This is a genomic window from Neisseria oralis, from assembly GCF_045062685.1.
GTDB lineage: Bacteria > Pseudomonadota > Gammaproteobacteria > Burkholderiales > Neisseriaceae > Neisseria > Neisseria oralis.
This window is the reverse complement of the sequence record NZ_JBJGEB010000014.1, coordinates 1-49400: the sequence shown is the minus strand read 5'-3', so window position 1 is coordinate 49400 and position 49400 is coordinate 1. Positions and strand designations below refer to the sequence as shown.

49 protein-coding genes and 1 pseudogene are annotated in these 49400 nt (G+C 55.7%); 20 read left to right on the top strand and 30 right to left on the bottom strand.

What is annotated here, in order from left to right; genetic code table 11:
- Window positions 1-93: 93 nt before the first annotated feature.
- Together ACI43T_RS10970 and ACI43T_RS10965 are read right to left on the bottom strand one after the other, a co-directional pair.
- Window positions 94-1431: an MFS transporter gene (locus tag ACI43T_RS10970; protein ID WP_297957235.1), complete on the bottom strand. Its 1338-nt coding sequence runs from the start codon at window positions 1429-1431 to the stop codon at window positions 94-96.
- 195 nt (window positions 1432-1626) lie between these two features.
- Window positions 1627-2292, bottom strand: a complete 666-nt coding sequence (locus ACI43T_RS10965; RefSeq protein WP_405387082.1) for an RBBP9/YdeN family alpha/beta hydrolase — start codon at window positions 2290-2292, stop codon at window positions 1627-1629.
- 128 nt (window positions 2293-2420) lie between these two features.
- Here ACI43T_RS10965 and ACI43T_RS10960 point away from each other — a divergent pair, with 128 nt between their 5' ends.
- Window positions 2421-2786 (top strand): MerR family DNA-binding transcriptional regulator, encoded by a 366-nt coding sequence (locus tag ACI43T_RS10960; protein WP_009173366.1) that lies wholly within the window; start codon window positions 2421-2423, stop codon window positions 2784-2786.
- 98 nt (window positions 2787-2884) lie between these two features.
- On the opposite strand, the gene ACI43T_RS10955 is transcribed toward ACI43T_RS10960, so the two are convergent.
- The 6 genes from ACI43T_RS10955 to clpB form a co-directional block, all read right to left on the bottom strand.
- Window positions 2885-3820, bottom strand: coding sequence for a dihydroorotate oxidase (locus ACI43T_RS10955; protein ID WP_405387079.1), 936 nt, complete (start codon window positions 3818-3820; stop codon window positions 2885-2887).
- A 119-nt stretch (window positions 3821-3939) separates the two neighbouring features.
- Window positions 3940-5703: an ABC transporter ATP-binding protein gene (locus tag ACI43T_RS10950; protein WP_405387077.1), complete on the bottom strand. Its 1764-nt coding sequence runs from the start codon at window positions 5701-5703 to the stop codon at window positions 3940-3942.
- A 151-nt stretch (window positions 5704-5854) separates the two neighbouring features.
- Complete coding sequence (locus tag ACI43T_RS10945) at window positions 5855-6508, bottom strand: class I SAM-dependent methyltransferase (protein WP_405387075.1); 654 nt, start codon at window positions 6506-6508, stop codon at window positions 5855-5857.
- Between the two features lie 140 nt (window positions 6509-6648).
- Window positions 6649-7356, bottom strand: a complete 708-nt coding sequence (locus ACI43T_RS10940; RefSeq protein WP_405387073.1) for an O-methyltransferase — start codon at window positions 7354-7356, stop codon at window positions 6649-6651.
- 131 nt (window positions 7357-7487) lie between these two features.
- Window positions 7488-9257: an ABC transporter ATP-binding protein gene (locus tag ACI43T_RS10935; RefSeq protein WP_405387071.1), complete on the bottom strand. Its 1770-nt coding sequence runs from the start codon at window positions 9255-9257 to the stop codon at window positions 7488-7490.
- 280 nt (window positions 9258-9537) lie between these two features.
- A complete protein-coding gene (clpB, locus tag ACI43T_RS10930; RefSeq protein ID WP_405387069.1) occupies window positions 9538-12111 on the bottom strand; it encodes an ATP-dependent chaperone ClpB in 2574 nt (857 codons plus the stop codon).
- Between the two features lie 648 nt (window positions 12112-12759).
- On the opposite strand from clpB, the gene trpS reads away from it, so the two are divergent.
- Together trpS and ung are read left to right on the top strand one after the other, a co-directional pair.
- A complete protein-coding gene (trpS, locus tag ACI43T_RS10925) occupies window positions 12760-13770 on the top strand; it encodes a tryptophan--tRNA ligase (protein WP_405387067.1) in 1011 nt (336 codons plus the stop codon).
- Window positions 13771-13888: 118 nt separating this feature from the next.
- A complete protein-coding gene (gene ung, locus ACI43T_RS10920; protein WP_405387065.1) occupies window positions 13889-14548 on the top strand; it encodes a uracil-DNA glycosylase in 660 nt (219 codons plus the stop codon).
- A gap of 66 nt (window positions 14549-14614) precedes the next feature.
- Here ung and bioB read toward each other — a convergent pair whose 3' ends face one another.
- The 6 genes from bioB to ACI43T_RS10890 all read right to left on the bottom strand — a co-directional run bounded on the left by bioB (window position 14615) and on the right by ACI43T_RS10890 (window position 19519).
- Window positions 14615-15667, bottom strand: a complete 1053-nt coding sequence (gene bioB / locus ACI43T_RS10915; protein WP_405387063.1) for a biotin synthase BioB — start codon at window positions 15665-15667, stop codon at window positions 14615-14617.
- 201 nt (window positions 15668-15868) lie between these two features.
- A complete protein-coding gene (locus ACI43T_RS10910; protein ID WP_405387061.1) occupies window positions 15869-16564 on the bottom strand; it encodes an SIR2 family NAD-dependent protein deacylase in 696 nt (231 codons plus the stop codon).
- A gap of 59 nt (window positions 16565-16623) precedes the next feature.
- Window positions 16624-16824, bottom strand: a complete 201-nt coding sequence (locus tag ACI43T_RS10905) for a hypothetical protein (protein ID WP_009173355.1) — start codon at window positions 16822-16824, stop codon at window positions 16624-16626.
- Between the two features lie 188 nt (window positions 16825-17012).
- On the bottom strand, window positions 17013-17534 hold the full coding sequence (locus ACI43T_RS10900; RefSeq protein ID WP_405387059.1) for a chorismate--pyruvate lyase family protein: 522 nt from the start codon (window positions 17532-17534) through the stop codon (window positions 17013-17015).
- Between the two features lie 101 nt (window positions 17535-17635).
- Window positions 17636-18838 carry a tryptophan synthase subunit beta gene (gene trpB / locus ACI43T_RS10895; RefSeq protein ID WP_405387057.1) on the bottom strand — a complete coding sequence of 401 codons (1203 nt, stop codon included), beginning with the start codon at window positions 18836-18838 and terminating at the stop codon, window positions 17636-17638.
- A 75-nt stretch (window positions 18839-18913) separates the two neighbouring features.
- The gene (locus ACI43T_RS10890; RefSeq protein WP_405387055.1) at window positions 18914-19519 is read right to left on the bottom strand and encodes a DNA glycosylase; all 606 of its coding nucleotides are present in this window, start codon (window positions 19517-19519) and stop codon (window positions 18914-18916) included.
- Between the two features lie 181 nt (window positions 19520-19700).
- On the opposite strand from ACI43T_RS10890, the gene ACI43T_RS10885 reads away from it, so the two are divergent.
- Window positions 19701-20345 carry a hypothetical protein gene (locus ACI43T_RS10885; RefSeq protein WP_003768981.1) on the top strand — a complete coding sequence of 215 codons (645 nt, stop codon included), beginning with the start codon at window positions 19701-19703 and terminating at the stop codon, window positions 20343-20345.
- A 52-nt stretch (window positions 20346-20397) separates the two neighbouring features.
- Here ACI43T_RS10885 and ACI43T_RS10880 read toward each other — a convergent pair whose 3' ends face one another.
- Both ACI43T_RS10880 and ACI43T_RS10875 read right to left on the bottom strand, forming a co-directional pair.
- Window positions 20398-21300, bottom strand: a complete 903-nt coding sequence (locus ACI43T_RS10880) for a DMT family transporter (protein ID WP_405387052.1) — start codon at window positions 21298-21300, stop codon at window positions 20398-20400.
- 48 nt (window positions 21301-21348) lie between these two features.
- Window positions 21349-21969, bottom strand: a complete 621-nt coding sequence (locus tag ACI43T_RS10875; RefSeq protein ID WP_405387050.1) for a phosphoribosylanthranilate isomerase — start codon at window positions 21967-21969, stop codon at window positions 21349-21351.
- A gap of 195 nt (window positions 21970-22164) precedes the next feature.
- On the opposite strand from ACI43T_RS10875, the gene mnmC reads away from it, so the two are divergent.
- From mnmC to ACI43T_RS10855, 4 genes are all read left to right on the top strand, one after another.
- Window positions 22165-23781: an FAD-dependent 5-carboxymethylaminomethyl-2-thiouridine(34) oxidoreductase MnmC gene (gene mnmC, locus ACI43T_RS10870; RefSeq protein ID WP_405387048.1), complete on the top strand. Its 1617-nt coding sequence runs from the start codon at window positions 22165-22167 to the stop codon at window positions 23779-23781.
- Window positions 23782-23970: 189 nt separating this feature from the next.
- Window positions 23971-24666 carry an excalibur calcium-binding domain-containing protein gene (locus ACI43T_RS10865; protein ID WP_405387046.1) on the top strand — a complete coding sequence of 232 codons (696 nt, stop codon included), beginning with the start codon at window positions 23971-23973 and terminating at the stop codon, window positions 24664-24666.
- 128 nt (window positions 24667-24794) lie between these two features.
- Window positions 24795-25688 carry a DMT family transporter gene (locus tag ACI43T_RS10860; RefSeq protein WP_293279379.1) on the top strand — a complete coding sequence of 298 codons (894 nt, stop codon included), beginning with the start codon at window positions 24795-24797 and terminating at the stop codon, window positions 25686-25688.
- Between the two features lie 11 nt (window positions 25689-25699).
- On the top strand, window positions 25700-26056 hold the full coding sequence (locus tag ACI43T_RS10855) for a SpoIIAA family protein (RefSeq protein WP_009173346.1): 357 nt from the start codon (window positions 25700-25702) through the stop codon (window positions 26054-26056).
- Window positions 26057-26377: 321 nt separating this feature from the next.
- Here ACI43T_RS10855 and ACI43T_RS10850 read toward each other — a convergent pair whose 3' ends face one another.
- A complete protein-coding gene (locus tag ACI43T_RS10850; RefSeq protein ID WP_308024362.1) occupies window positions 26378-27136 on the bottom strand; it encodes an IclR family transcriptional regulator in 759 nt (252 codons plus the stop codon).
- Between the two features lie 130 nt (window positions 27137-27266).
- On the opposite strand from ACI43T_RS10850, the gene gabT reads away from it, so the two are divergent.
- The 4 genes and pseudogenes from gabT (at window position 27267) to ACI43T_RS10830 (ending at window position 31463) form a co-directional block, all read left to right on the top strand.
- Window positions 27267-28526 (top strand): 4-aminobutyrate--2-oxoglutarate transaminase, encoded by a 1260-nt coding sequence (gene gabT, locus ACI43T_RS10845; RefSeq protein WP_405387043.1) that lies wholly within the window; start codon window positions 27267-27269, stop codon window positions 28524-28526.
- Between the two features lie 76 nt (window positions 28527-28602).
- Window positions 28603-30039, top strand: a complete 1437-nt coding sequence (locus ACI43T_RS10840) for an NAD-dependent succinate-semialdehyde dehydrogenase (protein ID WP_405387041.1) — start codon at window positions 28603-28605, stop codon at window positions 30037-30039.
- 226 nt (window positions 30040-30265) lie between these two features.
- Window positions 30266-30763: pseudogene (locus tag ACI43T_RS10835) on the top strand (aromatic amino acid transport family protein); the annotation flags it as partial.
- A gap of 97 nt (window positions 30764-30860) precedes the next feature.
- Window positions 30861-31463, top strand: a complete 603-nt coding sequence (locus tag ACI43T_RS10830; RefSeq protein ID WP_405387039.1) for an aromatic amino acid transport family protein — start codon at window positions 30861-30863, stop codon at window positions 31461-31463.
- A 63-nt stretch (window positions 31464-31526) separates the two neighbouring features.
- Here ACI43T_RS10830 and rbsK read toward each other — a convergent pair whose 3' ends face one another.
- The 6 genes from rbsK to ACI43T_RS10800 form a co-directional block, all read right to left on the bottom strand.
- A complete protein-coding gene (rbsK, locus tag ACI43T_RS10825) occupies window positions 31527-32456 on the bottom strand; it encodes a ribokinase (RefSeq protein ID WP_405387037.1) in 930 nt (309 codons plus the stop codon).
- A gap of 145 nt (window positions 32457-32601) precedes the next feature.
- Complete coding sequence (locus ACI43T_RS10820) at window positions 32602-33273, bottom strand: aldose epimerase family protein (RefSeq protein ID WP_308025230.1); 672 nt, start codon at window positions 33271-33273, stop codon at window positions 32602-32604.
- A gap of 5 nt (window positions 33274-33278) precedes the next feature.
- The gene (deoC, locus tag ACI43T_RS10815) at window positions 33279-33950 is read right to left on the bottom strand and encodes a deoxyribose-phosphate aldolase (RefSeq protein ID WP_405387033.1); all 672 of its coding nucleotides are present in this window, start codon (window positions 33948-33950) and stop codon (window positions 33279-33281) included.
- Between the two features lie 280 nt (window positions 33951-34230).
- Window positions 34231-34410: a hypothetical protein gene (locus ACI43T_RS10810; RefSeq protein WP_405387031.1), complete on the bottom strand. Its 180-nt coding sequence runs from the start codon at window positions 34408-34410 to the stop codon at window positions 34231-34233.
- Between the two features lie 4 nt (window positions 34411-34414).
- Window positions 34415-36133, bottom strand: a complete 1719-nt coding sequence (gene argS / locus ACI43T_RS10805; RefSeq protein WP_405387028.1) for an arginine--tRNA ligase — start codon at window positions 36131-36133, stop codon at window positions 34415-34417.
- Between the two features lie 69 nt (window positions 36134-36202).
- Entirely contained in the window at window positions 36203-36796 is a 594-nt protein-coding gene (locus ACI43T_RS10800) for a class I SAM-dependent methyltransferase (RefSeq protein WP_405387026.1), read from the bottom strand.
- Between the two features lie 161 nt (window positions 36797-36957).
- On the opposite strand from ACI43T_RS10800, the gene ACI43T_RS10795 reads away from it, so the two are divergent.
- Window positions 36958-37284: a hypothetical protein gene (locus tag ACI43T_RS10795; RefSeq protein ID WP_405387024.1), complete on the top strand. Its 327-nt coding sequence runs from the start codon at window positions 36958-36960 to the stop codon at window positions 37282-37284.
- A 66-nt stretch (window positions 37285-37350) separates the two neighbouring features.
- On the opposite strand, the gene clpA is transcribed toward ACI43T_RS10795, so the two are convergent.
- Window positions 37351-39633, bottom strand: a complete 2283-nt coding sequence (gene clpA, locus ACI43T_RS10790; RefSeq protein WP_405387022.1) for an ATP-dependent Clp protease ATP-binding subunit ClpA — start codon at window positions 39631-39633, stop codon at window positions 37351-37353.
- Window positions 39634-39637: 4 nt separating this feature from the next.
- Window positions 39638-39955 (bottom strand): ATP-dependent Clp protease adapter ClpS, encoded by a 318-nt coding sequence (gene clpS, locus ACI43T_RS10785; protein ID WP_039850414.1) that lies wholly within the window; start codon window positions 39953-39955, stop codon window positions 39638-39640.
- A gap of 270 nt (window positions 39956-40225) precedes the next feature.
- Between clpS and ACI43T_RS10780 the strand changes: the two genes are divergently transcribed.
- From ACI43T_RS10780 to guaA, 6 genes are all read left to right on the top strand, one after another.
- On the top strand, window positions 40226-40429 hold the full coding sequence (locus ACI43T_RS10780) for a cold-shock protein (protein WP_002217533.1): 204 nt from the start codon (window positions 40226-40228) through the stop codon (window positions 40427-40429).
- A 213-nt stretch (window positions 40430-40642) separates the two neighbouring features.
- Window positions 40643-40864, top strand: coding sequence for a DUF1653 domain-containing protein (locus ACI43T_RS10775; RefSeq protein WP_009173332.1), 222 nt, complete (start codon window positions 40643-40645; stop codon window positions 40862-40864).
- Between the two features lie 57 nt (window positions 40865-40921).
- Complete coding sequence (gene smpB, locus ACI43T_RS10770; protein WP_009173331.1) at window positions 40922-41368, top strand: SsrA-binding protein SmpB; 447 nt, start codon at window positions 40922-40924, stop codon at window positions 41366-41368.
- Window positions 41369-41436: 68 nt separating this feature from the next.
- The gene (locus ACI43T_RS10765) at window positions 41437-41889 is read left to right on the top strand and encodes a hypothetical protein (RefSeq protein WP_009173330.1); all 453 of its coding nucleotides are present in this window, start codon (window positions 41437-41439) and stop codon (window positions 41887-41889) included.
- 144 nt (window positions 41890-42033) lie between these two features.
- The gene (locus ACI43T_RS10760; RefSeq protein ID WP_009173329.1) at window positions 42034-42384 is read left to right on the top strand and encodes a hypothetical protein; all 351 of its coding nucleotides are present in this window, start codon (window positions 42034-42036) and stop codon (window positions 42382-42384) included.
- 103 nt (window positions 42385-42487) lie between these two features.
- Window positions 42488-44053 (top strand): glutamine-hydrolyzing GMP synthase, encoded by a 1566-nt coding sequence (gene guaA, locus ACI43T_RS10755; RefSeq protein ID WP_405387017.1) that lies wholly within the window; start codon window positions 42488-42490, stop codon window positions 44051-44053.
- Between the two features lie 113 nt (window positions 44054-44166).
- Here the strand turns inward: guaA and ACI43T_RS10750 are convergent, their stop codons facing one another.
- Window positions 44167-44562 carry a hypothetical protein gene (locus ACI43T_RS10750; RefSeq protein ID WP_405387015.1) on the bottom strand — a complete coding sequence of 132 codons (396 nt, stop codon included), beginning with the start codon at window positions 44560-44562 and terminating at the stop codon, window positions 44167-44169.
- 207 nt (window positions 44563-44769) lie between these two features.
- Between ACI43T_RS10750 and ACI43T_RS10745 the strand changes: the two genes are divergently transcribed.
- Entirely contained in the window at window positions 44770-45207 is a 438-nt protein-coding gene (locus ACI43T_RS10745) for a YiiD C-terminal domain-containing protein (protein ID WP_405387013.1), read from the top strand.
- Window positions 45208-45352: 145 nt separating this feature from the next.
- Here ACI43T_RS10745 and ACI43T_RS10740 read toward each other — a convergent pair whose 3' ends face one another.
- From ACI43T_RS10740 to ACI43T_RS10725, 4 genes are all read right to left on the bottom strand, one after another.
- Window positions 45353-46885, bottom strand: a complete 1533-nt coding sequence (locus ACI43T_RS10740) for a pyridoxal phosphate-dependent decarboxylase family protein (RefSeq protein WP_405387010.1) — start codon at window positions 46883-46885, stop codon at window positions 45353-45355.
- A gap of 3 nt (window positions 46886-46888) precedes the next feature.
- Window positions 46889-48259: a diaminobutyrate--2-oxoglutarate transaminase gene (locus ACI43T_RS10735; RefSeq protein WP_293279422.1), complete on the bottom strand. Its 1371-nt coding sequence runs from the start codon at window positions 48257-48259 to the stop codon at window positions 46889-46891.
- A 344-nt stretch (window positions 48260-48603) separates the two neighbouring features.
- The gene (locus ACI43T_RS10730) at window positions 48604-49101 is read right to left on the bottom strand and encodes a hypothetical protein (protein ID WP_314106671.1); all 498 of its coding nucleotides are present in this window, start codon (window positions 49099-49101) and stop codon (window positions 48604-48606) included.
- Window positions 49085-49315, bottom strand: a complete 231-nt coding sequence (locus tag ACI43T_RS10725) for a hypothetical protein (protein WP_405387007.1) — start codon at window positions 49313-49315, stop codon at window positions 49085-49087. The genes ACI43T_RS10730 and ACI43T_RS10725 overlap by 17 nt, the downstream gene beginning before the upstream one ends.
- Window positions 49316-49400: the final 85 nt, after the last annotated feature.

The window sequence follows — 49400 nt, the reverse complement described above, 5'->3', positions numbered from 1 at the left end:
GCGCCAAGGTAAAGGGGAAACCGGTTCGGTTGGACAAATGATTGATAAAAGGCCGTCTGAAATTTTTCAGACGGCCTTTTCCTCATTCCAAACCTACTGGGTATCCACCAAATCCACGTCTTTGGTTTCGTGGGTGCTGTTCAACGCGAGAAGCGTCAAAACGCAGTTGGCGGCAAGGTAGAGGCCGACGCCGATGATGCCGTAGTACGCATTGAGTTCGATGGCAACCAGTGTGGCGATGGACGCGCCAATGATGGCGGCGAAATTATATGCCAGTGACGCGCCGGAGTAGCGCACTTCGGTAGGGAACAATTCGGGCAGCAGCGCCGCCATCGGGCCGAAGGTCAGCCCCATCAGCGCCATCCCGATAAGCAGGAACGCCAATACGCTCGCCGGCGAACCGTGGGTCAGAAACTGCGGCATCAGCAGGCCGAACGCCAGCATCGCAAACGTTACCCAGATCAAGAAGCGGCGGCGGCCGATTTTGTCGGCGTAGATGCCGGAAAAGCTGATGAACGCGCCGAACACCACCGCACTGATCATCAAAAAGCCCGTAAACGTGTTGGCCGGAATACCCAAACCCTGCGGATGGCCGAACTCGGACAATTTCGCCGGCGATTTGGAATACACCTGCGCGAACGCGGTCATGATGTAAAACAGCACATAAGTCGACACCATGATAAACGTGCCCTGCAATATCGGTTTCCTGTGGCCGGCAAACACTTCCTTCACCGGCGCGGCTTTGGTTTTGCCCTGCTCTTCCGCCTCGCGGTACACATGGCTTTCGTGCATGGTCATCCTCATCCACAGGCCGACCAGCACCAGCACCAGCGAAGCGACAAACGGAATGCGCCAGCCCCATTCCACCAGCGCGTCGTGACCGATAATCGAGCTGATGAGGAAAAACACGCCGTTGGCCATCAACAGGCCGATGGGCGCGCCCAACTGCGGAAACGTGCCGAACCAGGCGCGTTTGCCCTCCGGCGCGTTTTCAGTCGCCACCAGCGCCGCGCCGCCCCATTCGCCGCCCAAGCCGATACCCTGGCCGATACGGCAGACACACAGCAGCAGCGGGGCGAGCAGGCCGATTTCCTGATAAGTCGGCAGCAGGCCGATACAGACGGTCGACAGCCCCATCGTCAGCAGCGAAGCCACCAGCGTTTTCTTGCGGCCGATTTTGTCGCCGAAGTGGCCGAACAGCGCCGAACCGACGGGGCGCGCGAAAAACGCCAGCGCCAGCGTCGAGAGCGACAGCAGCGTGGCGACGGCGGGGTCGCTTTTGTCGAAAAACTGGGAATTGAACACCAGCACGGCCGCCGCCGCGTAGATGTAGTAATCATAAAATTCGATAGCCGTGCCAATCATAGAGGCGATAGCAACCTTATAGGGATTGTTGCGCAGATGGTGTTGGTGATGTTGCGGAGAATTCATAATCGGTAACCACGGTTGGAAAACGGAAAAACGGTAATATAGAGATATTGTTAACAATTGTCCAGAATTTGCGAAGGCGGGCGCAGGCCGTCTGAAAACGGTTTTCCTCCCCGCCGGACAACCGCCGCCGTGTGTTTCCGATATTCCGTGATTTCGATGAAAGGCCGTCTGAAAACGTTTTCAGACGGCCTTTCGTCAGCCTATTTCCGCCGCCATCCGCTCTATCGCCCGCAACACCTGCGGAAACTCGGTAAAGCCGTCGCTGCCCAAAAAGTGGCCGCCACCGGTAATTTCTTCCGGTTTTCCGCCCAACTGCCGCGCCAAACGGCGGGTGTTTTCCGGCGGCACGATGTTATCGTTGTCGGCGGTAAACAAGGCAATCCGGTCCGTCATGCGGCGCACGGCGGCAAAATCAATCGGGCACCGGTCGACATAGCCGTCAACATCGAAACCGTTAATCTGCGGCAGTGTCGGAATGCGTGCGCCGAACGCAGACACCAGCACCAGCCCGCCGACTTTGTGCGGACGAATCCGGCTCAGATAATGCAGCAGCGAAACCGTACCCAGGCTGTGCGCCACCAATACCGTGCGCCCTGACGGCATCCCCACCGTCCGCGCCAGCGCGTCCTGCCAGCGGCCGTAATCGGGATGCAGGCTGTTGGGCAGCGGCACCGGCACAACTTCCATTCCGCGTCGCCGCAACTGCTGCGCCAGCCACGGGAACCAGTGGTCGGCAACCGTGGCGCCGTAGCCGTGGATGATAAATACCCGCACGGGGCCGCCGTCGGGTTTCGGCAGGCTTTTGCAGCCCGCCAGCAATACGCCCGCGCCTGCGGCGGCGCAAAATCGTCTGCGATTCATTTTGATGCTCCGTATCATGTTGTTTACAATAGAAACCTTGACGCTCCGGCAAAGCGCGCCGCTCGGCGATGAGCGGCAAACAGGGGCTAAAGCATTACCTTACACAATGACACTATGTCAGGGTCAATATGAAAATCAGCGAATTTGCCCGCCGCTGCGGTATCAGCGTGCGGATGCTGCGTTTTTACGAAAGCGCAGGCATACTCGTTCCCGCACGCACGCCAAGCGGCTATCGGGAATACGACGAACGGGACATCGGCTTCGTCCGCAAAGCCGTCATGCTCAACCGTGCCGGCCTCGCCCTGAAAGACATCGCCCTCCTGCGCGACTGCCTGAATGACGAACCGCAAAACTTTTGCAGCGAGCTGCGCGGCAAACTGGCCGACACGCAGGCGCGCATCCGGCAGCAGATAGACGGCCTGCACCGCTCGGAGCAGTTGATTGCCGGCCTGCTGGCGGCGGAAAAAGCATCCGGCGGCAATGAGGCCGTCTGAAAACGGTTTTGCCCAAACCAAAACAGCCTGAAAGGCCGCTCGGGCTTTTCAGGCTGTTGGCGCGTTTACGGCAAAAATCCTGCCGCCGTATATCCGCATCAACCGAGATATTTCAGTTTGCCGCGGAAATCGTCCAAGCTGCCGTAACCTTTTTCCGCCATGATGGCTTTGAGTTCGCCGCCGATGCGGTCAAACGCCGCCACGCCTTCCTGATGCAGCGCCGTGCCGATTTGCACCATGCTTGCGCCGCAGAGGATGTGTTCGAAGGCATCGCGTCCGCTCGTTACGCCGCCGGTGCCGATGATTTGGATTTCGGGTTTGAGGCGGCAATAGAAAGCGTGCACGTTGGCCAGCGCGGTCGGCTTGATATACGCCCCGCCGATACCGCCGAAACCGTTTTTCGGGCGGATAACCACCGTTTCGTCCTCAATATACAGGCCGTTGCCGATGGAGTTGACGCAGTTGACGAATTTAAGCGGGAAGCGGTTGAACACGGCCGCGGCCTGATCGAAATGGACGAAGTCGAAATAAGGCGGCAGCTTGATGCCCAAGGGCTTGGTGAAATAGGAAAAAACGTCGGTCAGGATGGTTTCCGTCGTGTCGAAATCGTAGGCGATTTGCGGTTTGCCCGGCACGTTCGGGCAAGAAAGGTTGAGTTCGGTCGGGCCGTTGAAGCCGCTTTGCTGCACCTTTTTCAGCAGGGTGTGCGTCTCGTCGGGCGACATGCCGACCAACGACAGGAAAAACGTCCGCTCGGGCACTTTGTTTTGCAGTTCGAGCAGATAGTCCAGATAGTAGTCTATGCCCTGGTTCGGCAACCCCATCGAGTTGATGCTGCCCAGCGGCACGTCCCGATAGCGCGGCTCGGGATTGCCCGCCCGAAAATCCAAAGTCGCGGTTTTGGTTACGAAGCTCCCCGCCGACGAGTTCCTGACCTCTTCCAGCTCGGCGACGGTCATACAGGCTACGCCTGCGGCATTCATCAGGCAGTTGTCGAAATGAAACCCTGCGATTTGCGTTTGTGTTGACGGCATATACGTCTCCTTTTCAGTATGGCAGTTACAATCGGCCGTATTTTAGCATCAAATCGACGTAAGGCCGTCTGAAACATGGTTTCAGACGGCCTTACGCCTCCTGCGGCAACTATAATTGACTACGCCGCCCAACCTTCGTTCTGATACCGCCACAATTCCGCGTAACGCCCGTCCTGCGCCAGCAGGGCGGCGTGCGTGCCCTGCTCGGCGATGCGGCCGTTTTCCATCACGGCGATGTTGTCGGCACCGGAGACAGTGGAGAGGCGGTGGGCGATGACGATGACGGTTTTGTCCCGAATCAGCGCGTCTATGGCCTGCTGGACGGCGACTTCGCTCTGAGTGTCCAAGGCGGCGGTAGGCTCGTCGAGGATGACGACGGGGGCGTTTTTCAAAAGGGCGCGGGCAATGGTGATGCGCTGTTTCTCGCCGCCGGAGAGCCGTCCGCCGATGTCGCCGACGCGGGTCTGGTAGCCTTGCGGCAGGCGGCTGATGAAATCGTGGCAGCCGGCGGTACGGGCGGCCTGCTCGACTTCTTCGTCACTTGCGTCAAAACGCCCCATGCGGATGTTTTCGGCGACGCTGTCGTCAAACAGGTAGGCATCTTGGAAAACGATGGAGACGAGCTTCATCAGTTCGCCCTCGGGCAGGCTCCTGATGTCCGTGCCGCCTATCCTGATGCTGCCCGCCTGTGGGTCGGCGTAACGCATAATCAGGCGCGCCAGGGTGGTTTTGCCGCAGCCCGACGAACCGACCAGCGCGGTCATGGCGCGGGCAGGAATCTTAAGGCTGATTCGGTTTAAGGTGTTTTCTTTCCGTCCTTCGTAGGCAAAATCGACGTTGTCGAATTCGATGTCGTAAGCGGTCGGCACCTTGCCGCCTTCAGTTACGGGCAGAGGTTTGATGTTTTCAAATTCGCGCAGTTTCAAATAGCCCTGCACCACCATTTCGTAAACGGCGGTATAAGACAGCAGGTAGCCCAAAGGCTCGCCGAAGCGCACGATGCCGACAATCAGCGCCGCCAGGAATGCCGCGTCCGTCCGCCCCGACGACAACTGCCACAACCCGAAAACCAGCGCGGACAGCATGGCGGTTTCCACCGCCGAGCCGATAAACAGGTTCGGCAGCCCTTCGCGCACCGATACGTCTTCCTGCACCTTCCGCACCCGTTCGGCAGCGGCGGCCAGCCTGGCGGAACGTTCGCCCGTGCAGCCCGCCGAACGCAAAACCGGCAGCCCCTGCATGTATTCCAACAGCTCGCCGTTCAAATCGTCCAAGGCCGCCGCCGTTTCGCTGCGGTCTTCCGCTAGGCGCGGCCGCATCCGTTTAACCACGGCGGACAACAGGGAGAACAAGGCCGCGAGCAACACGCCGAAACGCCAGTCGTACCACGTGATGCACAGCGCGAACACAGCGGGGATGACAAGGGCGGGAATCAGCATGGCGCTGACGGTCAGCGTATAGTTCACCACGTCGTCCACCGTTCCTGCCAGCATCGCCCCCGTTTCGCCCGAACGGCGGCGGTACAGGACTTGCAGCGGAATGCGCCGAAGTTGCAGGCCCAGCCGCCGCCGCAAACTGTCGCCCGCGCCCGCCGCATGGCCGTTGTAGTCGAAATCGTAGGAAAACCAGCGTGTTACCGTAGTCAGGACAAACAATGAAGTAATGGCGTACAGATAACTTCGCGCCTCGGCCGCCCCGCCCGCCAGCAGCGCGTGGAACAGCGGCACAAACAAGGCGAAGGCCAGGCCCTGCAAGGCGGCGGTCAGCACCAGCAGCCACAGGCAGCGTCTGAGCTGCGGCGCAAATTCCCCCGCCGCCGCCATCACGATGCGGTAGATGGCGGCGGGAGAGGCAGTTTTTAATTCGGCATCGGGGGCGGACATGTCGGTTCTCCTGTTTCGGGTGTGCAGGCCGTCTGAAAACGGCTTCGCACGGTATTTCAAAATTCTGATGCGCGGCGGACAGTTCCGTGTTTTCCGGCGTTTGGCTCGGTCTACCTGAAAACCGATTGCGGCCTGTTCTTTTGTGCACAGGCTATACGCATTCAAACACCAAATCGACAAATTCCCGCCGCACCAATTTACCGCTTTTGCTGACTGCCCAATCGCGGCTGCGTTGTTCCGAAATGCAGCGCAGCGGCAGGTTTTCGGCTAGGGCGCGGATGTCGGCGGCATCGTAAAGCGTGAAGCCGTGCGCCGCGAACGGCAGTTTGGCCATAAAGTCTTTTTCGCAGAAATTCAGACACAGCCGCCCGCCGGATTTCAGCACGCGGCAGAGTTCGGCCAGCATGAAGGGCGCGTCGTCCCAAAAATAGACGGTGTTTACCGACACGGCTTTGTGGAACGCGGCATCGGCAAAGGGCAGCGCGCCGCCGTCATACAGCCGGTAATCCGCCTGCCCTGCGGCGATAAACGGTGCGTTGAACGCCTGCGCCTGCTCGTGCATCAGCGGCGAAATTTCCAGGCCGGTGTAGTGCAGGCCGTCCGCCTGCGACAGGATGTAGCCCAAAAGGCCGCCGTTGCCGCAGCCGGTTTCCAGTATGTTGTCGCCGTTTTGCAGGCGGGCGGCGGCGAACGCGCTGACGATTTGGGTCAGGTTGCGCAGGTTCATCGCCTGCCCGAATACCGTGCCTGCTTCGCCGTGCGGGCAGCGCAGTTGGGCGGCGGTTTGTTCGGCGGATAATTCCATGTGGCTTCCTTAATGGTTGGTCGGGTTGGCGGTATGGCAGGTTAAAAATTTCTGTTGCCGCTCAGGTTTGCCCTCTCCCTAACCCTCTCCTACGGGAAAGGGGACGGGGTTGCAGGCTGCTTTTTAGTTTTCAGACGGCCTCAAGCGGCATCCGCCCCGCCTGTTTTCACGCTGTATTCCAAGGCCTTATGCGGCTTTAAGGTGGCGGAAACATAGCCGTTGGCGGGATTGCGGACGTAGTCCAGATAATCCTGCATGGCGGGGGTGTAGCCTTCCACGTCGTCCACGGCGACGGCGGCGCGCGGGGCGAGTTTGGGTTCGAGCAGTTTGAACACGGGGTAAACCAAGTTCGGCCAGCCGTCGAGCAGCACGAAATCGATGCCGCCGGCGATGTCTTGCAAAGTTTCCAGTGCGTCGCCTTCGCGCAGTTCGATGTAGTCGGCCAGCCCTGCGGCGGCGAAGTGGCGGCGGGCGGCTTCGGCTTTATGCGGCAGGTATTCGGTAGTAATCACGCGGCCGCCGTTTTTCTTGGCCGCTGCGGCCAGATAAAGCGTGGAAATGCCGTAAGACGTACCGAATTCGACAATGTTTTTCGCGCCCTTGGCCAAGGCCTGCATATACAGGAATGCGCCCTGCTGCGGGACGATGGGGATGTATTTGTCGTCGAAATAAGCTTCGTTTTCGCCCGTCCAGCCGCTGCCTTTGCCCAGCAGTTTGGGCAGTTGGGGCAGAAAATGCCATATCAGGCCGGGAATCTGGCGTACGGCGGCGGTGTAGAGGTCGAACAATACGGCTTCGGTTTTTGCGTCGTTTAAAAAAGCGAAGTTTTGTCGGGTAGGTTTGGGCATGGTTTTCCTTTCTGCGGGGTTTTCAGACGGCACGGAAGGCAGTGTCGTTCCCGATACGGCTGCCGGAACCGTGTTGTTTTTTCAGACGGCCTTTTGCTCTTTCAGGCCGTCTGAAAACCGATTGCGGCCTGCTACACGGCGGGGCTGCCCGCCGTATCCGCCGCCCCGCGCCCGCCGTAGCGCCATGCCTTGCTTTGTTCGTGCGCGCGCCAGAGTTCGGCGTAGATGCCGTTTTGCGCCAAAAGTTGCGCGTGCGTGCCCTGCTCTTTCAGACGGCCTTGGTCGAATACGAGTATGTTGTCGGCGTGCATCACCGTGCTCAGGCGGTGGGCGGCCATGAGCACGGTTTTGCCGCGCATGAGTTTTTTGAGCGCGCCCATAATCAGAGCTTCGTTTTCCGCGTCGGTGTAGGCGGTGGCTTCGTCCAGTATCAGGATGGGGCGGCTTTGCAGGATGGCGCGGGCAATGGTGATGCGCTGGCGCTGACCGCCGGAAAGCGACGCGCCGCGTTCGCCGACGGGGGTGGCGTAGCCTTGCGGCAGTTTGGTGATGAAAGCGTGGGCGTTGGCGGCGCGGGCGGCGTTTTCGATGTCGGCCTGCGCGGCGTCGGGGATGCCCAGCCGGATGTTGTCGGCAATGCTGCCGGTGAAGAGGAAATTATCTTGGAACACAAAGGCAATCTGCGACATTAAGGCATCGGGGTCGATGTCGCGCACATCGGTACCGCCGACGGAAATGCTGCCTTCGTCCGCATCCCAAAAACGGGCGGCTAGGCGGGCGACGGTGCTCTTGCCCGAACCGCTCGCGCCGACCAAGGCCGTCCAAGTGCCTGCTTTCGCAGTGAAGCTGACACTGTCTAAGGCTTTGTCCTGACGGTTCGGATACGAAAAGCAAACCTTGTCGAACACAATATCGCCGCCTTCGGGCGTTTTTCCCTCGCCGCGCGCCGACAAGACCGGCGTGTCGAGCAGCTCGGCGATGCGCGCGGCGCTCATTTTCGCCCCTTCGACGGCGTGAAACAAAGCCATATAAGGCATGATGGCTTCGGCCATGCCCGTGCCCGCCAGCAAAACGGCAAGCCAGGCGGCAAACGGCAGCGAGCCGTCCGCATACCAATATGCGCCGCACCACAAAAGCACCAAAAGCGTCGGCAGCGGCGACAACACGACCAGCCCTAAGCGGGCGGGCAGACCGTTTCTTTTGTACCAGCCCTTCAGGTAGCCCAGATAGCCGTCCAACGCGCGGCTGTAACGCCCGAACGATGCCGCACCGCCGTCGAAAGTGCGCACCACGCCCATGCCCTGCACAAATTCCACCACCGCGCGGCTGACCTGTTCGCGCGCTTCGGCATATGCCTTCATTTCGCTCTGCCCCTTTTTCATCACCAGCGACAACACGCCCATGCCCGCCGCCAGCACGGCCGCCGCCGCCAACGCCAGCCGCCAGTCGAAGAACAGCAGGATCAGGAAGGCGAAAAGAGGCGCGGCAAACGAACGGGCATACAAAGGCGTACTGTCGGCCACGAAGGCGTGCAGCGCGGCCACATCGTTCTGCGCCACCTGCGCCAGTGCCGCCGCACCAGAATCCACCGCCAGCCCCGGCGGCGCGCGCCCGATGCGTTCCGCCAGCTTGAGCCGCAGCACTTTTTCCAGTTCGAACGCGGCAAAATGCGACCGCTTGAACGACTGCATCCGCAAAAGGTAAGACATCAGAACCAAGCCTGCCAACAGCGCCGCCAACCCTGCCGAAGGCCGGCCCGCCAGCACGCGCGCAAACAGGAACGCCGTTACCGCAAGCGACGCCACCCACAGCAGCGCCGCCGCCACCGAAAGCAGCATGGCGGTGTAAATACGATGTCTGACCGGCTCAACCAACTGCCAGTGAACGGGGGGCGTTTTCATGGGCGGCTCCTGTCTATCGGAAAAGGCAGAACCAGTTTAACAAGAAACGAAAATGATTTCTATTACTTAATATCAGAACGAGAAATGAACCACGAAAATCCGCCACCTTATTTTGCACGGAACACCATCACTTTTTCTGTATAAAACAGGCCGTCTGAAAGTTTTTTCAGACGGCCTCTAAAAAGTTCTGCCGAACCACTTGCGTAATGTATCAAAAAAGCCGCCTGAAAACCTGTACGACATGTTTTCAGACGGCCTTTATGGCGTTTAAGCCCTCAAATCAGGCAAACACCAGCCTGCCGCCTTCTTCTTTCACATGAATCGTGCTTTCGGGCGCATATTTGCCTTCGAGCAACGCCATGGCCAGCGGGTTTTCGATTTCCGACTGGATGGCGCGTTTGAGCGGGCGTGCGCCGTACACGGGGTCGAAACCGGCTTTGGCAATCAAATCCAAGGCGGCATCGTCCACTTTCAGGTGCAGGTGCTGCGCTTCCAAACGTTTTTCCAAGCCTTTGAGCTGGATTTTCGCGATGTTGCGGATATTCTCCTGATCCAGTCCGTGGAACACGACCACTTCGTCGATACGGTTGATCATTTCGGGGCGGAAGTAGGCTTTCACTTCTTCCATCACCGCTTCTTTCACGGCTTCGTAGTCCTGCGTACCCATTTGTTGGATGTGCTGGCTGCCGATGTTGGAAGTCATGACGATAACAGTGTTTTTGAAGTCCACGGTGCGACCTTGTCCGTCGGTCAGGCGACCGTCATCCAATACTTGCAGCAGGATGTTGAACACGTCGGGATGGGCTTTTTCCACTTCGTCCAGCAGAATCACGCTATACGGTTTGCGGCGGACTTGTTCGGTCAGGTAACCACCCTCTTCGTAGCCGACATAGCCTGGAGGCGCGCCGATCAGGCGGGCAACGGCGTGTTTTTCCATGTATTCGGACATGTCGATACGGATGAGGTGGTCTTCACTGTCGAACAGGAAGCCTGCCAAGGCTTTGCACAACTCGGTTTTACCTACGCCGGTCGGACCTAAGAACAGGAAGCTGCCGTAGGGTTTGTTCGGATCGGCAAGGCCGGAGCGGCTGCGGCGGATGGCATCGGACACGGCGCGTACGGCTTCGTCCTGTCCGACCACGCGGCGGTGCAATACTTCTTCCATTTTCAGCAGCTTGTCGCGTTCGCCTTCCATCATTTTGGACACGGGGATGCCGGTCATACGCGATACGATTTCGGCCACTTCGTCCGCGCCGACTTCGGTACGGAAGAGTTTGTTTTGTTTTTTGCCGTCGGGGTTGCTTTCCGCCGCCTGCAACTGTGCGCCCAATTTCGGCAACTCGCCGTATTCGAGTTCGGACGCGCGGGCGAAGTCGCCTTGGCGTTTGGCCTGCTCGATTTTGACTTTGATGTCGTCCATCTGTTTCTTGATGTCGGCGGTGCTGGAAGACGCGACTTTTTCGGCTTTCCAGATTTCGTCCAAATCGGCGTATTCTTTTTGCAGGCCGTCGATTTCTTCGTCTATCAGTTCCAAACGTTTTTTGCTGGCGTCGTCGCTTTCTTTGGCAACGTGCATTTTTTCCATTTTGAGCTGGATGATGCGGCGGTCGAGTTTATCCATCTGCTCGGGTTTGCTGTCCAACTCCATTTTGATGCGGCTGGCAGCTTCGTCAATCAAATCAATCGCTTTGTCGGGCAGGAAGCGGTCGGTGATGTAGCGGTCGCTCAATTCCGCGGCGGCAACGATGGCGGGGTCGGTGATGTCGATGCCGTGGTGGATTTCGTAACGTTCCTGCAAACCGCGCAGGATGGCGATGGTGTCTTCCACGCTGGGTTCGCCGACCAATACTTTTTGGAAGCGGCGTTCGAGTGCCGCGTCTTTTTCGATGTATTGGCGGTATTCGTCCAAGGTGGTCGCGCCGATGCAGTGCAGTTCGCCGCGCGCCAAAGCCGGTTTCAACATATTGCCCGCGTCCATCGCGCCGTCAGTTTTGCCTGCGCCGACCAAAGTATGGATTTCATCGATGAAAATCAGAGTGTTGCCGTCGTCTTTCGCCAAATCGTTCAATACGCCTTTCAAGCGTTCTTCAAATTCGCCACGGTATTTCGCACCGGCAATCAATGCCGCCAAATCCAAAACCAGCAGGCGTTTGTTGCGCAGGGATTCGGGCACTTCGCCGTTGACAATGCGTTGCGCCAAACCTTCGACAATGGCGGTTTTACCCACGCCCGGTTCGCCAATCAACACTGGATTGTTTTTAGTACGGCGTTGCAATACCTGAATGGCGCGGCGGATTTCGTCGTCGCGGCCGATAACGGGGTCAAGTTTGCCGTCGCGGGCGCGCTGGGTCAGATCGAGCGTGTATTTTTTCAGAGCGTCGCGTTGGTCTTCGGCATTGGCATCGTTCACGTTTTGTCCTCCGCGTACCGCGTCAATCGCGGTATTGATGTTTTGTTCGGTCGCTCCGGCTTCTTTCAGGATTTTGCCGGTCGCATCGTTTTGCTGCACCAAGGCGAGCAGGAAAAGTTCGCTGGCGATATAGGCATCGCCGCGTTTGGTTGCGGCTTTGTCCATCAGGTTCAACACCGCCTGCAATTCGCGGCTGGGCAGAATATCGCCGCCCTGGCCGGACACTTTCGGCAGGCTGTTTAAATGCTGCTGCAAACGCTGTTTCACCTGCGGCACGTTCACGCCCGCATGAGCCAAGAGCGCGGCGGCTCCGCTGTTTTGATCGTCAAGCAGGGCTTTCAGCACGAAGCCTGCTTCCAGATAGCTGCTGTCCGCAGCCAACGCCAAACTCTGAGCTTCTGCAAGGGCTTGTTGGAATTTGGCGGTTAATTTGTCGAATCTCATCTTTAGGTTTCCTTTTCTTTTTGAATTTAAAGTTTCTTGATGGCGGTTATATGGTCTCTCTTGTGGGTAACTCAATAGTGAAACTTAAAATAGATTATTATGATTAATTAACATTATGTTATATATAGATATTACTTTCTCACACCTGTGGATAACTTAAAGAGGAAAAACAAGTAAGGCCGTCTGAAAATATTTTCAGACGGCCTTAAAAGATGTGAAAAAACCAAATTCAGCGTTCTATTCGATCAAACCATCGAAGCAGTATCACTGTTACGAACATGCTGATAGAAATTTGCCAATAGAACATATCTTTATTTGGAAAAAGATATTTTATTCCTAGCGTTATAACTGTGGTTGATATAGTTACACACAATATTGGCAAAACATACCTTGTCCATATTTTCATTTTAATGTTTTTAAGAAAAATCATATTAAACATAGGAATATTTACCTTACCTAGCAAACATCCTAATTTATAGGACACTAGATATTAAGATTCAGTTTCATTTTTAAATTATTTTTACGAACCTATTAAAATCCGTCGGACCAGGCCCCTGTTTTATAAATAGCAGACAAAATTTAAGCGGTCGCTTTCTAATGTATAATTTGGATAACAAGTTATCTCCTTACCCAGAAAGAAAGAATCCCATGAGCAAGAAACGCGTCCTCACAGGCGTAACCACCACCGGCATCCCGCATCTGGGCAACTACGTCGGCGCCATCCGCCCGGCCGTCCGCGCGGCGCAAAACCCCGATACCGAATCCTTCCTCTTCCTCGCCGACTACCACGGCATCATCAAATGCCACGAGCCGGAGATGATTCACCAATCCACCCAAGCCGTTGCCGCCACTTGGCTTGCCTGCGGACTCGATCCCGAACGCACCACCTTCTACCGCCAAAGCGACATTCCCGAAGTGATGGAATTGAACTGGATTCTGACCTGCATCACCGCCAAAGGCCTGATGAACCGCGCCCATGCTTATAAAGCCGCCGTGCAGGCGAATGTCGAAAACAATCAGGAAGACCCCGACCACGGCGTAGAAATGGGGCTGTACAGCTACCCCATCCTGATGACCGCCGATATCCTCATGTTCAACGCCAACGAAGTGCCCGTCGGCCGCGACCAAATCCAACACGTCGAAATGGCGCGCGACATCGCCGGCCGCTTCAACCACCGCTTCAAAGAAGTCTTCACCCTGCCCGAAGTGAAAATCGACGAAAACGTCGAACTCTTGGTCGGTTTGGACGGACGCAAAATGTCCAAATCCTACGGCAACACCATTCCGCTTTGGGAAAACGGCAAGAAAACCCAAAAATCGGTCAACAAAATCATCACCAACATGAAAGAGCCGGGCGAGCCGAAACAGCCCGACGAAAGCCCCTTGTTTGAAATCTACAAAGCCTTCTCCACGCCGTCTGAAACCGCAGCGTTCACACAAATGCTTGCCGAAGGCCTGGCATGGGGCGAAGCCAAAAAACTCTTGGCCGCCAAAATCAACGCCGAGCTGGCTGAACCGCGCGAACGTTACAACGAGCTGACCGCCAATCCTTCGCAAATCGAAGACATCCTGCAGGCGGGCGCCGCCAAAGCGCGCAAAGAAGCGCGCGAACTGCTGGATAAAGTACGCGACGCCGTCGGCATCCGCAGGCTGAAATAAGAACGCAAAGGCCGTCTGAAAACTCAGTTTCAGACGGCCTCTTCATCCGTTCTGCCTTTCTTACCCGCCTTTTTTTCACGTTATAATTAAGCCCGAACCGTCAAAATCAGGACACATCATGCAGACTTGGCACGAAGCACTCGGCGCGGAAAAAGAGCAGCCCTATTTCCGCCACATCATCCAAAGCGTGCGGCAGGAACGCGAAGCCGGCCGGATTATTTACCCGCCCGCCACCGACGTGTTCAACGCATTCAAAGCCACCGAATTCAATCAGGTCAAAGTCGTCATTCTGGGGCAGGACCCGTATCACGGCTCAGGACAGGCGCACGGGCTGGCGTTCTCCGTCCGGCCCGAAATCGACATCCCGCCTTCGCTGGCCAATATCTACAAAGAACTGGCCGACGACATCCCCGGCTTCCGCATCCCGCAGCACGGCTGCCTGCAACACTGGGCGGAACAGGGCGTGCTGCTGCTCAACACCGTTCTGACCGTGCGCGCGGGACAGGCGCACTCGCACGCCGCGCTGGGTTGGGAACAGTTTACCGACCGCGTCATCGCCCAGCTCAACGAATACCGCGAACACATCGTTTTCATGCTTTGGGGCAGCCATGCCCAGAAAAAAGGCGCGTTCATCGACCGCCGCCGCCATCTGGTGCTGTCCTCGCCGCATCCGTCCCCCCTCTCGGCCTACCGCGGCTTCTTCGGCTGCAAACACTTCTCGCAGGCCAACGCCTACCTGGCCGCACACGGAACGGCCGTCATCGACTGGCAGGTTTGAACCATTCCATTGGAAAGGCCGTCTGAAAAAATTTCAGACGGCCTTTATCCCGTTTCTCAAACCGCTTCAATAATCCACCTTAATCTTGGGCGTTTCCTGCGCCGCTTCGTATTCTTCTTCCAACTCAAACCGCAGCGGATACAAATCCAGCTTTTCCATCAACAGGCGGTCGCCGTCTTCGTCGGGATTTTCGGTGGTTAAGAGCTTGTCACCGTAGAAAATCGAGTTCGCGCCCGCCATGAAACACATTGCCTGCATAGATTCGGGCATATTGCTGCGCCCTGCCGACAGGCGGACGTAGCTGTGCGGCATGGTAATCCGCGCTACGGCGATGGTGCGGACAAACTCCGTCCAGTCCAAATCCTCGGCATCGGCCAGCGGCGTACCTTCCACTTTGACCAACTGGTTAATCGGCACGCTTTCGGGCTGCGGGTCGAGGTTGGCGAGGCTGGCAATCAGTCCGGCACGCTCGGCGCGTGTTTCGTTCATGCCGACGATGCCGCCGCAGCAGACTTTCAAACCGGCATTGCGGACTTTGCCCAAGGTGTCCATGCGGTCTTCGTGTTTGCGCGTATGGATAATGTCGTTGTAGCGCTCGGGGTCGGTGTCGAGGTTGTGGTTGTAGTAATCCAAACCTGCTTTTTTGAAGTCTTCCGCCATGCCGTCTTCGAGCATACCGAACGTGCCGCAGGTTTCCATGCCCAATCCCTTCACGGCTTTGATGATTGCGGAAACCGTCTCCACGTCTTTGGGTTTGGGACCGCGCCATGCCGCGCCCATGCAGAAACGGCTTGCGCCGCGCGATTTGGCGATTTTGGCTTTTTCGACGATTTCATCCACATCCATCATCTGCTCTTTGCCCAGATTGGTGTTGTGGTGCGCCGATTGCGGGCAGTAAGCGCAGTCTTCGGGGCAGCCGCCGGTTTTGATGGATAACAGGGTGGAAAGCTGGATTTCGCGCGGGTTGAAATTTTGACGGTGGATTTCGGCGGCTTGGTAAACGAGGTCGAGGAATGGAAGGCCGAACAGGGCTTCGACATCGCATTTTTTCCAATAGCGCGCGGTCGGATGCGGCTTGCGCTCGGTCTTACGGCGCAAGGCGACGGGAGATACGGTCATAGTGTGTTCTTTCGTGTTTACAGCGGCGCAATGACGCTGACGGCCTGACTGCCGGCGCAATGACGGCAGCAGCGGATTTAAAAAAGGCCGTCTGAAAACGGCAGGGGAAGTGTAACGCTTTTAAAAAAACAGGGCAAAAGGTTTTTAAAACAATCGGGCCGTCCGAACAGGATTTCCCGTTCGGACGGCCCGCGGCCGCAATCAGGGCTGCCCGCCGGCCCGCCCTATCAGATACTCCGCCAGTTTCGGCACGCCCGACGCGGCGCGTTCGGCAATCACCTCGACGCCCGCGCCTACGCCCTGCGGGTTCGGGTCGACCAGATAACAATCCGCATCGGGCGGCGCATAGTGAATCAGCGACGCCGCCGGATAAACCTGCATCGACGTACCGACGATGATGACCACGTCCGCATCGCGCATTTCCTCCGCCGCCTGCGGAAACAGCGGCACTTCCTCGCCGAAAAACACGATGTGCGGACGCATCGGCCCGCCTTTGCTGTCGCGCACGTCGTCGGTCTGCTCGCCGGTAAACCCGATAATCTCGTTTTCGTCGGCAACGCTGCGCAATTTGTTCAATTCGCCGTGCAGGTGCAGAACCTTGCTGCTGCCCGCCTTTTCGTGCAGGCCGTCCACATTCTGCGTGATGATGTGCACGTCGTAATATTTTTCCAGCTCCGCCAAAGCCTTATGCGCGGCGTTCGGCTCGGCGGCATTGGCCTGAAGCCTGCGCTGGTTGTAAAAATCGATGACCAGCTTCGGATTGCGTTCCAACGCTTCGGGCGTACAGACATCGGTTACTTTATGCCCTTCCCACAAACCGCCCGCATCACGGAAAGTCAACAGGCCGCTGTCGGCGCTGATGCCCGCGCCGGTCAACACGACACATTTTTTCTTCATATTGCTGCTCCGTCAGGCCGTTCGAACAGGATTTCAGACGGCCTCAAACCGTTTCCATATCAGTCGTCGGGATGAAACCGCGCCGCTTCTCGCTCTTTGGCGGCGACTTCCTTGTCTTTCAGCTTCGTTCCCAACCCGAGCAGTTTTTCATACTCCGACTGCGGCGTACCGTCGTCCTGCATACCGAACGCGCTGGCGTTCACCCAAAGCGCGAGCAGGGAAACGACGAAGGCGCAAAAACCAACGATATACCAAAACATCTCTTTTTCCCTAATCTGTCTGTTGTGGTTTGTAAAGATATGAAATGTATCACAAACATGCTCCGGTATAAATTCTTCCGCCCTACTCTTTCATTCATTTACTTATTATCGGTCGTCAAACCGAAGGCCGTCTGAAAAGTTTTCATAACTTTTCAGACGGCCTTTCAAAACGTTCCCAATACCATCCTTCAACCGCCGTACTTGCCCAGGGCCGGTAAAAAGCATTCCACCAGCCACAGCCGCTCCCCCCGCATCCCGAACCACGAGCGGCGGGCGGCAAAGGCTCGGGCAGGCAGGCCGTTTTCAGTGCGGCATTCCTGCACGCCGGAAAACTCGAATGCGGAGCGCACCAGCGGCAGCGAACCGTCAAACAACCGCTCGCCCAGCGGCTGCGTGCCGCAGTCCAGCACCCCGCGCCACTGCGAATGCGGTTCGCAGGCGCTGCGCGCCCAAACGACGGGTTCGCCGTCAAGGCAGAGCAACACGTCGCGGATAAATTCTTCCTGTTTTTCAGACGGCCCGAACCATGCTCCGGCTGCACCGATGCCCAAGTCCAGCAGTTTCACGGTGAAATCGAAACCCAGGCCGCGCAATGCGGCGGTCAGCGACGGGGATTGCAGCAGCGCCACCATCTGTTTGCCGTAGCCGAGCGCTACGGACTCGGGAATGTCGGGCTGCCAGAGAAGGGACGGAATTTGGTTTCGGGTCATGATTCGTGTGTATGCGGCAAGACTGTTTTCGGATTTATATTGAGGCCGTCTGAAACGCTTTTATAAAATGTTTCAGACGGCCTCAGCGATTTATTTTGTTTTTACAACTCAATCCCTTTCAGCTTCGCCACGGTATTGATGTCTTTATCGCCGCGGCCGGACAGGTTGACCAGAATCACTTGGTCTTTGCCCATTTTCGGCGCGTTGGCGACTACCCATGCGAGGGCGTGGCTGGATTCGAGCGCGGGGATGATGCCTTCGAAGCGGCACAACAAATCAAAGGCTTCGAGTGCTTCGTCGTCTTTGGCGACGGTGTATTCGACGCGCTTGATGTCGTTCAGGTGGCTGTGTTCCGGGCCGATGCCGGGATAGTCGAGGCCTGCGGAAACGGAGTGCGTACCCAAGACTTGGCCGTTTTCGTCCTGCATCAGGTAGCTGCGGAAGCCGTGCAATACGCCGATGGGGGCTTTGCTGGTAATCGGTGCAGCGTGGTCGGGGGTGTCCACGCCCAAACCGCCGGCTTCCACGCCGACGAGGCGCACGTTTTCTTCGCCGATATACGGGTGGAACAGGCCGATGGCGTTCGAGCCGCCGCCGACGCAGGCAACGGCGACGTCGGGTTGTCTGCCGATGGCTTCCTGCATCTGCGCTTTGGCTTCGTTGCCGATGACGCATTGGAAATCGCGCACCATTTCGGGATACGGCGCAGGGCCGGCGGCGGTGCCGATGATGTAGAACGTGTCGTCCACGCGGGCGACCCATTCGCGCATGGCTTCGTTCATCGCGTCTTTCAGCGTGCGGCTGCCGCTGTCGACGCTGACCACGTTTGCGCCCAATAATTTCATGCGGAACACGTTGGGCATTTGACGCTGGATGTCGTCCGCGCCCATGTACACGTCGCAAGTCATGCCGAAGCGGGCGGCGACGGTGGCGGAAGCCACGCCGTGCTGACCCGCGCCGGTTTCGGCGATGACGCGTTTTTTGCCCATGCGGCGGGCAAGCAATGCCTGACCGATGGTGTTGTTTACCTTGTGCGCGCCGGTGTGGTTCAAGTCTTCGCGCTTCAACCAGATTTGCGCGCCGCCCAAATGCTCGGACAATCGCGCGGCATGGTAAACGGGGCTGGGGCGCCCGACGTAGTGTTTCAAATCGCGGTGGAACTCTTCCCAAAACGACGGGTCGTTTTTCGCTGCTTTATAGGCATCCGCCAGCTCTTGCAAGGCGGGAATCAGGGTTTCGGCAACATAAAGTCCGCCGTGTTCGCCGAAAAAGCCCTTCTCGTCGGGCGCTTGGTAGTTTTTCATCGGATTTCTTCCTTGTCTGTTTTTTCAGACGGCCTCGGTCTGTTAAAGGCCGTCTGAAAGGGAAATTGTCGGCAATTATAACTGTTTTTCACACAAACCCGCCATTTCGAAAAACGCCCGATACGCCGCCGCCTTTTTCGCCAAACTCAAAGGATAAGCGCGCGAAGTGGACGGCAGGCGGGTCAGGGTCAAATCCCGTCCGGCAAACGGAAACGGCACGGTTTCGCCCGTTTTCGGCATTTTGATGCCGCCACCCTGAATATCGAGCAGGACTTCCGTCGCCTTACCGCCGGTGGTGCAGATATGGCGGCAGTCGGGCATCTGCGCCAACACCGCCGCCAAATCGACAGTTTCGACCACTTGCAAAAACTTGTCCGACGCATTGCCGTGTTCCCGCACCGCCTTTAACACGGTCGGGCAGGACGCAATCCCCCGTTCGCGCAAAAACGCCTTGATTTTCTCCGCATCAAACGCTTTTTCAGACGGCATCTGGAAATGCGCCGCATCATTAAAAAACACCAGCCCATAAACGCGCCACATATCGTTTTGAAAATTCGGATAATGAAACTGCATCGCGCGTTTGTCTTCCTTGGGTGGGAACGTCCCCATCATCATTACCGTCGCCTGCGGCGGCAATAATGCGGGAAAAGGGTGGGTTTCGATTTCGAGCGGAGCGGACATAATGATTTCCTTGATAATGAAAATATCGGACGCAAAATAAAACGACAGCCGCCTTTTCAGACGACCCCTGCCTTGTCCTGAAACAAGTTTATAAGCCGACAGACAACGTTATCGCAAACGGAACAGCCGCTTTAGCGATATGTTAGAATAAAACCACGAAACATAGAAAAGAAAGATCTCAATGCAAAAAATCCCTATTGAATACTACAACCTCAATTTATTCGAACAACTGGACAGGCCTGTCATTGCTTTCGTAAAAAAAAGACCGTTCAGGAAAGTGGAGAACCTTCATGTCTTTGCTTCAACAGAGGCATATGAAAAAGAAAGGAGAAAGTTTGAAATCACCGGCTACAAAGCGCAAACCATCCCTTTAGGCATGTCTCTTGATGCGGTTATCTGGCAACCCTATTATGTAAACCTTGTTATATCCGGACTTGATACATCGGACATTATCTTTTCCAAAGACGATTTGCAGCCCCTGAAAGACCTTATCGACAGCTTTTGCATTATGTTTGCAGCAACAAATGCCGAAATAGAAAATGCGAAAGCCTACGAGTTGATGAAAAACAAAACCGTTTATTTTCTCGGACAACTCCTTACCAAAGAGTTTAAGGTGGGAGACAGAATCGGTTTCGAAGGCATTCAAAGAGAATCAGACGGTAAACATTATGTATCCGTCAAATGTTTCCTGACTAGGGAAAGTGCTGAAAAATTCAATATGAACAACCGCCCCGTAACGCCCGCCAATTTGGGATACCTCAAATATTTCTGGTGCAAACCGGTCATTATCGAACCACACCGAGACTACTGGATTGAGTTTCTATAAAACTGACAGAGCATCCATCGTTTGATAAGGAACTTATCCTCTCTTGAATCTTTCAGACGACCTTCTGCCCATACCGCATCAGCGTCATGCCGCCAACCGCCGCCGCGCAGCCCGCAACCAGCGAAATATGCAGCGGTTCACCCAAAAACCACGCCGAGCTGAGCATGCCGAAAATCGGTACGAGCGTAATATACGCTGCCGCGCTGCCTGCACCCAAAGTCTTCACGCCTTCGAAATACCACGCGTAGGCCAATACCGTCGCGCCGATGACCAGCCACGCCAATGCCGTCCAACCGCGTGCACCCATCGCCGCCATTGCCTCAAACGGCAGTCTGTCCGTCCACAACGCCACCACCGACAACATCAGCGCGCCGATGAACGATGTTACCGTCGTTACCGTCAGCGCGTCTATCCCGCGTAAAAACGCACGCCCGATTAAAGTATAAGCCGCCCAGCAGACCACACAGCCGAAAATCAGCCACTCCCCCGCCTTGATGCCGCCCGACAATACCGCCAACGGCTGCCCTTGCGTTACCGCCGTTATTGCACCAAAAACCGCCAGCAGCATACCCGCCAAAATCTTCGCGTTTAAACGTTCGCCGAAGAACCAAGCCGCCAGCAGCAGCGTCAGCACGGGATTCACTGCCACAACCACCGCCGCCTTACCCGCCGGCATCGCCTGCAAACCCAGCATGAAAAACACCGCATAGCCGCACACCCCGACGGAAGCGGCCACCGCCAAGCCCAGCCATTGCCGCGCCGACAAAGCCGCAAAAGTCGCAAACCTGCTGCGCGCAAACAACCAACCCGACAACAAAACCGAAGCCAGTACAAACCGAAGCGCCCCGCCCGTCAGCGGCGGCAGCGACTGCCCCAGCATCCGCCCCATCGGCCAAGACGCACCCCACAACACCGCCATCCCCAGCAGTTTCAAATGTACAGAATAACGTTCCATCTCAATCCTTTATCAACAAAGGCCGTCTGAAAATCAGATTTTCAGTTTTCAGACGACCTTTGCAGCCGCCACAAACGCCGCTATTTTTTCCTTGTCTTTAATCCCTGCCGAGCTTTCCACGCCGCCGGATACGTCCACCGCCGCCGCGCCGCTGGTTCTCACCGCATCGGCGACGTTTTCGGGAGTCAGCCCTCCGGCGAGTATCCACGGTTTGCCCAAATCTTCCGGCAGCATCGTCCAATCGAAACTCTGCCCCGTGCCGCCGTATTCGGTCGGATGGTAAGCGTCGAACAACAGCGCGCGCGCGTTGGGGAACCTGGCGCAGGCCGTCTGAATATCGGCGGCGGACTGCACGCGCACGGCTTTGAGATACGGCCGGTCAAACTGACGGCAAAAATCATCGTCTTCGTCGCCGTGAAACTGAATCACGTCTATCGGCACTTGGTGCAGGATTTCGCGGATAACGTCCGACTGCTCGTTCACAAACAGCGCGACCACCGACACAAACGGCGGCAGCACCGCCGCGATTTCCTTCGCCTGCGCCGCCGTTACCGCGCGTTTGCTTTCGGCGTAAAACACCAGCCCGACGGCATCGGCGCCCGCATCGGCGGCGGCAAGGGCATCCTCGGGGCGGGTGATGCCGCAGATTTTGATACGGATAGTGTTCATGGTTTCAACTTTCGGAACAAAATTTCGATAGCCAAGCATTATAAACAACCCGGCGGCCGGTATGTCGTTTCAACTCCGTTACGGATTTTCGGACGGGCATCACTTTCCCCGCCTATCGTATACGGAAACATTTTCAATACACCGTCCGGCATCAGCGTTACAATACCCCATTCCTTTTTCAGACGGCCTCACACCATGCCCATCCTCGCTTGGAACACCCCGCCCGCCCCTGCCGAACTTGCCCGCGTGATTGAAGCCCGTCCCGCGCCGCTGCATCTGGTTGCCTGTCTGAGCGAAAACCGCATTCCCGATTTTCCTTTGTCCGATGCCCCGACCGAGTTGGAAGGCCGTCTGAAAACCCGCCTCGACCAAGCCGTAAAATGCCTTCAGTTCAACAGCGTCAACTTTCTGGAAAACCTGCTGCCCGACGTGCATATCTGGCTTGTCCCGCCGCACCGCGCCGACAGCCTGCACGAACATTTCGACCGTATCGAATGGCAGACCGAAGCCGTGCCGCAAGTCTCACCCAAGCCCGTCAAACCTTGGTTCAGACGACCTCAAGCCACCACTCCGCCAGAACACGTGCTGGTTATCGGCGCGGGTATAGCCGGCGCCGCAACCGCGCGCAAGCTGGCGGAACACGGCGTGCGCGTTACCGTTTTGGAAGCGGGCAAAGCGGCGCAAGGCGGCAGCGGCAACCGCCAAGGGCTGCTCTACGCCAAAATCTCGCCGCACGACACCGAGCAGACCGAACTGCTGCTGGCAGGCTACGGCTACACCCGCCGCCTGCTGCAAAACCTGCTGCCCGATTCCGACGCATGGGGCGGCGATGGCGTGTTGCACCTCAATTTCGACGAAGCCGAACGCAAACGCAATCAGGCATTGGGTTTGCAGCAACATCACGCCCACCTTTACCGCAGCGTGTCCGCCGACGAAGCCGCGCAAATCGCAGGCATAGACGTCTTTTCAGACGGCCTCTACTGGCCGCAGGGCGTATGGCTGAACCCGCCCGCCGTCGTCCGCGCCTTGCTGAATCACCCGCTGATTGCGTTGCATGAAGACACGCCCTTATCCTCCGCCGAATACGACGGCGCAAACTGGACGGTACACACGCCGCGCGGCAGTTTCAGCGCAACCCACATCATCTACTGCATGGGCGCGCACAGCCCGAACGCCGCCGATGCCAACGTCTCCGCCCTGCCTTTCCGCCAAATCCGCGGGCAAACCGGCGTGGCGGCAGCAAGCGGTTTTTCCAAACGCCTGCGCTGCGCGCTATCCGGAGAAAGCTACATCAGCCCGAGCTGGCAAGGGCAACACTGCTACGGCGCAACCTTCGTCCTCAACAGCAACGACGACGCTTGGTACCCGCACGAAGAAACCGCCAACCGCGCCGCCCTGCAACAACTCAACCCGCCATTGGCGCAATCATTGTTTGAGCAAAACCCGCCTTGCTCGTTTTCAGACGGCCCCTTTGAACAACCGCAAAGACACGCTGCCCTGCGCTGCGACAGCCCCGACCACCTGCCCGTCGTTGGCGCGCTCGGCGACATCGCCGCCATGCAGACCGCCTACGCCAAACTCGCGTTGGACAAAAACTACCGCCTCGACAACGTCCCCTGCCCCTACCTGCCGAACGCCTACATCAACACCGCCCACGGCACGCGCGGCCTCGCCACCGCCCCCGTCTGCGCCGCCGCCATTGCCGCCGACATCCTCGGCATGCCCCAGCCCCTGTCCCAACGCCTGCGCACCGCCCTGCACCCCAACCGCGCCGTCATCCGCGCCATCGTGCGGCAGCAGCCTTTGCTTTGATGCAACACACAGGCCGTCTGAAAACAATACGGCAAATATCCGATTCGCATTATCAACCGATTGATTGCAATTCCGTTTTACAGTACAACAGCGGTATAATCAATTTACCGTTATCTACGCACCGCAATATTCCTTTACTTTTTAACCCATTAATTTAAAATAACGAAATTTATTCAAATTGGTTGAAACATGAGACATTACGGAACAATCGCACACTGGAACGAAGCTCGGAAATTCGGCGCGATACTTGAAGAATATTCCCAAAAAGAAGTCTTCGCGCCACTGGCCGCCTTCGACCGGACAGACCCGCCGCCCACCGTCGGCGAAAGGGTTTCCTTCGAAATGACGGTAGGCCGCCGCAACCGCGACGAAGCCGCCGACATCCGGTATATGGACAGATTTGCCGACGAGGAGAAAGACGGTTTTCAGACAGAAGCATCCGACAGCGTCAAAAAAACCGCCCTCACCGCCTTCATCGCCGGCCTAATCGCCTTCGGCGGCTATTACGGCTACCACTATGTCGCGGAAAACAGCGGCAAAATCATCCCGCACCAGCAAAACGAAGTCATTGTAAAACAAGTGGCTGAGCAGATTCACGCAGACCGCCAAGCATGGAAGGCTGCCGTTTCCGGTTCGGGACACGGCAAAGCCGTCAAAACGGAAAGCCAACCGCAGGAAAAAGCCAAAGCAGACGACAGTATCGGCGGGCGGATAATGCAACTGTTCAATAAAGAAGAGAGCCGCTACAAATGCGACGGACGCCAATACTGCTCGGAAATGACTTCGCTGGACGAAGCCAAATATTTCGTAAAACACTGCCCCAACACCAAAATGGACGGGGACCACGACGGCGAACCCTGCGAAAGCGACAGCCGCTGGCGTTAAACTTATTTTCGATTGCAAGGCTTAAAAAGGCCGTCTGAAAACTTATCCGGCATCCGGTTTTCAGACGGCCTCATGCTGTCCGACCGTTATATAATTGCCGTCTCAAATTCCCGAACGCATCAAACAAAATGTCTTCCCCGCAAACTAATAAAGACCCGCTAGGCTCATGCTGGATGATAGCCGCCGCACTGTGCTTCACCCTGATGAACCTGTGCATCAAGGCCGCCGCACAGAAATTCGGCCTGTACAGCGGCGAACTGGTATTCTGGCGCATGAGTTTCGCCGCCGCCGTGCTGGGTATCACGGCCAAAGCGCAAGGCCGCACCTTCTCCACGCCGCATTGGAAAACCCATCTTAACCGCAGCGTCATCGGTTCGGCCGCCATGCTCTGCCTGTTTTACGCCGTCATGCACCTGCCGTTGGCGACGGGTGTAACCCTCAGCTACACGTCATCGATTTTTCTGGCCGTCTTTTCCTTCCTGATTTTCAAGGAACGCATCGCGCCCTACACGCAGGCGGTATTGGTACTCGGTTTCGCCGGCGTGGTGCTGCTGCTGAACCCTTCTTTCGGCAGCGGGCAGGAAACCGCCGCGCTGGCCGGCCTGGCGGGCGGCGCAATGTCGGGCTGGGCTTATTTGCAGGTGCGCGAACTATCATTGCTGGGCGAACCGGGCTGGCGCGTGGTGTTCTACTTTTCCGTAACCGGCATGGTGCTCGGCGCGGGCTGGGCGGCGGCAACCGGCTGGCACGTCCCCACCGCCGACATGCTGCCCTATCTCTGCGCCGTCGGCCTGTCGGCGCTGGTCGCGCAACTGTCGATGACCCGCGCGTACAAAGTCGGCAACAAATTCACCGTTGCCTCGCTATCCTACCTGACCGTCGTATTTTCCTCGCTGGCAGGCATCGTGTTGCTGGGCGATAAAATCACTTGGCAGGAAATAGCCGGTATGGTTATTATTGTGGCAAGCGGCATATTAAGCGGTATCAAGCCGATTTGGATCAAGCAACTCTTCACCCGATAAGGAACGACAATATGATTTCCATCCGCGAGCAGTCTTACGGCCTGAATGTGGCTTTATACAACGAGTTTACGCTGGAAGATTTCCAAGAGCTGGAGCAGGCGCTGCTGGCGTGCAAACAGCGCATCCACCTGCCCGACATCCTGCTGGATTTATCGATGCTGAAAGACTTTACCATCGATATGGCGGTGGAACAGATTAAGTTTTTGAATCAGCACGAAACCGACTTCGGCCGCGCGGCCGTCGTTACGGACGACATTTGGATCAAACTCGGCGCCCGCCTGTCCAGCCTGCTGACCAACCAGCATCCCAAATATTTCAACGACGCCGCCGAAGCGCAGGCCTGGCTGCTGGAAAGCAACTCGAAGTAAATCGCCCGTCATGCTTAATACAAGGAAACGAGGCCGTCTGAAAAGTATTTTTCAGACGGCCTTTACAATACAGAAAAGCGGTAAAAGTCTCTCACCTCGCGTCATTCCCGCGCAGGCGGGAATCTAGGCCTGCACGTACAGAAACCTGTCAGGGAAAAAGGTTTCCTAAATTAATTACACGTTCTGGATTCCCGCCTGCGCGGGAATGACGGGATTCGATAAACAGTTGTATCAAAATAGGTAAGTTAGCTATAAAAGAGAAGGCCGTCTGAAACATCTTTCAGACGGCCTTCCGTTCAAAAACGTCCAAACAAAATCGGGTCATACCCTCCCCAACCCGTTTTCCAGCTTTTCAGCCAGCTGCTTCAGGTGTCCGGCAACATGACGGACGGTGGTTTCATCGGCTTCTTTTTCCGTCAGACTGACAGCGATGCCGTAGCGCTGCCCCTGCATGTCGGCCAATGCCGTGCCGAAACAATACATACCCAACCTGAGCTGGCCGTTGTCAACGGCATAGCCCCGCGCGCGCGTCTGCGCCAGTTCTTCCAGCAGTCCGTCCTGCGTGCGGACGCTGGTGTCGGTAAGCGGTTCGGGAAAGGCGGTAACAATCTGCCTGACTTCCTCATCGCTGAAAGTGGCCAATATGGCTTTGCCGGTGGCCGTCAATACGGCGGGAAACCGCATACCTGCGCGGAAAATGAAACCCAGCGGCGAGGTGCTGTTGCGGCAGGCCAAATACATGACCTGATCGCCGGTTAACACGGAAAGGGTCAGCGTGTAAGCATCCAGTGCGGGCATGGCGGCAATAGCCTGCTGAAAATCAGCGACAATGTCCTGCGTGGCTAAAAAACCGTTTGCCCAATACATTAAATGCGTTCCGGGCGTAAAGCCGCCGTCGCCGCTTTTGCGTATCAACCCGTAAGCCAGCATACCGTTCAAGAGGCCGTGTACCGAACTGCGCGGCAAATCGAGCTGTTTGGCAATCTGTGCGCCATTGAGCGGCCGGGCAGCTTTAGTCAGCAAATCGAGAATCCGCACAATCTTTTCCAGAGCAGGATTAGTAAGTTTTTGTTCTGACATAATATTTATTCGTTGACAAATTTCGACGGCAAAATTTATGATTAAAACGTTCCATATATTAAATCAATGTTCAATATATGGAACAAATAAAGAATTTAAATATGATTTTATCAGGAAAAAGGAGGCGGTTATGAATACTTGGATTAAGCGGATGCGTGATGTTTTGCCGACCGGCGCGGCGGTGGGCTGCGACTGGTTCGCCCAAAGCGCGCGCAATGCAGTGATTAAATCAACCGACGGACGGGAAATTATCGACTTCGTAGGCGGTATCGGCGTACTGAATGTCGGCCACTGCCATCCGAAAGTGACGGCGGCAGTCGCGGCGCAACTGGAGAAATTCACGCATACGGCCTTTCAGGTTGTGCCTTACCAGAATTATGTCGAACTGGGCGAAAGATTGGGCAAACTGGTGCCCATTGAAGGCAAAGTGAAATGCCAGTTTTTTTGCAGCGGCGCGGAAGCGGTTGAAAATGCGGTGAAAATCGCCCGCGCCTACACCAGGCGCAACGGCGTGATCGCATTCGGCGGCGCGTTTCACGGCCGCACGTTGATGACGCTTGCCCTGACCGGAAAAGTGTCCCCCTATCAGGCGGATTTCGGCGCCATGCCTTCGGGCGTGTTCCACGCGCTTTTCCCTTCCGAAACACAGCACATCAGCGTGGAGGATGCGGTTAAAAGCATCAAAAGGATTTTCAAAAGCGATATTGCGCCGCACGACGTGGCCGCCATTATTTTGGAACCGGTGCAGGGCGAAGGCGGTTTCAATGTCTGCCCGCCCGAATTTATGCGCGCCGTGCGTGAGATTTGCGACGAACACGGCATTGTGATGATTGCCGACGAAGTGCAGTCCGGTTATGGCCGCACAGGCAAACTTTTTGCGATGGAACATTACGACGTCAAACCCGATTTGATTACGATGGCAAAAAGTCTGGCGGGCGGCATGGTATTGAGCGGCGTGGCGGGCAAGGCCGACATCATGAATGCGGCAAGGCCGGGAGGCTTGGGCGGAACATACGCCGGCAACCCTTTGGGCATTGCCGCGGCATTGGCAGTGCTGGACATCATCGAAGAGGAAAAGCTGCTGGAGCGTTCCCAATATCTAGGCGACAAGCTCAAACAGTTCCTGCACGATTTAAACGCACCCGAAATTACCCAAATCCGCGGCTTAGGTTCAATGGTGGCCGTTGAATTCGGCGACGACGACTGCCCGAACAGCGAGTTTGCCGCCAAAGTGAAAGCCATTGCGATGGAAAACAACCTGCTGCTGCTCACCTGCGGCGCACACGCCAATGCCATCCGCTTCCTTTACCCGCTGACGATTGAGGAGGAACTCTTCGACCGGGCTTTGACGATTCTGAAAAACGCCTTTGAGAAGGCACGCCAAAGCTAAAAACGCTGAAACGAGGTTTCAGACGGCCTAAAGGCCGTCTGAAAAACACCCGCCACATTATTTTGCAGGACTTCCCATGAAAACCTTTTCCCTACTGCTCAACCACCCCGATATTTCCTTTTCCCCGATTTCAGACGGCCTCAAAGTCGGCAATCCGGCAACGGGCGAAACTTTGGCGTTTGTCCGCACAACCCGTTCAGACGACCTCAAGCTACTGATTCAAAAGGCGGAGGCAGCACAAAAATTATGGGCGGCAAAAACCGCGTTGGAACGCGCCGATGTGTTGTGGCGTTGGTATTTTCTGATGAAGGAAAACAAAGAAGAACTGGCGCGCATCATGACGATGGAACAGGGCAAAAGCCTGACCGAGGCCCGCGGCGAGATTGATTATGCGGCTTCGTTTGTGCGCTGGTTTGCCGAAGAGGCGCGGCGGATTGACGGCGATGTGCTGACAAGCATGAAGGCGACGCAAAAACTGGTTGTGTTGAAACAGCCCATCGGCGTTACCGCCGCGATTACGCCGTGGAACTTCCCGTCCGCGATGATTGCGCGCAAAGCCGCGCCTGCTTTGGCGGTGGGCTGCGCGATGATTGTCAAACCTGCATCACTCACGCCCCTAAGCGCGTATGCGCTGGCGCTACTGGCTTACGAAGCGGGCGTGCCGCAGGATTTGCTTCCCGTCGTCAGCGGTCGCGCTTCGGAAATCAGCCATGAATTTGCCACGAACCCGACCGTGCGCAAAATCAGCTTTACCGGTTCGACCGAAGTCGGCGCGAAAATTTTTGCCGACAGCGCGGCGGACATTAAAAAACTCAGTTTGGAACTGGGCGGCAACGCGCCGTTTATCGTGTTTGACGATGCCGATTTGGACAAAGCCGTCGAAGGCGCACTCGCCAGCAAGTTCCGCAACAGCGGCCAGACCTGCGTCTGCACCAACCGCGTTTACGCTCAATCCGGCATTTACGACGAATTTTGCCGCAAATTAAGTGAAAAAGTAGCCGCGCTCAAATTGGGCAACGGCCTGGATGAAGGCGTCAACCAAGGGCCGCTGATTGAGGAAAAAGCGGTGGAGAAAGTCGAGCAGCACATCGCCGACGCGCTCTCCAAAGGCGCGGTCTGCCTGACCGGCGGCAAACGCAGCGCATTGGGCGGAACGTTTTTCGAACCGACTGTCTTAAGCAGCGTAACGGCGCAAATGGCGGTGGCGCGCGAAGAAACCTTCGGGCCGTTGTGTCCCGTGTTCCGCTTTGAAACCGAAGCCGAAGTCATCGCGGCCGCCAACGATACGGAATACGGTTTGGCGGCCTACCTCTTCACCGCCGACACAGCCCGCCAGTGGCGCGTCGGCGAAGCCTTGGAATACGGCATGGTCGGCATCAATACCGGCCTAATCAGCAATGAAGCGGCACCGTTCGGCGGTGTGAAACGCAGCGGACTGGGACGCGAAGGTAGCAAATACGGTGCGGACGAATATTTGGAATTGAAATATTTGTGTATCGATGTGGCCGGATAGCCTGCCGTCGGTTTTCAGACGGCCTCACATCCGTCAGGCCGTCTGAAAACCGCAACTTCTGTTAATTTCCCCTCATTTCTAATCTCCTGTATGCCGTTTCAAACGACACACAGGGATGATTGTTCCCTGAAAAACGGGGGATTCCAAAAACATAGAAAGCAGATAAACAAAATCTGACAAATCTGCGGGTTTACAAGGAGAAACTTAATTTCAATAGGAGGCTGAAATGTCTGATGTATTGAGAGTGGAGAAAATTACCTTTTGGGAAGGCGTGGCCATGATTATCGGCACCAATATCGGTGCGGGGATTTTGGGCGTGTCGTATGCCGCGCGGCAGGCGGGCTATATGCCTTTGCTGTTTTGGCTGGTGGTGGTCGGCGTGATTACGACCGTTACGATGCTTTATGTGGCCGAAGCCACGTTGCGCACACGGCAGCACGAGCAGTTGAGCGGTTTGGCGCAGCGCTATGTCGGCGGGTTCGGTTCGTGGCTGATGTTCGCCTCGGTAACGGTCAATGCACTGGGCGCGCTGATAGCGTATATGAGCGGCAGCGGCGATTTGATGCATTCCTTGTTCGGCATCGACAAACGCATCGGCAGCATCCTGTTTTTCATCCCCGCCGCGCTGATTCTGGCTCTGGGCCTGAAAGCCTTGGGCAGGAGCGAGAAATGGATTACGTCGCTGATGGTGCTCATGCTGCTGGTACTGGTCGGCGCGACGCTGGTTTTCCCGACCACCGATTTCAGACGGCTTTTAGACGGCAGTTGGCTGTATATGGTGCCCGTGTTCAACTTGGTGGTGTTTATTTACGCAATACATCGTGCCGGAAATAGCGCGCGGCCTGTCGCATACGCCCAAACAACTGCCCAAAGCCATCGTTACCGGCATGTTTTGCACCTTTGCCCTGATTGCGCTCGTGCCGTTGTCCGTGATTTCGCTCAACGGCTTGGACAACGTCAGCCAGGTGGCGACGGTAAACTGGGGCAATGCTTTGGGAAGTTGGGCGTTTTTCATGGCAAACGGCTTCGCATTGTTCGCCATGCTGACTTCCTATTGGGGCATCGGCGGCAGCTTCTTAACCAATATTGCCGACCGCTTCAGCCTGAAAGTCGATGACAACCTGAAAGTCCGTTCGCTGACCGTGGTCGTGGTCGCCCTGCCGCCGCTGGTACTGGCTTACAGCGGCATGGTCGGCTTCGTTGACGCGCTTTATTTTGCGGGCGTGTTCAGCGGCGTGGTCTTGAGCATCGTACCGTATCTGATTATCAAAGGCGCACGCGGCAAGGGCAACCGCACACCCGAATGGACGTGCGCCCCCTGGATGACCCATCCCGCGATTTACACGCTGATTTTCCTGCTCTACAGTGCAAGCGCGGTTTATGCGGTATTGGCGAAACTGGATTTGCTGCCTCCGGGCTGGTAAACGGTTTTATAGTAAAAAGGCCGTCTGAAAAATGTTTTTCAGACGGCCTTTTCTTTCTAGGGTTCAGACATTCTGTGCCTGTTCCGGATGGTCGGCAATAAAGCTGTTGCGGTCGCAGTAGGAAGTCTGCGTGCCCAGCCGCGTTACCGAATCGGCCGCATAGCGGTTGGCGGTTTCAATCGCTTTGACGATGTCGCCCGTTTTAACGTAGACGTGCGAAAAGCAGCCGATAAACGCGTCGCCCGCGCCGGTGGTGTCGCGCGCTTTGACTTTGAACGACGGGAACATGCGCTCTTTGCCGTCTTGGTCGAGCCACAGCACGCCTTTGCTGCCGAGGGTTACGATGACGTTTTTCACACCGGCCTGATGCAGCGCGACCGCCGCTTTGCGGATGTCGTCTTCACTGTCTACCGGCATGCCGGTCAAAAGCGAGAGTTCGGTTTCGTTCGGCACGATAAATTCGCAGGATTTGACTTGATCCAATACCAAATCGGGCTGCGCGGGCGCGGGGTTGAACAGCACGGGAATGCCGTGTTCTTCGCCGAATTTTACCGCCGCATATACGGTTTCGGTGGGAATTTCCAGCTGCAAAACGATAAGCTTGCATTTTTTGATGTCTTCCGCTGCCGCGTCGATGTCGGCGGAAGTCAGTAGTTTGTTGGCGCCCTTGATGATGATGATGGAGTTGCGCGATTCGGGGTCGACGAAGATGGGGGCGACGCCGCTGGACGCGTCGCTTTTCAGGATGTAGCGCGTGTCGATGTTGTGGCGCCGGAAGTTTTCGATGGTGTTTTCGGCAAAGATGTCGTTGCCCACGCGGGTAAGCATCAATACTTCCGAACCCAGTTTCGCGGCGGCGACCGCCTGGTTCGCGCCTTTGCCGCCGCAGCCGAGTTTGAAATCGGGCGCTTCGACGGTTTCTCCTTCGACCGGCATACGGTTGATGTAGGTAACTAGGTCGACCATGTTGGAACCGATAACTGCGATGTCCATAGTTATTACTCCTGTTTTTAATTGTAGATTCCGCACGCCTCCATACCCGAATCGGGCGGATACGGCAGGCGGCGGGGGTTTCATCCTACGGTAAATAAATTACCTTGATGCGGAAATACCGTCATACCCGGGTTTGACCCCGGCTCTAGTCTTTGATTCCCGTGTTGACGGTAAACGATTTGGCCTCGCCCGGTTGCAGCCATTGCAGCGTGCCTGCTTTTTCCGCCGCCAGATAGCCTTCGGGACGCGCGGTAGCGGGCAGTACGAACGCGGCGACTTTTTGGTCGGGATTGTTCAGAATCCAGCGGGTGGCATGCGGGAACTCTTGGCTGGAAAAGCGCGTGCTGAACGTAGTCTGCGTTACCGGATGGTAAATCTCGAATTCCAAATGGTCGCCGTATTGCGCCAGATTGTCGGCGAAATATACGATTTCGGGGTCGTAGCAGTCGGGGCGGTCCAAAACGCTGCCGTCCACTTCCCCGTTCAGGATAGCCCGGTTGAACTCCTGCCACTGCGGCGTCGGATGCACGTGCAGCGGTACGGTGCGGCGCAGTTGGAACGCGCTGTCGGGCAGGTTCTGCCGCATCTGCCCCTGCTCGGCATAGGCATAGTTCATATGACACATATACAGCAGCGGCATCGGCTGGTAAGCGGACAGGTTTTCCACCCGCATACCGATGTCGAAACGCGGGCTGCCCGCCGTCAGCGTTACCGACGGCGAAGCCAGATAGTGGTGGCCGAAGCCGCGCACGTATTCGTATTCACTGACGACGCGGACGCTGTTTTCATCGACTTCCGTCGGACAACTGACGGGCACTGGTTTTAATAATCATGATTCATCTCTCCTGAACTGTCGTTAAGCAACGCCACGCCCGCAGACGCCCCAATACGGCTGGCCCCCGCGGCAACCATGGCTGCCATATCTCGGGCGGTGCGCACTCCTCCCGAAGCCTTCACTCCCATTTTATTCCCTACGCACTCCCGCATCAGGCGCACGGCTTCCACCGTTGCTCCGCCGGTTGAAAAACCGGTCGACGTTTTCACGAAATCCGCTCCGGCCGCCAAAGCACAGGCGCACGCCTTGCGGATTTCTTCTTCAGTAAGCAGACAAATTTCCAAAATAACCTTCACCAAAGCCTTGCCGTCCGCAGCCGCCACAACGGCTCTGATGTCCGCTTCCACACCGGCCCAGTCGCCGTCTTTGGCCAAGCCGATATTCATGACCATATCCACTTCGTCCGCACCGTTTGCAATCGCATCTTTCGTTTCGAAAGCCTTGGCCGAGGAAGTGGCCGCCCCCAGAGGAAATCCGATAACGGTGCAGACCTTCACGTCCGTCCCCGCCAACTGCGCTTTCGCAAAAGCCACCCGCGCAGGGTTCACACACACGGAACAAAACCCGTATTCCGCCGCTTCGTCGCAAAGCCGCGCTACCTGCGCCTGCGTCGCCTGAGCTGCCAAAAGGGTATGGTCGATTAATTTGCTTTGGTTCATCAGAAACTCCTTTGCCGGTTGTCCATAAAATTTTACAAACGCAAAATCACTGTCAATCATATGGAAATACTACATAGCCGGTTTGTCTTTATCAAACCACAAAATAGAAAGTTTGATTTATTTCAAATATATAACAAATGAACCTGTTGCCCGTCATTCCTGCGCAGGCGGAAATCTGAAGTTTCGGGTTGCGGCCATGATTTTCGTCTGTGCGGGAACGGCGGATAAACCGGGGCCGTCTGAAAAATATTTTTCAGACGGCCCCGCCCGAACAAACCGTTCATGCCGCTCCCCTGCCGTGCAGCCTGCCCTTCCCTGCTCCGCCCAGCCGTGCAAACCGCGCTATATCCGTCCGCTTCCACGCCCTGTCCGAATGCCCGCTGTGAAACTGGTTTCCCATAAACGATTTCACAGTAAAAAGGCCGTCTGAAAACATTTCAGACGGCCTTTTGATTTTCATACCCCTACATCACATCCAACACATCAATGCCCAGTAAATCCAAGCCTTGTTTCAGCGTGTCGCCGGTGAGCTTCGCCAGTTGCAGGCGGCTGTTGCGGGTTGCGCCTTCGGCTTTGAGTATCGGGCAGGCTTCGTAGAAGCGGCTGAACAGGGTGGCGGTTTGGTAGAGGTAGGCGGCGAGGTAGTGCGGATACGCCGTGTCCGCCACGCTTTGCAGCACGTCTTCGAATTTCAGCAGCTCGGCGGCAAGCTGTTTTTCCAGCGGTTCGCTCAAAACGGTTGACGCGGTTGCGTCCCATTCGCCGGCTTTGCGGAACACGCTTTGCACGCGGGTATAGGCGTATTGCAGGTAGGGGGCGGTGTTGCCTTCAAACGAGAGCATGGCGTCCCAGTCGAACACATAATCGCTGGTGCGGTTTTTGCTCAAATCGGCGTATTTGACCGCGCCGATGCCGACGGTTTTGCCAATTTTCGCCGCTTCATCCGCGCCCAATTCGGGATTTTTTTCTTTCACCAAAGCGCTGGCGCGCTCGACGGCTTCGGTCAGCAGGTCAACCAGTTTCACGGTGTCGCCGCTGCGGGTTTTGAACGGTTTGCCGTCTTTACCCATCATGGTGCCGAAGCCGATAAACTCGGCTTTGGCATCTTCCGGCAGATAGCCTGCTTTGCGGGAAGTGGTGAAAAGTTGTTCGAAATGCAGGGCTTGGCGGTGGTCGACGACGTACAGCAGGCGGTCGGCTTTCAGACGACCTATGCGGTAGCGCAGGCACGCCAAATCGGTAGAGGCGTAAAGGAAGCCGCCGCCTTGTTTTTGCACGATAAACGCGGCGGGTTCGCCTTCTTTGTTTTTGAACTCATCCAAGAACACGACTTTCGCGCCGTCGTCTTCGACCGCCAGACCTTTTTGAACCAAATCATCGACCACGGGCTGCAAATCGTCGTTGTATTTCGATTCGCCCGCCACGTCCTCAGGGCGCAGCTTCAAGCCCAGCGTGTCGTAAACGGCTTGGGCGTGCGAGAGCGAAATATCGACAAACTGTTTCCACAACGCCAACACGGTTTCATCGCCGCCTTGCAGCTTCACAACGTATTCGCGCGCGGTGTCGGCAAAGGCAGGGTCTTCGTCAAAGCGCACTTTGGCGGCGCGGTAAAACTGCTCCAAATCCGCCAACTCAAACGCGGCATTATCTTTTTGCTGCTCGACCAAATAGGCGACCAACATGCCGAACTGCGTACCCCAGTCGCCGACGTGGTTTTGACGGATGACGGTGTTGCCCATAAATTCCAACACGCGCGAAATGCTGTCGCCGATGATGCTGGAACGCAGGTGGCCGACGTGCATTTCCTTTGCCAGATTGGGCGAGGAATAGTCGATAACGACGGTTTGCGGTTTGTCGGTTTTCGCTATGCCGAAACGCGCGTCGTTCAAAGCCGCATGAATGTTTTGGGCGAGAAATTCGGGGAGAAGGCGCAGATTGATGAAGCCGGGACCGGCCACTTCTGCGCTTTCAATCACGGCGTTTTCCGCCAATGCTTCGGCGACCTTTTGCGCCAATTCGCGCGGATTTTGTTTGGCTTTTTTCGCCGCACCCATCACGCCGTTGATTTGGAAATCGCCGTGTTCGGCGTTTTTGGTCGGCTGCAAAACAACGGGGCTGTCGGCAATGCCTGCGGCGGCAAAGGCGGCGGCGGCTTCGCGTTCGACGGTTTGATGTAGGTTCATGAAGTTCGGTCTTTCGGTTAAATTCAAATCAGGCGGTATTTTAAAAGAATTTGCCGCCCATAAACAGCTTTAAATGCCGTCTGAAAGCGTCTTCCGCCCCAAAAGGCAGACGGTGGAACGCGCGTCCCCGCCCTCCCCCGTGCGGCGGTGTTCCGCGATCAGCCACTCCAGCCCGCGAAAGGCCGTCTGAAGCTCCGCCATATCGGCCAAAACCGTCGGGTCTTTCGGCCCTTTTTCCAGCGCCGCCTGCTCGGGATGGTAGAACACGCCGATAAAGAGGCCGTCTGAAACCAGCGCGTCGACAATGCCCCGCGCCAGCCGGCTGCGGACGGGTTCGGCAAAATGGCAGCATACCGAACTGATAACCGCATAATGTCCGGGCGGCATCCGCATCGCGGTAATATCCGCCACCCGCACGGCAAAATCCACGCCTTTGAGCGCGGCCATTTTCTCGGCCTTGGCAACGGCAACCGGCGAACTGTCCACCCCTTCCGCACTCAGTCCGCATTGCGCCAGAAACACGCCGTTACGCCCTTCTCCCGTCGCCAAATCCAACGCCCTGCCCGCCGCGGGCAGATACGGCCGGACGCGCCGGACAAAATCATGCGGTTCGGTACCAAAAATAAATTCTTCGACCGCGTAGCGTTGGTCCCATTTGTTCATCGTCGCTCCATTCTCAGGATAGTTTTTCGAGGGCAGGCAGGCTGTCTGCCCTGCCGCAAGACTGTGGTTTCAGACGGCCTGATATGTCCGTCAAACCGTAAATAGAAATAATTTCCGTGCTTATCCGAATCTGTTATCCCTTTAATCAGGAAAGGAAAATCATGAATCCGACCCGCAGCGCGCCCTGCCTGATGCTTGCCGCTCTGTTTGCTTCACCTGTATTTGCCGCTCCTGACGACGTAGTCAGCGGCGAAAATGATACGGTGGTGAAAAAAGACATGAAAAAAAGAGAAACCATCAAACCCCATGCACACGAAGATTTCCGAACCGTACTCTTTGCCGTCGGCAAAGGCCGTTTCGACGCTACATTGAACACCGACGAAAAACATCCCGTCGGCGCGGGCGAAGTGTTGAAGTTCGGCGGGCGGGACGTTATCGAAGCGGTGGCGCGGGAAAATTCTTCGGTTAAGATTACGCTGGTCAAATGATGCGGTATCGGAACTAAAGAGGCCGTCTGAAAAACTGCGATAGGGTTTTCAGACGGCCTCTTTAGTTCATACGGCGGTTTCGGTTTGCTTCCATCCGGCGTTTTTCTTGAATTTCAACACGGCTTCTTCTTTCGCCGCATCCCAGTCTATCCGCACGAAGCCGCCGTCGGCGAGTTTGCCGAACAGGAGTTCGTCGGCGAGCGGTTTGCGGATTTTTTCCTGAATCAGGCGGTGCATCGGGCGCGCGCCCATTTGCGGGTCGAAACCTTTTTCCGCCAGATATTTGCGCAATGCCGGCGTGAATTCGGCTTCGACTTTTTTGTCGAGGAGCTGGTGTTCGAGCTGGAGCAGGAATTTGTCCACGACTTTGGCGATGATGGGTTCGGACAGGGGTGCAAACGGGATAATTGCGTCCAAGCGGTTGCGGAACTCAGGCGTGAAGAGTTTGTTGATCGCCTGCATTTCGTCGCCGCGTTCGCGTTTGGCGGTAAAGCCGAGACTGGGGCGGCTGAGGCTTTCCGCGCCTGCGTTGGTGGTCATAATCAGGATGACGTTGCGGAAATCGGCGCTCTTGCCGTTGTTGTCGGTCAGTTTGCCTGCGTCCATGACTTGCAGGAGGACGTTGAAAATGTCGGGATGGGCTTTTTCGATTTCGTCCAAGAGCAACACGCAATGCGGCTGTTTATTAACGGCTTCGGTCAAAAGGCCGCCCTGTTCGAAGCCGACGTAGCCCGGCGGCGCACCGATAAGGCGCGATACGGCGTGGCGTTCCATGTATTCGGACATGTCGAAGCGTTGCAGCGGTACGCCCATCGAGTAGGCAAGCTGTTTGGCGACTTCGGTTTTGCCGACGCCGGTCGGACCGGAGAAGAGGAAGCAGCCTATGGGTTTGTCAGGCAGGGCGAGGCCGGAGCGCGACATTTTGACGGCGGCAACCAACGCGTCAATGGCGTTTTCCTGACCGTAAACCATGTTTTTCAAATCACGACCGAGGAATTGCAGCACTTGTTTGTCGTCGTGCGACACGGTTTTTTCAGGAATCCGCGCGACTTTGGCGATGACGGTTTCGATTTGCGCTTTGCCGATGACTTTTTTCTGTTTGGATTTGGGCAGAATCCGTTGCGCCGCGCCTGCTTCGTCCATTACGTCGATGGCTTTGTCGGGCAGGAAGCGCTCGTTGATGTAGCGCGCGGAGAGTTCGGCGGCGGCTTCGAGTGCGCCTTGCGTGTAGCGGACTTGGTGGAAACCTTCAAACATCGGTTTCAAGCCGCGCAGGATTTGTACGGTTTCGGCGACGGTGGGTTCGACCACGTCGATTTTTTGGAAGCGGCGGCTTAGGGCGTGGTCTTTGTCGAAAATGGTGCGGTATTCGTCGTAGGTGGTTGCGCCGATGCAACGCAGCGAGCCTTTCGCCAGCGCGGGTTTGAGCAGGTTGGACGCGTCCATCGTGCCGCCGCTGGTGCTGCCTGCGCCGATGATGGTGTGGATTTCGTCGATAAACAAAATGGCGTGCGGGATTTTTTCGAGCTGTTTCAATATGGATTTGATCCGCGCTTCAAAGTCGCCGCGGTATTTCGTGCCCGCCAAAAGCGAACCCATATCCAGCGCATAAACTTCGGCCGCTTTGAGCGCGTCGGGAATGTCGCCGTTGACGATTTGATGCGCCAAGCCTTCCGCCAGCGCGGTTTTGCCCACGCCTGCTTCGCCGACTAAAAGCGGATTGTTTTTGCGGCGGCGGCACAGGATTTGCACCAGCCGTTCCATTTCGTGCTTTCTGCCGATTAAGGGGTCGATGCGGCCGGCTTTGACTTCGGCGTTGAGGTTGACGGTGTAGTCCGCCAGCGCGTCGCCCTTATTCTCGATATTGCCTTCGTCGTCCTGATTGGGGCCGTCTGAATCGCTCTGTTCGGAGAAACCCGCGCCGTGTGCGATACAGCGCAGTATTTCGTAACGGGTTACAGACTGGAGCTTGAGGAAATATACGGCATGGCTGTCGGTTTCGCCCATCAGCGCCACCAGCACGTCCAGCGGAGCGACGGCTGATTTCCCCGCCGACTGGGTATGCACCATCGCGCGTTGGATGACGCGCTGGAATCCGAGCGTCGGCTGGGTTTCCGCCGTATCGAGCAGATGGTCGGGTATCTTCGGCGTGTTTTCGGCAATGCTTTCTTCAAGCTGCTGCGACAGCAGTTTCAAATCGGCATGGCAGTTTTCCAGCACGCTTCTGACATCATCGTCCTTTTCAATCATCACCAGCAGCAAATGTTCCAGGCTGATAAATTCGTAATGCTGCGAACGCGCCCGACTGTAAAGCAGTTGGAAAATTTTTTCTAATTCGGCTGAAATCATGTCGCTAAATCTCCTCGACTGTACATTGCAGAGGGTGCCCCGCGGCCTTCGCCCGCTGCATAACCTGTAGCTGCTTGGTCTGCGCGATGTCGCGCGTGTAAGTGCCGCACAGGCCCTTGCCTTCGTGGTGCACCAGCAGCATCACCGCCACCGCCTGCTCTTCGCCCAACATAAAAACCTCGCTCAGCACTTCCACCACGAAATCCATCGTGGTGTAATCGTCGTTGAGCAGGAAAACGCCGTAACGTTTGGGCGGCGCCGTTTTCCGGTCGTTTTCGTTTAAAAGCGTGTCGGATTCGTGGGAAGTGTTCGGTCGGTTCATTTTATATGTGGTTCTGAAAGGATTTTCAAACGGTAAGGATAACGCCGATTTCACATTTTTTCTGTTGTTTTTTGACCCATTTTAATAAATTTTCTGTTTTTTCCTAAAAATACTTGACGTTTCAGTTTAACAAATGTAAAAAGCCGCTTAAGCAGAAGTTGGCACTCGAACAAGCATAAATGTTTTCTGGGAGAAACAAGAAACTTTTAGGTTTTCCGCATTGCCTTAATTTGCTGTTTTTATTAATTTTTTTAGTATAGGAAGTTTTAAATGGCAACCGGTATCGTAAAATGGTTCAACGACGCTAAAGGTTTTGGTTTCATCACTCCCGACGAAGGCGGCGAAGATTTGTTCGCACATTTCTCGGCCATCAACATGGAAGGTTTCAAAACCCTGAAAGAAGGCCAACGCGTGTCTTTCGACGTAACCACCGGCCCTAAAGGCAAACAGGCAGCCAACATCCAGGCGGCTTGATTTGGGCGGCTTTGGCCGCAGAAATCATGGCGGGTTTTCAGAATCCCGCCATTTTTTTATTGTCTGTTCCGGCTGCGGCAACCGGATTGCAAGATGACGGACTGATTCCTGCCTGCTTTGGCAAACTCATCGGCCGCTTCTCCGACGGCAGACAAACCGGACGGCGCCGAATCCATCAAACGTATCAACCGCTGTTACCAGCACACATCCGAAATGAAAACAACGATTAAACCCGGCATCTACCGCCATTTCAAAGGCGGCCTCTACGAAGTCGTCGGTACGGCAAAACACAGTGAAACCGAAGAAGAACTGATTGTCTACCGCGCCCTCTACGGCGATTACGGCCTGTGGGCGCGCCCCGCCGCCATGTTTACGGAAACGGTGGAAATCGACGGCGAACCGCTGCCGCGTTTCAGCCTGATTAACGCGTTTTAATTTTTCAGACGGCCTGATAAAATAGGCCGTCTGAAAAAAATCAGAAGAATCAGATTTATGAGTATTGCCAACAATAAAAAAGCCTTCCACGACTTTTTCATCGAAGACCAGCTCGAAGCCGGCCTCGTTTTGGAAGGCTGGGAAGTCAAAGCCGTACGCGCGGGCCGCGTGCAGCTTAAAGAAAGCTATATCCATTGGAAAAAAGATGCTTTCTATTTGGTCGGCTGCCACATTACCGCGCTGCCGACTGCTTCCACACATGTCAAACCCGATCCTGTCCGCCAACGCAAACTGCTGCTGAACCGTTCGGAAATCAACAAACTCATCGGCAAAACCGAACGCGCGGGTTACACCGTCGTCCCGCTCAACCTGCACTATAACCGCGGCAAAATCAAAATGGACATCGGCTTGGCAAAAGGCAAAAAACAACACGACAAACGCCAAAGCCTGAAAGAAGCCGATTGGAAACGCGAAAAACAGCGCCTGATGAAGCAAACCCGCTGATGCTTCCGGCAATCCGCCGAAACATCCCCTCTACCCTTTATCGGCTCCGATAAAACAAAGGAAACAACATGAAGCAAAAATATATCCTGGCAGCGGCAGCCTCGGTAATGCTGCTAAACGCATGCGGTACATCGTCTAAAATCAAATTGGTCAAACCGGAAGAAGCGGCAAATATCCGCCACGTCTGCATCATTAAAAATCCCAAAGTAACCCGTCAGGCCGATTTGGACAAATTGTTTGCCGCCGCATTGGAAAAACAAGGCATCAGCAGCGAAATCCTGTCGCCCGACCAGCGGCAACGCCTGTACGGGCCGGAATGCCGCTATAACCTGCGCTATTTCCGAGTTGCCGGCAATGCCGAAACCATCCGCAAAGCCGACGTGATCCTGCGTACGCCCGATTATGTGGTCAGCTCTCTGGGCTATTCGTCGGACGATGAGAAATCCTACCGCACTTCGCCCGATTTGCAGCGGCAGGTCGACGGCATCGTCGCCCGCCTGCTGGGCAAAAAAGCGGAATAACCCTTCCGATTTTTTGCCGCCGGTATTTACACGCCGCACCCAATGTTTGCAAAAACACACGCAAGATTGCCATCACCACTCTTTTCAGACGACCCCGCCGACCCAATAATTGAGGCCGTCTGAAATCCGATTCGGAGCATTACGATGCCTCAAGCCTCACTTTCCCTGCCGCTGTTTTTAATCCTGTTCGGCGCCATTTGGTTTTTAAAATCCACCGACATCCTGCCCGCCACTTCCACCCTGATTGCCATCGGCTTGGCCGTCGTCGGCATTATCGTGATGGTGTTCGACGGCATCAACAAGCAATCCGTTGTTTCCGGTCCGATGCTGATTTACGCGGGCGCGGCGGTTTACCTGCACACGCAATACTGGGTCGGTTTCTCGCCCCTAGTGGCGCTGGGTATGATGGTATTGGGCTGCATGCTTTTGTTGTCCCGCAGCAGCATCGTGCCTTACAAACAGAACAAACAAGTAAAAACGGACGACGGCAAATAGCCTACATTTCTTAGAAAAGGCCGTCTGAAAATGTTACAATGCCGCATTTTCAGACGGCCTTATTCGCAGCCGTATCCGACCGACCATCCATCCGAAACCAGCCATGACCCAAGACAAAATCCTCATCCTCGACTTCGGTTCGCAAGTTACCCAGCTTATCGCCCGCCGCGTGCGCGAAGCCCATGTTTACTGCGAGCTGCATTCCTTCGACATGCCTTTGGACGAAATTAAAGCCTTCAATCCGAAAGGCATCATCCTCTCTGGCGGTCCTAATTCCGTTTACGAATCCGACTACCAAGCCGATACCGGCATCTTCGATTTGGGTATTCCGGTTTTGGGCATCTGCTACGGAATGCAGTTTATGGCGCACCACTTGGGCGGCGAAGTGCAGCCCGGCAACCAGCGCGAATTCGGTTACGCGCAAGTCAAAACCATCGATAGCGAACTGACCCGCGATATTTACGACGACGCGCCCAATACGCTGGACGTATGGATGAGCCACGGTGACAAAGTGTCCAAACTGCCCAACGGTTTTGCCGTCATCGGCGATACCCCGTCATGCCCGATTGCCATGATGGAAAACGTTGAAAAACAATTCTACGGCATCCAATTCCACCCCGAAGTTACCCACACCAAACAAGGCCGCGCCCTGTTGAACCGCTTTGTCTTGGACATCTGCGGCGCGCAACCTAGCTGGACCATGCCGAACTACATCGAAGAAGCCGTTGCCAAAATCCGCGAACAGGTCGGCAGCGACGAAGTGATTTTGGGTCTGTCGGGCGGCGTGGATTCTTCCGTAGCCGCCGCGCTGATTCACCGTGCCATCGGCGACCAACTGACTTGCGTGTTCGTCGATCACGGCCTCTTGCGCCTGAACGAAGGCAAAATGGTGATGGATATGTTCGCCCGCAACTTGGGTGTGAAAGTGATTCACGTCGATGCCGAAGAGCAATTTATGGCGAAACTCGCCGGCGTCACCGACCCCGAGAAAAAACGCAAAATCATCGGCGCGGAATTCATCGAAGTATTTGATGCCGAGGAGAAAAAACTTACCAACGCCAAATGGCTGGCGCAAGGTACGATTTACCCCGACGTCATCGAATCCGCAGGCGCGAAAACCAAAAAAGCCCACGCCATCAAATCGCATCACAATGTCGGCGGTCTGCCTGAAAACATGAAGCTCAAGCTGCTTGAGCCGTTGCGCGACTTGTTTAAAGACGAAGTGCGCGAACTGGGCGTCGCTTTGGGCTTGCCGCGCGAAATGGTGTACCGACATCCGTTCCCAGGCCCCGGCTTGGGCGTGCGTATCTTGGGCGAAGTGAAAAAAGAATACGCCGATTTGCTGCGTCAGGCGGACGATATTTTCATCCAAGAATTGCGCAACATTACCGACGAAAACGGCACGTCTTGGTACGACCTGACCAGCCAAGCCTTCGCCGTGTTCCTGCCCGTAAAATCCGTCGGCGTAATGGGCGACGGGCGAACTTACGATTACGTCGTAGCGTTGCGCGCAGTCATCACCAGCGACTTCATGACCGCACACTGGGCAGAACTGCCATACTCACTGCTCGGACGCGTGTCCAACCGCATCATCAACGAAGTCAAAGGCATCAACCGCGTGGTTTACGACGTAAGCGGCAAACCGCCTGCCACGATTGAGTGGGAGTGAGATGCGCCGCACGTCCGAATCTGAACACGAGCTGATGCGGCAATAATAAAAGACCCGTTTTTGCGGGTCTTTTATCATTCGTTTTTTATCTTGAGGCCGTCTGAAAAACGGGTTTATGCTTCTTCAGGCTTGCGAAACTGCCACACCAGCCAGATACTGAGCAATGTTTGGAAAACCAGCACCACGAATCCGGCCTGCCGGTTGCCGAACACTTCAAGCAAATCGAAAGGCATTCGGGCATGCCATTTGTGACTGGAGTATAAAAAAGCGGCGACGACGACAGAGGACCACATTACCAGCGAAGCGCCCAACAGCGTCATACCCAGCGAATATAACCGCCTGTCGCGGGCGCAAAGCAGGCCGAGAAGCACCAGCAGAAGCGCCGAAACCGCATAGCCGCCGAAGAACATCAGTTGGTAGGTTTCGGTTTTGGCAAAGAGCAGCATATCCGCGCCCGCAATCATGCAGCAGGCGACAGAGAGAATGAAGATACCGAACAGTTTGCGCATGATTACACTGCTCCGACAAAACTGAAAATATCGCACCGGCAGCGGCCGGACACAGAATGTTTCATATTAAACTCCCAGATTTCATGAAACAAAAAATTTGATTTTGCGGCCGGGCCATCCGCTTCGAAAACCGATGCGCGATTCTCCGCAACCCGCCCGTTGCCGTTAACTGCGGGATTCTATCCCAAAACGATAGGCAGGCCAACCATGACACCGAAAACATTACAGGCTTTTCTCCACCGGCACATCCCCGCCACCGCTGCGCTGGGCTTGGAGGTCGTGGCATCGGATGAGGAGAAAACCGTACTATCCGCGCCACACGCTCCCAACCGCAACCACAAAAACACCGTGTTCGGCGGCAGTATCGCACTGGTTGCGACTACCTGCGGCTGGGCGGCGGTACACACGCATTTCCCCGAAGCCGACGGCAATATCGTGATACAACAGGGCGAAACCCGCTACCTGCGTCCGGCGCGCAACGGTCTGAACGCCGTTACCCGCAGCGCCGGCGCCGAAGACTGGCAGGAAATGCGCGACATGTTCGCCCGCCGCGGCAAAGGGAAAATCGTCTTGAAAACGGAAGTGTTTTCGGAGGGAGAACTGGCGGCGGTCTTTACCGGAACGTTTGTGGCATTGAAAAACTGAACGCGGAAAGTTTCAGACGGCCTCCATTCCTTAGCCGCCGTATATGTTCGGCGGTTGCGCCGGACTGCCGCGATTTGCCTAGAAAGGAGCGAAAGGCCGTCTGAAAACCATGTCTTATTTTTCAGACGGCCTTTTAAACGCCGCCCTAATCCACCGGCGGGACATAAACCCCGGCCGCGATGTCGTCCTTAATCCTTTCGGCTTCGGCCAGCACCAATGAGAGCAGGTTTTGTACGTCTTCGAAAGTGGCTACGGGGCTGAGGAGGGTCATTTTCAACGACTGCACGCCGTTGACTTTGGTTACGCCGATATTGGCTTCGCCGCGCGCGAAGAGTTCGTCGGCGACGTTTTGGTTCAGACTATCGACAAACTTATCGGGATAGCCCTGCGGTTTGACGCGGAACAGGACGGACGCAAACTGCGGCTCGACCAAAAGCTCCAAACCTTCGGCGGCTTGGATGTATCCGGCGGTTTGGCGCGCAAGCCGGATGCCGTGGTCTATCATCGAACCGTAACGCTTTTCGCCCAAGGCTTCGATGGTGAACCAGAGTTTCAGGGCGTCGAAGCGGCGGGTGGTTTGCAGCGATTTGGAAACAAGGTTGGGCACGCCGTGTTCCTCGTCGTAAGCGGAATTGAGGTATTCGGCCTCGTAGTGCATGAAACGGTAGTCCGCCTCGTTTTTAAGCAGGAACGCGCCGCAGGAAATGCTTTGGAAGAAATGCTTGTGGAAATCGAGCGTTACCGAGTCGGTCAGCTCGATGCCGTCTATCATGTGGCGGAACTCGTTGGACAGCAGCAATGCGCCGCCCCATGCGGCATCGAGGTGCATCCATGCGCCGCAGGTATCGGCGGCGGCGCGTATTTCGGGCAGCGAATCGATGGCGCCTGCATCGGTCGTACCGGCGGTGGCGACGATGCAGGCGACGATTTTGCCTTGCGCCTGCAGGTCGGCCAGCGTCCGCCTGAGCGCGCCGACATCCATTCGGGCGTTGCGGTCTGCCGGCACGGTTACGACGGACTGGAAGCCCATGCCCATCATCGCCATGTTTTTCTGCACGGAAAAATGCGCGTTTTCGGAACAGACGACTTTGACTTTCTGTAAAGCGTCCGCCGGAAGGCCGTCGCGCTGCACCGACCACTGCAGGCCGTCTGAATTTTTCCAGTGCTTCGCGATGCAGGCATCACGCGCGAGCAACACGCCCATCAGGTTGGACTGCGTGCCGCCGGAGGTGAACACGCCCGCCGAACCCGCGCCGTATCCGGCTTTTCCGCGCAGCCACTCGATCATCTGCACTTCCATCAGCGAACCGGCAGGGCTTTGGTCCCACGAATCCATCGACTGGTTGGCGGCGTTAATCAGCACTTCCGCCACTTGGCTGGCGACCAGCGTCGGGCAATGCAGGTGCGCCAGCGAGTGCGGATGGTGCACCTTCAGGCTTTTTTCGAGAAACAGTCCTGTCAGCCGTTGCAGGGCCGGCCGCATACCGAGGCCGTCTGAAGACGGCTGGAAACGGATGGCGGAACGCAATTCGCGGATGCTGCCGCCGGTGTACATCTTGTCGCTTTGCAGCCACGCGGCAACGGCTTCCACCGCTTCGGCCATAGCGTCGCGGTAATCGGCGGCCGACTGCGGGTCGTTGCACAGCAAAGCCCGTTTGTGTTCGGCAAAATCAACCATGTATCAGCCCCTTACACTTTCCAACGCATCGGCAACGGATTGCCGGAAGCGTTTGATGAGTTCTTCGCATTCCTGCTGCGTGATAATCAGCGGTGCAAGCAGGCGCACGACGGTGCCGTTGCGACCGCCGCGTTCGAGCAGCAGTTTGTTGTTGAAACAGGCTTTCTGGATTTCGGCCGCCAACACCGCATCGGCGGGCAGCGAACCCATACGGTCGGCAGGCCGGCGCTCGTCCACAATTTCAATGCCTATCATCAGCCCGCGGCCGCGCACATTGCCGATGCACGGAAATTCCTGCGCCAACCTGTTTAATTCGGAACGGATAAAGTCGCCGCGCGCCTGCGCGTTGCCCGCCAAATCCTGCTCGCGCATGATGCGCAGCGAAGCGTAGCCGGTCGCCATCGCAAGCTGGTTGCCGCGGAAGGTGCCCGTATGCCCCGCCGGCTGCCATGCGTCGAATTTCTTTTTAATCGCCAATACGGCCAGCGGCAGGCTGCCGCCGACGGCTTTCGACATCACGACGATGTCCGGCTCGATGCCCGCGTGTTGGAAGGCGAACATCTTGCCCGAACGGCAGAACCCCGCCTGCACTTCGTCCGCAATCATCAAAATACCGTGTTTTTCGGTAACTTCGCGGATTTTCCGCAACCATTTGGTCGGGCCGACCACAACGCCGCCCTCACCCTGAATCGCCTCCAGAATCACCGCCGCCGGTTTGACCACGCCGCTTTCTACGTCTTCAATAAAATTCTCGAAATAATACGTCAGCGCATCCACACCCGCCTCGCCGCCCAAACCGAGCGGGCAACGGTATTCGTGCGGATACGGCAAAAACTGTACGCCCGGCATCAGGTTCGGCACGGCGTTTTTCGCACCCAAGTTGCCCGTCAGCGCCAGCGAACCCTGCGTCATGCCGTGATAACCGCCGGAAAAGCTGATGACATTGCCACGTCCGGTAAAGGTTTTCGCCAGCTTAACCGCCGCTTCGGTCGCATCCGCACCGGTCGGGCCGCAAAATTGCAGGCGGTATTCGTCTTTCCCGCCGGGGAAATGCGCCAGCAGCGCCTCGGAAAACGCGTCTTTCAGGGGGGTGGTGATGTCCAGCGTGTGCAGTGGCAAGCCGCTGGCCAATGTGTCTTGAATGCTCTTGATGATTGCCGGGTGATTATGACCCAGAGCCAACGTACCCGCTCCGGCCAAACAGTCGAGATATTCGTTGCCCTCGACATCCGTTACCCAGCAACCCTGAGCCTTGGCAATGGCTAAGGGCAGCTTGCGCGGATAACTGCGGACGTTGGACTCCATCTCGTCCTGACGGGTCAGATAATGTTCGTTGGTAGCTTGGGGAATGGGATTTACAGGGATACCGCTCATATCAGATTACCATCTCATCGATAAGGGTTGAAGAAAAAAGCCCGGTTGCCGGAACGTCGTCAACACGCCGGCAACCAAGCTTGAATGGTGGGTTTCAGTACGGGCCGGACATACGGTTCACACCGCGCAGCCAGCCCGCCTGCCTTATGAACGCAGGCCGTCTGAAAATTTCAGACGACCTGCGGGCAAGGGCAATGGTACACTGTTTTGTAAAAAAGGAAAGTATTTTTTGTGTTTTTACTCTGTTCTTGATTAATCAATTGGAATCAAACGGATATTTAAACTGGCAGCAAGCTGCTTTGGGGAAAACGAGCAGGCCGTCTGAAAAAACGGATTCAAAAAAGTTATGAAATAAAATCAGAATTTTTTAAATATATCGTCCGTGTATTTGAATGATCTTCTTCAGCTAAATTTGAAATATCAATGACTATTTTGAAATTTAATGATGAAACCATCAACATATACGAACTCTCATCTATAGCTAGGTCGATCCAGTGTCTAACATTCTCATATTTAATAACAAATATTGGATAAGAATAATCCCATAATGCAAATTTATCTATTTGTGAGGACTTTCCTGAAAATAATAAATAGACCTTTTCCTCATTCTTAAAATATTCATCTAATAAATTACTTATAGAACTTTTTAATTTTTTATCTGCATTTAACGTCTTGAAATATTTTAATTTTCCAAAATTTCGATAAACGTTAAAAGATTCTGGTGCACAGATCGTTCGTTCAGTAGTTTCTATCAACCTAGACATATAATTATTTTCTTTCCATAGTGATAGAAGTTGCCTTTGTTGAATTTCACATAACTTTAAATCAGGTTCGAATTTCATTATTAATCATCCTTTCAATTAAATCTATGAAGAAATGCATTTTCTTCATTACGATAACGCCAAGCCCCATTTGAAAATCTTTGTACATTACCTTCGTCATCCAATTTGGCAGTCCCCGTATGCCAATGCGGACAAGGATGGTCCGCATCACGCGCAGGTTTAATATATCCATTTGATTTAACGCGCATTGTTTTAAATCGGGTTCAAATACCATATTAATGTTCCAAAATTTTTAATTAAATCGATGTTGAAAAACCATTCCTTCTACTTTTTTATATTTCCATGCACCATTATTGAAA

What these genes read in the sequence shown, in the direction of transcription:
- ACI43T_RS10750 (WP_405387015.1), bottom strand. Translation starts at nt 44,562, where the DNA reads ATGCGCAAACTGTTCGGTATCTTCATTCTCTCTGTCGCCTGCTGCATG.
- clpS (WP_039850414.1), bottom strand. Translation starts at nt 39,955, where the DNA reads ATGAACCGACCGAACACTTCCCACGAATCCGACACGCTTTTAAACGAA.
- gabT (WP_405387043.1), top strand. Translation starts at nt 27,267, where the DNA reads ATGAATACTTGGATTAAGCGGATGCGTGATGTTTTGCCGACCGGCGCG.
- ACI43T_RS10880 (WP_405387052.1), bottom strand. Translation starts at nt 21,300, where the DNA reads ATGGAACGTTATTCTGTACATTTGAAACTGCTGGGGATGGCGGTGTTG.
- trpS (WP_405387067.1), top strand. Translation starts at nt 12,760, where the DNA reads ATGAGCAAGAAACGCGTCCTCACAGGCGTAACCACCACCGGCATCCCG.
- ACI43T_RS10760 (WP_009173329.1), top strand. Translation starts at nt 42,034, where the DNA reads ATGCCTCAAGCCTCACTTTCCCTGCCGCTGTTTTTAATCCTGTTCGGC.
- ACI43T_RS10945 (WP_405387075.1), bottom strand. Translation starts at nt 6,508, where the DNA reads ATGGAATTATCCGCCGAACAAACCGCCGCCCAACTGCGCTGCCCGCAC.
- trpB (WP_405387057.1), bottom strand. Translation starts at nt 18,838, where the DNA reads ATGAAAAACTACCAAGCGCCCGACGAGAAGGGCTTTTTCGGCGAACAC.
- ACI43T_RS10865 (WP_405387046.1), top strand. Translation starts at nt 23,971, where the DNA reads ATGAGACATTACGGAACAATCGCACACTGGAACGAAGCTCGGAAATTC.
- ACI43T_RS10735 (WP_293279422.1), bottom strand. Translation starts at nt 48,259, where the DNA reads ATGAGCGGTATCCCTGTAAATCCCATTCCCCAAGCTACCAACGAACAT.
- ACI43T_RS10950 (WP_405387077.1), bottom strand. Translation starts at nt 5,703, where the DNA reads ATGTCCGCCCCCGATGCCGAATTAAAAACTGCCTCTCCCGCCGCCATC.
- ung (WP_405387065.1), top strand. Translation starts at nt 13,889, where the DNA reads ATGCAGACTTGGCACGAAGCACTCGGCGCGGAAAAAGAGCAGCCCTAT.
- rbsK (WP_405387037.1), bottom strand. Translation starts at nt 32,456, where the DNA reads ATGGACATCGCAGTTATCGGTTCCAACATGGTCGACCTAGTTACCTAC.
- ACI43T_RS10780 (WP_002217533.1), top strand. Translation starts at nt 40,226, where the DNA reads ATGGCAACCGGTATCGTAAAATGGTTCAACGACGCTAAAGGTTTTGGT.
- ACI43T_RS10860 (WP_293279379.1), top strand. Translation starts at nt 24,795, where the DNA reads ATGTCTTCCCCGCAAACTAATAAAGACCCGCTAGGCTCATGCTGGATG.
- ACI43T_RS10740 (WP_405387010.1), bottom strand. Translation starts at nt 46,885, where the DNA reads ATGGTTGATTTTGCCGAACACAAACGGGCTTTGCTGTGCAACGACCCG.
- ACI43T_RS10850 (WP_308024362.1), bottom strand. Translation starts at nt 27,136, where the DNA reads ATGTCAGAACAAAAACTTACTAATCCTGCTCTGGAAAAGATTGTGCGG.
- ACI43T_RS10765 (WP_009173330.1), top strand. Translation starts at nt 41,437, where the DNA reads ATGAAGCAAAAATATATCCTGGCAGCGGCAGCCTCGGTAATGCTGCTA.
- ACI43T_RS10965 (WP_405387082.1), bottom strand. Translation starts at nt 2,292, where the DNA reads ATGAATCGCAGACGATTTTGCGCCGCCGCAGGCGCGGGCGTATTGCTG.
- clpB (WP_405387069.1), bottom strand. Translation starts at nt 12,111, where the DNA reads ATGAGATTCGACAAATTAACCGCCAAATTCCAACAAGCCCTTGCAGAA.
- ACI43T_RS10725 (WP_405387007.1), bottom strand. Translation starts at nt 49,315, where the DNA reads ATGGTATTTGAACCCGATTTAAAACAATGCGCGTTAAATCAAATGGAT.
- ACI43T_RS10730 (WP_314106671.1), bottom strand. Translation starts at nt 49,101, where the DNA reads ATGAAATTCGAACCTGATTTAAAGTTATGTGAAATTCAACAAAGGCAA.
- ACI43T_RS10940 (WP_405387073.1), bottom strand. Translation starts at nt 7,356, where the DNA reads ATGCCCAAACCTACCCGACAAAACTTCGCTTTTTTAAACGACGCAAAA.
- guaA (WP_405387017.1), top strand. Translation starts at nt 42,488, where the DNA reads ATGACCCAAGACAAAATCCTCATCCTCGACTTCGGTTCGCAAGTTACC.
- ACI43T_RS10900 (WP_405387059.1), bottom strand. Translation starts at nt 17,534, where the DNA reads ATGACCCGAAACCAAATTCCGTCCCTTCTCTGGCAGCCCGACATTCCC.
- ACI43T_RS10840 (WP_405387041.1), top strand. Translation starts at nt 28,603, where the DNA reads ATGAAAACCTTTTCCCTACTGCTCAACCACCCCGATATTTCCTTTTCC.
- ACI43T_RS10810 (WP_405387031.1), bottom strand. Translation starts at nt 34,410, where the DNA reads ATGAAAATCAAAAGGCCGTCTGAAATGTTTTCAGACGGCCTTTTTACT.
- ACI43T_RS10970 (WP_297957235.1), bottom strand. Translation starts at nt 1,431, where the DNA reads ATGAATTCTCCGCAACATCACCAACACCATCTGCGCAACAATCCCTAT.
- ACI43T_RS10890 (WP_405387055.1), bottom strand. Translation starts at nt 19,519, where the DNA reads ATGTCCGCTCCGCTCGAAATCGAAACCCACCCTTTTCCCGCATTATTG.
- ACI43T_RS10875 (WP_405387050.1), bottom strand. Translation starts at nt 21,969, where the DNA reads ATGAACACTATCCGTATCAAAATCTGCGGCATCACCCGCCCCGAGGAT.
- ACI43T_RS10795 (WP_405387024.1), top strand. Translation starts at nt 36,958, where the DNA reads ATGAATCCGACCCGCAGCGCGCCCTGCCTGATGCTTGCCGCTCTGTTT.
- mnmC (WP_405387048.1), top strand. Translation starts at nt 22,165, where the DNA reads ATGCCCATCCTCGCTTGGAACACCCCGCCCGCCCCTGCCGAACTTGCC.
- bioB (WP_405387063.1), bottom strand. Translation starts at nt 15,667, where the DNA reads ATGACCGTATCTCCCGTCGCCTTGCGCCGTAAGACCGAGCGCAAGCCG.
- clpA (WP_405387022.1), bottom strand. Translation starts at nt 39,633, where the DNA reads ATGATTTCAGCCGAATTAGAAAAAATTTTCCAACTGCTTTACAGTCGG.
- ACI43T_RS10955 (WP_405387079.1), bottom strand. Translation starts at nt 3,820, where the DNA reads ATGCCGTCAACACAAACGCAAATCGCAGGGTTTCATTTCGACAACTGC.
- ACI43T_RS10885 (WP_003768981.1), top strand. Translation starts at nt 19,701, where the DNA reads ATGCAAAAAATCCCTATTGAATACTACAACCTCAATTTATTCGAACAA.
- ACI43T_RS10775 (WP_009173332.1), top strand. Translation starts at nt 40,643, where the DNA reads ATGAAAACAACGATTAAACCCGGCATCTACCGCCATTTCAAAGGCGGC.
- ACI43T_RS10855 (WP_009173346.1), top strand. Translation starts at nt 25,700, where the DNA reads ATGATTTCCATCCGCGAGCAGTCTTACGGCCTGAATGTGGCTTTATAC.
- ACI43T_RS10905 (WP_009173355.1), bottom strand. Translation starts at nt 16,824, where the DNA reads ATGTTTTGGTATATCGTTGGTTTTTGCGCCTTCGTCGTTTCCCTGCTC.
- ACI43T_RS10800 (WP_405387026.1), bottom strand. Translation starts at nt 36,796, where the DNA reads ATGAACAAATGGGACCAACGCTACGCGGTCGAAGAATTTATTTTTGGT.
- smpB (WP_009173331.1), top strand. Translation starts at nt 40,922, where the DNA reads ATGAGTATTGCCAACAATAAAAAAGCCTTCCACGACTTTTTCATCGAA.
- deoC (WP_405387033.1), bottom strand. Translation starts at nt 33,950, where the DNA reads ATGAACCAAAGCAAATTAATCGACCATACCCTTTTGGCAGCTCAGGCG.
- ACI43T_RS10960 (WP_009173366.1), top strand. Translation starts at nt 2,421, where the DNA reads ATGAAAATCAGCGAATTTGCCCGCCGCTGCGGTATCAGCGTGCGGATG.
- ACI43T_RS10910 (WP_405387061.1), bottom strand. Translation starts at nt 16,564, where the DNA reads ATGAAGAAAAAATGTGTCGTGTTGACCGGCGCGGGCATCAGCGCCGAC.
- argS (WP_405387028.1), bottom strand. Translation starts at nt 36,133, where the DNA reads ATGAACCTACATCAAACCGTCGAACGCGAAGCCGCCGCCGCCTTTGCC.
- ACI43T_RS10935 (WP_405387071.1), bottom strand. Translation starts at nt 9,257, where the DNA reads ATGAAAACGCCCCCCGTTCACTGGCAGTTGGTTGAGCCGGTCAGACAT.
- ACI43T_RS10745 (WP_405387013.1), top strand. Translation starts at nt 44,770, where the DNA reads ATGACACCGAAAACATTACAGGCTTTTCTCCACCGGCACATCCCCGCC.